Raw genomic sequence first — 57,671 nt, 5'->3', positions numbered from 1 at the left:
CAGATCTCTCCAGCAAACACCTTCTCAAAAAACGCCAGCACTCGCTGCCAGCTGTCTTCCGATGCACCCGCATCGAATTTTGAACGCAGCGGCGGTAATGGCCCCAGCTTCTTGAAGGTAAAGGTCTGGTGGTCATTCATGAAGGAATGGCCCACGTCCTCGTAGGTCTTGATATCGTGGGGCACACCCAGCGCATCCATGTGCTTTGCCAGACGATCACCATGATCGCCATAGATCATGTCCGTGCGCCCCCAGCCACCCACAGCCGGGCAGATGCCGCTCACCTCTTTCACGTTTTTGGGCATGCCACCATAGAAAGGCGCCACCACCTGCACCGGTGCCTGGCTGGCGTAGAGCACCGCAAAGCGACCGCCCATGCAGAAGCCCATAACACCCACCTGGGTCACCGCTTCTTCGCTCTGGTTCAGCAACCATTCACGGCAGGCTTCCAGTTGCTCGAAGGTCTGCCCCTTGCCGGTTTCATGAGCTTTCAGGGTTTTCACTACGCACAGGGCCTTGCTGCCCGGCAGATCGTAGAGATCCGGCACCAGCACCGGATAACCATTATCCGCCAACCGCTGGGCAATGCGTTCGATATCCTCGGTGTAGCCAAAAATGTCATGAATGGCGATCACCGCCGCCTTGTGAGGATTGGCCGTTTTCGGGCGCAGCCAACGGGCACGCATGGTGTGACCGCCGGGAATTGGAATGCCTACAGGTTGGTTGGACATGAGAAACCCAATTGATAGTTGATAATGAATAATTGATAACGAAGCAGTGAGGCTACTACCACCGGTCAGGGTTCCCCCTATCCAACCGGGCCACTTCCAACCCAGTTATCAACTATCAATTCTCAATTATCAATTGCTTTTCATTTTTCCTGCATGGCCACCAGCCGCGCTTCCTGCAGGGCGGCGGTGCGGTGTTTGGTGGCTTCGCGGTATTCCGGATCGGCCAGCATGGAGGCAAAGGCCTGTTTGGAGGGGTAACGTACCAGCAGCACGTCGTCCCACTTCTCTGCGTCCGGGGCAATCACGCCGGCCAGGGCCTTGCCCTTCCAGACCAGCTCGCCGCCGACACCGCGAACCTTGCCGAAGGCCACGTCGGAATATTTCTGGTAGGCCTCGCGGCCGCTGTAATCCGCTTCGCCATCCTTGTACCGCGCGGTCTCGTTAAAGCGAAGCAGATTCAGCATGACGATGGGGGTATCGTCCGGCAGGGATGCCAGTATATCGGGCAGGGTCTGGGGATTCGGGTCGATGACCGGTTTCTCTGACATGGTGACTCCGTTTGGTTTTTTATCAGCAAGGCGAAGGGTTCGATCACCACCTTGCCGCCGTGTCAGGCAGAAAGACAGGGCCGATAACGACACCCTGAACGCCAAAGCGGTCACAGCACTGTCAGGGCAATCTGCTCCGCGGCACAGAGACTTTCCAGGTCATCCAGACTCTGCGTCGGAAAGCGCAGTGTCATCGCCACTGATTGGCTGTAATGCACGTCCAGCACCTCTGCCGCATTCTGCTCCGCCCAGTGACGAAGGCGCTGCTCCAGAGGGAAGCCCATCTCCAGCCGGCAGGTGAGCTGCGGCACACTCTCCACCCTTTCCACTTCCGCCAGCACCGCTTCTGCCGCTGCCGCGTAGGCGCGGACCAGACCGCCCGCCCCCAGCTTCACGCCACCAAAATAACGGCTCACCACCACCAGCACATCACTCATGCCCTTGTGCTGGATCACATTGAAAATGGGTTTGCCGGCGGTGCCCGAAGGCTCGCCATCGTCATTCATGGCGGCCTGGGCAGAAGCCGGGTTGCCAAGCAAGTAGGCGTAGCAATGGTGGCTGGCATCCGGGTAACGGGCCCTGGCCTCGTCGATCACCGCCATGGCCTGTTCGCGGCTGGCTACCGGGCGCAGCCAGGTGATGAAACGACTTTTGTTGATCAGTAGTTCCCGGTCAACGGGAGCGGCGGGAACGGGATAACCTTTGATGGCAAACTCCGGGTTGATCACTGGCGGGGAGCCGCTATGGTAAGGTAATTGCCGTCTTTATCCGAATACGCGACTTGCCATGACCGATCCCCTCAGCCAAGACGATGACAGCCTGCGCCGCCGCAAGCGGCTGGCCATCGGTGTTGCCCTGCCCGTCACAGGTGTGATTTTCGCACCGCTGCTGTGGGCCCTGTACCAGGATGGCAGTATTTTCTTCTTTACGCTTTGTGCCCTGCTATGGCTGGGCGCCGGGCGATTCATCTATCACCTGTTGGCGCCCTGATCTCGATCAGAGGTCCTGACCACAACCACTGAAGAGCTTTTCGTTACTGATAACCTTCACCTGATAATCGAAAGACTCACCGCTCATGGAGTCATCGCAGGGCATTTCGCTGATTTCCACTTTCAGCTGGTCAGTGTCGGTGTTGGCAAGGTAAATGGTTTCCGTGCCTTCGGTCTGCGCCCCTGGGTCCGGAGTGGTTACCGTGGTTTCGCCGTAGTCGCCCACAAAGACCAACTTTTCGTCCGGGTAAATTGCCAGATGCCAGCCAGGCTCGTTACCGACGGCCCAGAATGACGCCCCCGCTTCCTGCGCCTTCACCATGGCGGTTTTCGGTCGCGCCTCCGCGGATTGCTCGGCGCCAACCCGCTGCAACATGACCGTGATCTCTTCACCGCTGGCCCGTTCGCCCAGTTCGGCGGTATGCCGTTCGGTGGTGAGCCACAGCAACTGCCCATCCGCGCCACGAATTTCCGCACGTACCGCATACGCCATTGGATGGTCATGCATTACCGCATCCCTGGCATAGCGCAGGGTAAAGGGCACCGGTACCTGACCCGGGTCGTCGATATGTTGCTCGGCAATCACTGTGGACGGCGCATCGGCCAGCGATACATCCTCCAGGGTTACCGTGAGCGTTGCACCTTGCGGCATGGCCATGCGCTCGCGGTACATGACTTTACCACTGAGGATCTGCTGCTCGGTCTTTTCACTCTGCTCCACCACGGTGGGTTGTTGGCTATCAGATTCCGGTTTTCCCTGATCACAGCCAGACAGGGCAAGCAAGGCAGCAATGCCAGCGGAGCCAAACAGCACGGGAAAAGAACGGTGGGTTAATATGGGAGATCGCATAGTCATTCCTTGTCATCGTCAGTGATGGGATTCGCTGGACGCTCGGCGGTTCCCTGCCGAGCTTTACTAATAAAGCACCGCCCATAAAAAAGCAGCCCACTGGGGCTGCTTTTTTACTTTTCTTCAACGATGTCTTTAAACGGTAACGACCAGCTCCACATCAATATGCCGCGGGAGGCAGCACACCTTATGGGCCTTTTCCTCCAGGGTATGCGCTTGCTCCTGATCCAGCCAGGGCGAGCCGGCACAAAAAAGCCCCGGCTTGCCGGGGCTTCAGAGCATTCATAGCGAACCGGCCTCAACCGAAAGCCGGAATCCCGGTCTGGGACCGGCCCAGAATCAGGGCGTGAACATCATGGGTGCCCTCGTAGGTGTTTACCGCCTCCAGGTTCATCACATGGCGGATCACATGGTACTCGTCGCTGATACCGTTGCCACCGTGCATGTCACGGGCCTGGCGGGCGATATCGATGGCCTTGCCGCAGTTGTTGCGTTTCATCAGCGACACCATTTCCGGCGCCCAGTTGCCGGCATCCATCAGTCGGCCCAGCTGTAGCGCGCCCTGCAGGCCCAAGGTAATTTCGGTCTGCATGTCCGCCAACTTTTTCTGGATCAGTTGGGTAGCGGCCAGTGGCCGGCCAAACTGCTTGCGATCCAGGGTGTACTGGCGTGCTGCCTGCCAGCAGAATTCCGCCGCGCCCATGGCACCCCAGCTGATCCCGTAACGGGCCTTGTTCAGGCAGCTGAACGGCCCTTTCAGCCCCTCTACGTCCAGGCGGTTTTCGTCCGGTACGAAGCAGTCATCCAGCATGATCTGCCCGGTGATGGAGGCGCGCAGGGAGAACTTGCCTTCGATCTTCGGGGTGGTGAAACCGTCAAAGCTGCGTTCCACCACAAAGCCGGTGATCTTGCCGTCCAGATTGGCCCACACCACCGCCACATCGGCAATGGGCGAATTGGTAATCCAGGTCTTGGCGCCGTTGAGCAGGTAGCCACCGTCCACCTTCCTGGCGCGGGTGCTCATGGAACCCGGATCGGAACCGTGATCCGGCTCGGTGAGACCGAAGCAGCCGACCCACTCGCCGGTGGCCAGTTTCGGCAGGTATTTCTGGCGCACCGCTTCACTGCCAAAGGCATGAATCGGGAACATTACCAGTGACGACTGTACGCTCATGGCCGAGCGATAACCGGAGTCCACCCGTTCCACTTCCCGGGCCACCAGACCGTAGCTCACATGGTTCACACCGGCACCGCCATACTGCTCGGGAATGGTGGGGCCGAGAAAACCCAGCTCGCCCATTTCCGTCATGATTTCCCGGTGAAAAATCTCGTGCCGGTTGGCTTCCAGCACTCGGGGCATCAGTTTGCTCTGGCAGTAATCATGGGCCGCATCACGAATCATGCGCTCGTCTTCGGTGAGCTGGGTTTCCAGCAACAACGGATCTTTCCAGTCGAATCTCTGCATTAGTAATCCTGTTCGTTTCATTCCGCAGGGCGGACATTTCCGGCAGGAAATCTCCGCCCTGCGGGTTTCGTTATTAATTATTAACTATTAACTATTAATTATTCATTGCCTTTCAATCACCATGGCCACGCCCTGCCCCACACCAATACAGAGGCTGACCAGTGCATAGCGGCCACCGCTGGCTTCCAGCTGGCGCATGGCGGTAAGGGCCAGGCGGGCGCCGGACGCCCCCAGTGGATGGCCCACGGCAATGGCGCCACCATTCGGGTTCAGGCGTTCATCATCGCCGGCCAGGCCCAGCTGCTTGCAACAGCCTAAGACCTGGGTGGCGAACGCCTCGTTAATTTCGATCACATCCATCTGGTCCAGGGTCAGCCCGGCCCGGGCCAGTGCCTTGTTGCAGGCCTCTACCGGTCCCAGCCCCATCACACGGGGCGCCACACCGGCCACGGCACCGGCGAGAATCCGTGCGCGGGGCGCAATGCCCGCCGCATCACCGGCAGCGCGAGAACCGATAATCAGTGCCGCCGCGCCGTCATTCACGCCCGATGCATTCCCTGCGGTGATGGTGCCACCCTCAACGATAGCAGGCAGTTTTGCCAATTTTTCGGCAGTGGTGCCGGCACGGGGATGCTCATCCTCTGCCACAGTCAGCGGATCTTTCTTGCGGCCCTGGGGAACGGTGACCGGCAGGATTTCTGCCTGGTAGAAACCGCGCTCCCGGGCGGCCTGGTAGCGCTGCTGCGAGCGGGCGGCAAACGCATCCGATGCGTCACGGCTGATGCCCAGATCGTCCGCCACGTTCTGGGCGGTTTCCGGCATGGTGTCGGCACCGAACTGGCGGAGAATGGCCGGGTTGGGAAAGCGGGCACCGATGGTGCTATCGAAAATGGTCATGTCGCGGCTAAAGGCTTTCTCCGCCTTGGCCATCACAAAGGGCGCCCGGCTCATGGATTCGGTACCGCCAGACACGATCAGCTCGCCCTCGCCCACCGTCACCATGCGCGCGGCATCCAGCGTCGCCGCCAGGCCACTGCCACACAGGCGGTTAACGGTTATCCCGGCCACGGATTCCGGCAGCCCCGCCAGCAACCCGGCGTGGCGCGCCACATTGCGGGCATCCTCCCCGGCCTGATTGGTATTACCGATCACCACGTCTTCATAGCGGGACAGCTCGAACCCGTTGCGCTGCACCAGCTCACGGATCACCCCGGCCAACAGATCATCCGGTCGCACCGGTGCCAGGGCGCCACCATGGCGACCAAAGGGGGTTCGCAGGCCGTCGTAAATATAGGCATCCAGCATTTGCACTCTCCCATTCAGAGAGTTGAACGTTCAAAGTTTAACGTTGAAACGCGGGATGGGAATCTGCCATTCGATAAGCGATATCGTCGCGCCCCAATGCTGGCTCTCAAGCCCGCCATTGCGAGGGAATGAGTGCAAGGGGTGGCGACTGACTCAGTCGCGTTTCAACTTTGAACTTTACACTTTCAACTGCTCTTGTCCGCTGTGCGGAATGTTATTTTGAATAACTTGACGAGCAGGATAGGCCGTGACAGAGTGCGATGCAAGAGATTCGCCCTGCGATAACCCCCCTAAAAGAAGCCACGCTACAGCCGGACCCGACCATGATCCGTGATGCCGAAACCCTCACTCAACTGACCGATACCATTGCCCGCTTTGTCCGTGAACGGCTGGTGCCTGCCGAGCAGCACGTGGCCGAGACGGACACCATTCCCGAGGACATTGTCGCCGACATGAAGGCCATGGGGCTATTCGGTCTGTCGATCCCGGAAGAATATGGCGGTCTGGGGCTGACCATGGAGGAGGAAGTGCTGGTGGCCTTCGAGCTGGGCCGTACCTCCCCGGCGTTCCGCTCCCTGATGGGCACCAATAATGGCATCGGTGCCCAGGGCATTCTCATTGATGGTACCGAAGAGCAGAAGCAGAAGTACGTCCCTCCACTGGCCACCGGCGAGGTGATCGGCGCCTTCTGTCTCACCGAGCCGGATGTGGGCTCAGATTCCGGCTCAGTGAAAACCCGCGCCCAGCGTGACGGCGACCACTACATTCTCAATGGCACCAAGCGCTACATCACCAATGGTCCCCGTGCGGGCTTGTTTACGGTAATGGCACGCACCAACCCGGAAATCCAGGGTGGCGGCGGCGTCACCGCCTTTATTGTGGAAGGGGATACCCCCGGTATTTCCCGCGGCAAGGCCGACGTGAAGATGGGCCAGAAAGGCGCCCACACCTGCGACATCATTTTCGATAACTGCCGGGTGCCCGCCGAGAACATCATCGGCGGCAAGGAAGGCGTGGGTTTCAAGACCGCCATGAAAGTCCTGGACCGTGGCCGTCTGCATATCTCTGCCATCTGTGTGGGCGTGGCCACACGACTGATCGAAGACGCAGTGAATTTTGCCGCCGAACGCAAACAGTTCGGTAAACCCATCATCGAGCACCAACTGATCCAGGCCATGCTGGCGGATTCCCGCGCGGAAATGTTCGCCGGCCGGTCCATGGTGCTGGAAGCGGCCCGCAGCAAGGACCGGGGTGAAAAGGTCAGCCTGGATGCGTCCTGCTGCAAGTTGTTCTGTTCCGAAATGGTAGGCCGCGTGGCCGACCGGGCGGTGCAGATTCATGGCGGTGCCGGTTATATGGCTGACTATGCGGTGGAACGTTTCTACCGTGACGTGCGCCTGTTTCGGATCTACGAAGGCACCACCCAGATCCAGCAGATCGTCATTGCCCGGGAGCTGGCCCGGCAGGCAGCACAATCATGATCCTCCCTGTAGGAGCTATGCTTGCATGGCGAAGGGCGTGCTGATTCGCCATGCAAGCATGGCTCCCACGGCGATTGAGTAAAGCGCTTAACACCACCCTTCCCCTGTGCATGCTGGGCACCCTGCTGTTTCTGGTGCTTGATCTGCAAGCCGGTGCCTGGCTGGCGCGGATCGCACTGCTGCTTTATCTGCTGGTGCAATGGCCGCGCCAGACACGGATGGCAAAGGGGATTCTGCTGGTGGTTATCGCCATGGCCGGCGTGGTTGTCTGGCGTGAAACCCACCCTATCCCCATTCTGCTACAGGCTCTCGACCGGCTCTGTTTCTTTGCCACCTTTGTGTCGTCCCTGGGTCTGCTGCGGGTCTCCGCCATGCGCTCGCGGCTGGTGCGCGAGGCCGGCACTACCCTGATCCGCCAGAAACCGGCCCTGCGTTATCCCACCCTGTCACTGGGCACCGCCCTGTTCGGGGTGATCATCAATATCGGCGTGCTCAATCTGTTCGGCGCCATGGTACTGCGCAGCAATACCCTGAAAGCCGCCGGTGGCCATGATGATATTCAGGCGGCGCGGGAGCGACGCATGATGCTGTCGATTCTGCGAGGTTTTGCCCTGGCACCGCTGGTGTCACCACTGGGCATCACCATGGCGGTGATCCTGGCCAATATGCCGAGCCTTACCTGGGCCACACTGGCGCCGGTGGCACTGCCCACCGCCGGCCTGTTCTTCCTGCTGGGCTGGTGGTTGGACTGGCAACTGCGGCCCGGTCATCTGGCCAGCCGCGTTCCACACACTGCGCCACCCTCCCTGACACCCTTGTGGCAATTCACCCTGCTGGCGCTGGCGATCACCCTGGGAGTCTTTGCGGTATCGATAGCAGCCGAGCTGCGTCTACCGGTGGCGGTGCTGGTGGCCTGTCCGTTGTCAGCTATTTTGTGGATGGCCCTGCAACGGCAGCGACTGGGTGGCGGCACCGGCTTGCCTCGGGCACTGACATTACTGGGGCGACATTCCCGGCTGATCTTTGGCGCCAACCGGGGTGAAATTGCGGTGCTGGGCGGCTCCGCCTGCCTTGGCGCGCTGATCACGCCATTGATTGACCCGCAGATGCTGCATGAGATGCTGTTGGCCACTCATCTTCAGGGCGCCGCCATGGCCGTGGCCGCCATGTTGCTGGTAGTGGCGCTGGCCCAGATCGGCCTCAACCCGATTGTGTCGGTAACGCTACTGGCATCGCTGCTGGGCGATGGTGTGGGCGCCGATCCCCGCCTGCTGGCCGTGGGCCTGATGTGCGCCTGGAGCCTGTCGATGATCTCCTCACCCTTCACCGCGTCCATGCTGGTCCTCAGCCAATTGATCAGCCGCTCGCCCTACCGGATTGCCTGGCGCTGGAATGGGGTCTTTTTCTTGTTGGTGGTGCCGATGCTGGCGTTGTGGATCGGGGTGTTGGGGCAGTGGTTATGAGAAGAGTTACAAGCTTCAAGTTACAAGCTACAAGGCGCGTGCGAGCCACGAATAAACTGCCAAGCCATGCCCGCGTTACAGCGTTTGCTGCAACGCGGAGGAAAGCGCTGGTCGGATGGCTATACCGTTCTCCGTGCCTTGTATCTTGCAGCTTGAAGCTTGTAGCTCACCTTCTTGATCAGGCCGCGAAGTGCCAGATCCCATCGCGGTCTTCGCGCTGCACCCGCCCCTGCTCCACCAGACAATTGAGATGCGCAATGCTTTCACCCATGGCAAACATGAGCTGCTGCACATCCAGCTCCCGGTTGAACATCACCGGCAGAATATCGTGGGCGTTGTGGGGGTGATGACGGCAGGCGGCCTGTACCTGGTCCAGTTGCTGGTCGTGATGGGCGACCAGCGCATTGATTCGGTGATGCAGACCCCGGAACGGCAGGCCGTGGGCCGGCAACACCAGGGTGTCCTGCGGCAGGGCATCGCGAATTGCCTTGAGGCTGTCCACAAACGCTACCACCGGGTTCGCCTCCGGTTCCGTGGGCCGCACCATAAGATTGCTGGAAATGGTGGGCAACACCTGGTCGCCGCTGATCAGCAAGCGGTCGTCATTCCGGTACAGACACAGGTGCTCGGGAGCATGGCCACGACCGATGTGAATCTGCCAGTGCTGACCATTGATAGTCAGGCTGTCACCGGCGCCGACAAATTGCGGGTCAGTCGGCATGGGCATCACCACCCGGCGGAAGCCATTGCCCTTGCCGGCCACCTTGTCCAGGTTGTCGCCCTGCAGGCCATGGCTGCCGAGAAAATGCTTGAAGCGCTGGATGGTCTGTTCATCGCTGGCGTCACAGATATGGCTGGCCAGTTGCCACTCGCCGCGGCTCATGATCACCGGTGCCTGGCAGTGTTGCTGCAGCCAGCCGGCCATGCCGAGATGGTCCGGGTGGTAATGGGTGACGATGATGCGGGTCACCGGCTTGCCGTCCAGTTGTTCGGCCAACAGCTGCTGCCAGATGTCCCGGCTGCGGCGCACTCCCAGGCCGGTATCCACGATTACCCAGCCATGGTTATCTTCCAGCAACCAGAGATTGATATGGTCGAGGGCAAAGGGCAGCGGGAAACGCAGCCAGTAAACCCCGTCGGCCACCTTGAAACGCTGGCCTGCCGGCGGCAGATCAGTGAACGGATAGTGTAGTGACATAACCAACCTTTTGTTTTTTCACCACAGAGGTCACCGAGTACACAGAGAAAAACAAACTGCTGTTTGCAACGCCGCTGGTTTCTGAAAGCCGCTTACAGGCCTTCCAGGCAAGGGGTTTTCTCAGTGCACTCTGTGCCCTCTGTGGTAAACCATTATTGATAGGAGCACAGCCATGCGTGCCTGGTGTATTGAGGATCAGCAACTGCAACTGGACACCCTGCCGGACCTGCAACCGGGGCCGGGGGAAATTTGCGTGCAGGTGAAAGCCATCGGCGTGAACCGGGCGGATCTGTTGCAGGTACTGGGCCGCTACCCGGCACCGCCGGGCACCGACAGCCGCATTCCCGGGCTGGAATACGCCGGGGTGGTCAGCGCCGTGGGTGAGCGGGTGCAGCAACGGCAAGTGGGCGATGCGGTGATGGGCCTGGTGCCCGGTTGTGCCTATGCCGAACAGATCGTCACCCACGAACGGGAGGCGCTGACCGTTCCCGAGGGCATGGACTTCGCCCGCGCCGCCACCCTGCCCGAGGCGTTTCTGACCGCCTACCGGGCGTTGTTTCTGGAAGGCGGTTTGCAGCCCGGCCAGTGGTGCCTGATTCGCCCGGCCACCGCCGGAGTCGGCCTGGCCGCCACCCAATTGGCCGCGGCGCTGGGCGCCCGCCCCATCGGCAGCAGCCGGGATCTGAGTAAACTGGACACCGCCAACGACATGGGCCTGGCGGCTCAGGTGTGCGAGGACGGTACCTTGAAAGCCCAGCTTGATGCGCTCACCGACGGACAGGGTGTGGCGGTAATTCTGGATATGGTCGGCCCGGACTGGAACGCCCTGCTCGGCGGCCTGCGCGCCGAGGGCACCCTGGTGAATATCGGCATTCTTGGCGGGCTGACCACGGAGCTGAATCTGGGCGCCCTGCTGATGAAACGCCAGACCCTGAAAAGCATGACCATGCGCAGCCAGCCACTGGAAAACCGCATCCGTATGGGGCAGGTCTTCAATGACCGTCTTGCACCCCTGTTTGCCAGCGGTCGCCTGCTGCCCCTGCCGCTGGAAACCTTCCCCTTCACCGACGCCAAAGCCGCCCACGACCATATGGCCGGTAACGACTTTAGTGGCAAGCGTGTGATTGTGGTTGGCGACTGACATGAGCAAGGCCCAGCGGGAAACAGTATTTGAAATACTATTTCACGTTTCCCGCCAAGGCCTCAATGACCAAAAACATCAGGGCTGGCTACGCTTGTGTCGACGGCCGGTTAAAGGCTGATTTTTACCACAGAGTTCACTGAGGAAAGGCGGGAATGCGGTTTGTTCAACGCTTCCTGCGATGGAAATGGGCGAATGGGGTCGTGACAAGGAAAAGCAGTGCACCACCAAGGGCATAACGAACACAGAGATGATGTTTTCCTCAGCGAACTCTGTGCCCTCTGTGGTAAAACCGCTTTTCCCCTGATACCAGCGCACTACCGCCGGCAAGTTAGAACGTGAACCCCACCCCCAGGTGGAAGGCATACACGTTCATGTCAGCCACGAATTCCGCATCGCCCACTTCCGCAAACTGATACTGGGGCAGACCCGGGGCACGGATGAAGGTGCGGTCCACCTTGGCTTTCACTTCCTTGACGCTGATGTACTTGGCGTCCGCCGCCAGCCACCAGTGATCGCTCAGCCGCCAATCGGCACCTATCTGCCCTACCCAGCCGAATTTATCCTGAATCTCCAGCTCCGGCTCTCCCACTTCCGTGAGGATCGGGTTGGTGACATGGCTGTCATAGGTAAACAGGTACACCGCTCCCAGGCCCACATAGGGCCGGAAGTTGTGGTCCATGCGGAATCGCTTCACCAGGGTCACCATGGGCGGTGCCACCTTGGTTTCGCCCACCTTTTCGCCCAGTGCCGGCACCCCGGTAGGGATGCCGTTGGCCTCGGTGACCAGGGGCTCATCCGCCAGCTTGCCCTTGGCCTTCAGCTCCAGCGTGGGCGGTAATGCCGCCATGGTTTCAATGGACCAGCCTCCATCCCCCCAGCGCAGCTTGTAGCCGATGATGGCGGCCGGAATGGTGAGCGGGTCACTGAACGCCTCCCCTTCCTGCTCGCCAGGCTCCACCGCCACTTCAGCAATCTCTGACAGGTTGCTGAGAGTGATCGAGCGGGTTTTTATGTCCGGGGACATGTGGATGGCGCCGAAGCGGAAATACAGCCGGTCTTCACCGAAAATCTTCTGGGTGAATTTCACTCCGGGATAATCCGGGCCGTACTTGTCCTGACTGGCGACATTGGCAGAAAGGAACCCCAGCACGACAAACAGGAAAAACCGTTTTTTATGATCCATTATTCTTCTCATTATCAAAGCTCCCCCGCATTTTCCTGACCAGCCGTGGTGAGGCGTGCGTGGGTCGGGTTGTTGACCACACGGATGCGGAAGTCGTCCTTGGCAATGCCCAGCTCCAGAGAGCCCACACCTTCTTCGGGGACGATGCCGCCGATGATCAGATCAAGCAGATCTCCCAGCACCGGAATCAGGGCGCCAAGATCCACCGACAGGTTCAGCGTTGCTGCAATGGCGGACGCATTACGCGACTCCAGCGTGATCTGCCCATTGCGCAGGAATTTCACCGGCCCGGTCAGGTAGGCAGATACCGGCAGGCTTCTCACGTTGGCATCCGCCACATTGGGGATAGCTTGCCCACCGGGGATCAATGCGGAGAGCAGGCGCAGGTCCGGTGCATCCAGCCAGGCATCAAGGCGGGTGATGAAGATCGGATTGTCGATTTCCTCCCCGGTGTCCGGATCAATCTGGTTCACCACAAACCCGCGCAAAGGCTGCGGAGGCATATCGTCATAGGGACGGAAACGCAGCACAAGTGCACCGGTTTCCAGCGGTAACGGAATCAGATCACCCAGAACCGGAATGGCCAGGGTGGCGTTGGCGGTCAGTGATGTGCCCATCACATGCTGGGCATTGATCTCCACCGGGATCGCCGACTGCCCCACGGTCTGGATACAGAAGATATCGCCATCGGCATCTTCCTGGGTGGCACACCAGCGGCCATTGCCTTCATCGACCAGACCGATATAACTCAGGTCCAGCGGTTCCTTGGGCAGAAACGCCATGGGCAGAGCCGCATGGGTAAAGATCTGGTCGCCATCATCCAGGTTGGCGCCACCAATCAGCCCTCCTGTGCTTTTCACATGGCCACGGGCATGGTTGTTGACAGCTTCCACTTCATCATCATCCCAGTTGCCATTGCCATTGACGTCGGTGTATTCCCGGGTCAGCACGGTGGCATAGGCAGCCCCTTCATCCGGCGTGGCGGTGAAATCGAGCAGAATCGGCGGACCACCCTCACAGGGCTGGTTCGAGAGAGGACCGCAGGTACCCATGCCGTTGAGCGGGTCCGTATTGATATCCAGGTTGCCGAAGCGATCGTGGCTGCGGAATACCGCCCCCCCATTGTCGCCACCGTTGATCACCAGCCGGTAGGCATTACCCGGGACAATGGTGTCCGGTGCCGGCAGCGCCCGCAGACGCAGGCTGTTGCGTCGTGCCGACATGAGAATGTTCTGCCACTGGCCATTGGCCTGTTCGCCCAGACACATGGCGCCGCCTTCACAGGATTCGCCATCGGCGGCAATGATGCCGAAAGTCATGGAGGCCATTTCCATGGGCATATTGAAACTGATCTCGATGGGGCGACTGACGTCATAGAAGAAGGGGTAATAGAGCGAATCCGACGCCAGACCACCTACACACCGGCCAGCCATTTTCACCGTGTTGCCGTCTGCATCCTGGCGCTCGACGCCGCGGTCCTCCAACGCACAACCGATACCGGGATAGGCCCCCAGCACGACCGGCGGCAGCACCGGCGCATCATCGTTGGCCGCATAACTGGCGGTATCGAAAACAATCTGGCCAGTGCCATCAGTGGCATCCCCGGGCACGAACTGAAGGTGCGAAGGATCGAACAAATCCTGGTCTTTCAGGCCATCGCCCAGATCCAGGTAATAGCGCTGCCCCGCTGCCAGTTCATTGAGCGGAGTAATCACCAGGTTGGAACCACTGCTTCGCACCTGCACCGGCACCGGTTCGTTGCTGTCCTGGCGGAACAACTTCACCTGTTCCATTCCTTCGTCGTGTACCGGCTCGTTGAATACCACGACGATATTGTTGCTCGGTTCTACCTGGGCCTGATTGTGTTCCGGAAACGACCCGGTTGCCTGTAGTGGATCGCGATTGAGCTGTTCGAACTCGAAATCCACATCCGCACGCACCCCCAGTGCAAAGTCCGCGCTGACTTTGGCGGCACCGCTAAGCACGTCCAGTTCCAGGGTTCGAAACACCTCGAAGGTCAGCGCGCCATCCCTCACATCCACCACACCCACCGCCTGGATATGCATCAGGTTCTGGTTTACCGAGGCATTGCCGCGTGGTTCTTCCGCATGCATGGCAAGGTCAAAATTCATGTAAACAAACATCGGCGCATAATCGTCATCGGGCTGAAAGCCCTTCGGCCGATAGGGGTTAGTCACCAGGTAGCCCGTCACGTCGGTCACAAAGGTACCGATGATATCGCCGGTGAACATGGGCGTGCGCACCTCGCCACCGAGCTTGATCGGATCGATACCGGTAATGCGCAGCTGTTGGCCGGCACGGGCCACCACTGGAACAGCGTCCACATGCACATCCGGTCGACCCATCCAGCCTTCCAGTACCAGCGGCATGGCATTCACCTGGGTCACACCCAGTGCTTCGGTAACCAGGTTGAACTGGTTAAGGGGCAACCCGTGCAGGCGAGAGGTTTGCGGGTAGCCAGGATCCCCCAGGGCAGGCTGGGCTTTCATCAGTTGCTTGATCGGCGGGTTGAGATCGACCACATCATCCTTGGACAGCGTGGGCGTCAACTCATAGGTCACCGTCTCCAGCACGTCCTCATCAAAATCTTCCAGGCCTTGCAGAGTCAGTGTGTAGGTGTCGCCACCGATCAGATCTTCCTTGGGGTCCAGTGTGATGTAGTGACGCTCATTGAGAATCCTGACATCTACCAGTTCCCCGGATTCCTGATGTTCCAGTTTGACGCTGTCACCGTAGCGGACGGTGGTTTCCACCAGAGGCTCGGTAAAGGTGATCCGCACTGGCGAGAAATCCATGAACGGAAAGCGTTCCTCACCGACAGGCTCGGGCAGGTAAACGCTGGGCATTTCCTGATTGATGGCCAGCACCTGGGGCGCCTGGTCAGGAAGCGGGTTGTACTGACGGGTACGGAAGGTAATCAGCGGGCCGTCCTGATCATCCAGGTTGACGACCCCGGAAGCGATCTCCGGCGACACCCACAGTCGGTATTCTTCACCGGCACGCAGACCAGACATGGAGAACGTCAGGGTACGTTTCCGGTTGGAGACTTCAGCACTGCTGAGATCCACCAGACTCCCATCGCTGTCGGCAAGACACAGCGTACCCACAAAGTTCTCGCCGTCAGGCTGGCACTCTGCCTTGGCCGCTGCTTCGTCGATATCACTGGAAAAGGTCAGCAGCAATTTGCTGCCCAGGGGCAGATCCACCATACCGTCCGAGGGGTAGGCATAGATCAGTGCGTCGCCGGGCTCCGGTGGGATAAACAAATCCGGGTCGTCTTCGCAGGCATTCAGTAAGGGATAAAGCAGGGATAAGACAGCCAGACGCTGAATGATTGTTGTGCGCATCCTTTCACCCGTTTCTTGTTTTTGGCGACAGATTATTCTGTTTGCGGGGACAGGATTAAGCGGCGAGAGGACAGGGACAAGTTATCGTTTGTAAGCAAAAATCCACATATTATCGAGTTTTATCTACCTGATAAATATACGGTTTTTGTCTTCACGTATACTTCACGCGGCAAATTACCAAGCAATTCAATGGCTTTTGAAAATCAACTTTTCCATCAGGATTTCTGCACTAAAACTTTGTTCGTAATCCTTCGTTGACAAGAAAAACCGCAACATGACGTTTTGTATCATGTTGCGGACAGAATGACGCCTCATTGATAACGGATACGCAGTGCGGTAAGCACAGTAGTCAGGTGCGGAACAGGCACGCCGAGGCGTTGGGCAATTGCCACCACATTGCCCAGGATGGCATCCAGTTCGATGGGCCGGTCGTTCAGGTAATCCAGCGCCATGGAATTCTTGTAGGCACCCATCTTGCGGGTACCGACCAGATTCTTTTCCACCAGATCGTCCGGTAGCGGATAACCATCCGCAGCGGCGACCGCCATCACCTCTTCCATCATGGTGCGGACCAGGTCTTCACCACCGGGGGCATCGAGAATCGACAGGGTATCGGCGCCATTGCACAGAACGCTCAGAGGATTGAACGGTGCATTCCAGACACACTTGCGCCAGCGCTCCCCCACCACCGCTTCGCTATCGTTGACGTCAATGCCCCCTTCCCTGAACAGGCTGCTCAAACGGCGGCAGTGGCCATCAAAGCCAGCGGGAAAATTACCCATCACCAGTTGGCCATAGGCCTGATGATGGATCTCACCGGGGCCGGTGCGGCTGACAGCGATAAATGCCAGGCAGCTTACCAGGGGATGTTCCGGGAAGGCCTCGGCCAAATCACGCTCGATATCCAGCCCGTTTTCGATCAGCACCAGGCCGGTGTGTTCTCCCATCCAAGGTCGTACCAGGGCAGCGCGATCCACGCCCGGCAATACCTTCACGCACAGCAGCACATAGTCGGGAAAACGGTCCGGCTTTTCATCGGCTCGATACACTCGATCCGGCTGCCAGGACAGCTCCCCAAGAGGACTGGTAAAGCGAAAACCGCCCTCCTTTACTGCGTCATAATCCGAGCGCAGCACCACGCCCACCTCACAGCCGGCGCGCTTGAGAATGGCACCGTAAAAGCTACCGATGGCGCCAGCACCGACTACCAGAATGCGGGGTTTATCCGTCATAACAGTTTCCTTATCAATCCCTGCCGCATGACATGCAAAGGCCATAGTGCCAGCAGGAAAACGATCAACAACAACCAGAAAGCCCGGTCAAAACCATATTCAAAAGCCTGCGCCAGGGACGCAGCAGGATCAGTCTGCCCGTAGCGATCGCTGAAAAATTGTATGCAAAGGGCGCACAGGTTGACGCCCAGGGCACCACCGATCTGACGGGCGAAATTGAAAATACCCGATCCCTGGGGAATCAGCGCCGGTGGCAGCAACCCCAATGCCCCGGTGGACGATGGTGGCATCATCAGGCCCAGCCCCACTCTGCCAAGCAGCGTCCACCACACCAGCCACACCGCAGAGGTGGTCAGGGTGGCGCCGGCCATCAGCACCATGTTGAGTACAAACAACACCAGGCCCGCCATCATAATGCGGGTTTCGGAAAAACGGTCAGTCAGATGCCCGGCAACCGGAAAGGTGAAGGCCATGGCCAACCCCGCTGGCATCAGCATAAGACCGGCGCTGGCAGCACTCTCGCCAAGCACCTGCTGGAAATACAGCGGGGTTACATAGGTGGACGCGAACACCCCGGCACCGATCACCATGGACATGAGAAAACTGCCCGTGAAGCCCGGGTAACGAAACACTCTAAGATCCATGAGAGGCTGCGGATTGCGCCGCTGCCAGAAGGCAAACAGCACCAGCGAAACAATGCCACCCGGTAACGTCACCAGCAACAAGGGGTCACCCCAGCCACGTCGATGACCATTGGCCAGGCCCCACAGCACTGCCGTGATACCCATTGCCAATAACAAGACACCGGCGCGGTCGAGGCGAACCGGCGCCAACTGACGATCCTTGCCGGGCAGGTAACGCCAGGCCATGGCCATGCCAATCACACAGGCGGGCAACACCACCAGGAACACCGCTCGCCAGGACAGGGTATCCACCAGCACCCCACCAATGGCGGGAGCAATGGCCGGGCCCAGCACCACGCCCAAACCATAGATACCCATGGCCTGGCCGCGACGGTTAAGCGGGAAGACCTGGAAGATGGTAATCATGGCCAACGGTTGTATCAGGCCGGCCAACAGCCCCTGCCCAATACGGGCAGCCACCAGCAGAGGAAACTGCTCACTGAACGCGCCGATGATGGACACGGCAATAAACAGCCCCATGGCCAGCAGATAGGCACCCCGTGCGCCGAACCGCTGGGCACACCAGGCATTGAGCAGCATGCCCACGGTCATGGCAGCAAGAAAGCCGGTGGCAAGCCAGTGCACCTGATCCTGGGCCAGCTGAAATTCCACCATGATGGTGGGGATAGCCACATTGATAATCGTAGATGCCAGCACCACAGACATGGTACCGAGCATCACTGTTATCGTGGCCAGCCAGCGATAGCGCGGGCCATGCAGCGCAAAAAGCGCTTGGACCTGCGCTTCCACTGCTGCCATTACCGGGAAGTATCCTCGCTGACCTGCACCAGCAATTTACCCCGGTTACGCCCTTCCAGCAGGCCCTGAAAGGCATCCACGGTGTTTTCCAGGCCCTGGACAATATCTTCCTGATACTGGATTTTTCCGGCCTGCATCCAGCTGCTCATGTCACGGACAAAATCCTTCATCAGGTGGGCATAATCGAACTGGATAAAGCCCTTGATCAGAATACGTTTGACCAGAAGCTTGGTCAGGAACGCCGGCAACTGGTCCGGACCCTGGGGCGCTTCGGTGTCGTTGTAATGGGCAATGCGACCGCACAGGGGAATGCGGGCGAAATCGTTAACCAGTTTCATCACCGCATCAAACACCTTGCCACCCACGTTTTCGAAATAGATATCGATGCCGTCCGGGCACGCCGCCTTGAGCTGGGCTTCAAAGTCGTCGTCCTTATAGTTCACACAGGCATCAAACCCATAGACATCCACCACGTGCTGGCATTTATCCGGCGCACCGGCCACGCCCACCACACGGCAACCCTTGAGCTTGGCGATCTGACCGACCACCTGACCGACCGCGCCGCTGGCGGCAGAAACGACCACCGTCTCGCCTTCTTTCGGTTGGCCGATTTCCAGCAGCCCGGCATAGGCGGTAAAGCCCGGCATGCCCAGCACACCCACGGCGGTGCTGATGGGAGCCTGCTTCGCGTCCAGCTTGCGCAGCATCTCCTTGCCCTGCACGGAATATTCCTGCCAGCCACCAAAGCCGAGCACGTAATCGCCGGCTTCATAGCCATCCAGGCGCGATTCCACCACCTGGCCAACGGTAGCGCCCTGCATCACATCACCCAGCTCCACACTGGCGGCGTAGGACTTGGCCGGGCTCATGCGGCCACGCATGTAGGGGTCCAGGGACAGGTAAATGGTCTTGATCAGAACTTGTCCGTCCTTCGGAGACGGCATCTCCCCTTCACGCATGGGCAGATGCCCAGCCTGCGGCATGCCCTTGGGGTACTCGGACAGAATGATCTGGCGGTTAATTGTCATGGTGCTCTCCCGAATAGTGACACCGTAGGAGCGGCGCTCGAGCCGCGAATATGCTTGCGAAAAGCCAAACCAGTAACGAGTCACGAGAAACGATTCGCGAAAATCCAGACCGGCCTTCGCGGTTTTGCCTTTCGAAACTCGCTTCTCGCAACTCGAAACTGGGTGATTCGCGGCTCATACCCGCGGGGCACAGAGAGCGCCGCTCCTACGGAAAAATAAATATTTTTGTCGTCAAAAAAGGCGGCCGAAGCCGCCTTGGTGTTTCTCGTTACGCTGCGTCTTCGTCCAAGTCCAGCAAGCTTTCCAGCTGCTGCATGTGATAGCCCAGATCACCAAGCTGGTGATCAATCATCACGATACGCTTGGCGTAATGGGACACGGCGGTTTCTTCCATCATACCCATGCCACCATGAAGCTGGATGGCTTCTTCTGCCACCTTGCGACCGGACTTGCCGATAATGGCCTTGGCCGCAGCCAGACGTTTGGCACGTACCGGTGCTGACAACTCCAGGGAACAGGCAGCCAGAATGGTCATGGAACGGGCTTTTTCCAGCTCCATGCGCATTTCCACCATGCGATGCTGCAGGGCCTGGAACTTGCCGATGGGTACGCCGAACTGCTGGCGTTCCTTGATGTAGTTCAAGGTGTGGTCACAGGCCACTTCCATGGCTCCGGACGCTTCCGCACACAGGGCAACGATGCCCAGTGCCAGGGATTTCTCCAGGGCATCAATGGCGTTGCCTTCTTCACCCAGCAGCTCTGCCGGCGCATTGTTAAGGCTGATTTCCGCCGCATGCAGACCATCAATGGTTTCATAACCGCGACGGCTGACACCGTCGGCGGAGGCATCCACCACAAAGGCGGACAGACCATTACGATCATTGGTGCTGCCAGCAGTGCGGGCAATTACGACCAGCTTGTCTGCGCTATCGCCGTGCAGGACCACCGCCTTGCTACCGTTGATCACATAGCCATCGCCACTCTTTTCCGCAGTGGTGGCCACATGGGTGTGATCATAACGGCCTTCCGGCTCGTAGGCGGCCAGGGCCAGGCGCACTTCGCCGCCGACGATGGCGCTGATCAGGGTTTCTTTCTGGCTGTCGCTGCCCAGGAAATCGATCAGGGTACCGCTAAGAATCACGGTGGCCAGATAAGGTTCCAGCACCAGACCGCGACCAAACCCTTCGGCCACTACCATCAGTTCCGGACCGCCGCCATTGAAGCCGCCGAAGTCTTCAGAAAACGGTACACCCAGCAGACCCAGTTCAGCGAACTGCTGCCACATTTCTGTTGAATAACCCAGCTCGCTGGTGCGGGCTTTTTCACGTACGTCGAAGGGGTAACCATCGCGAACCAGACGGCCCACGGTTTCCTCGAGCATGCGTTGTTCGTCGCTCAGTTTGAAGTCCATGGTCGTCTCCTTACAGTCCCAGAATCATCTTGGCGATGATGTTCTTCTGAATTTCATTGGAGCCGCCGAAGATCGACAGCTTGCGCATGTTGAAGTACTTGGTGGAAACACTGTTGGCAAAGTCGGGGCCTACCATTTCACCGTCGTAATCCGCTTCAAAGGTTTCCGGCAGGAATGGCTGGGCGTAAGGGCCCGCCGCACGGCGGAACAGGTCGGTAATTTCCTGACGCAGTTCGGTACCCATGATTTTCAGGAAGGAACTTTCCGCGCCGGGGACACCGCCCGCCTGGGCGGCGGCCACGGTACGCAGGTTGGTCATTTCCAGTGCCATCAGCTCCATTTCCACATCCGCAAGACGGTTGCGGAACAGCGGGTCTTCGATCAGCGGCTTGCCGTTCTGCTGAACCTTGCCAGCCACTTCCTTGAGATGCTTGAGCGCCGCCTTGGACTGGCCCACACCGGCAATGCCGGTACGCTCGAAGGTCAGCAGATACTTGGCGCAGGTCCAGCCCTTGTTCTCCTCACCAACCAGGTTTTCCACAGGCACTTTCACATCGTCGAAGAACACTTCGTTCACTTCGTGCTCGCCGTCCAGGGTGATCAGCGGGCGTACGGTGATGCCTGGGGTTTGCATGTCGATCAGCAGGAAGGAAATGCCTTCCTGCTTCTTGGCGTTGGGATCGGTGCGCACCAGACAGAAGATCCAGTCGGCATGCTGGCCCAGGGTGGTCCAGGTTTTCTGGCCGTTGACCACGTAGTGATCGCCTTCGCGGACGGCCTTGGTTTTCAGCCCGGCCAGATCAGAACCGGCACCTGGCTCGGAATACCCCTGACACCACCACACATCACTGTTAAGGATTGAAGGCAGATAGGTTTTCTTCTGCTCCTCGGTGCCAAACTTGATGATTACCGGCGCCACCATGTTCACACCAAAGGGCAACACGGTGGGGGCGCCATACTCGGCGCACTCTTCCTCGAAGATGTGCTTCTGGATCGGAGACCAGCCGGTGCCGCCATGCTCTTTCGGCCAGTGCAGGGCCATCCAGCCCTTTTCGTTGAGAATTTTCTGCCAGCGGATGGTGTCTTCCTTGCCCAGGTGCTGGTTTTTCTTCACCTTGCTGGCAATTTCCTTGGGTAGCTTCTCGTCCAGAAAGGCGCGCACTTCATCGCGAAACGCCAGTTCTTCCGGGGTGTAGTTGATATCCATTTTTAAACCTCTTTAAAGGTTGTTCTTTGCTTCGCAACCGCTGTTGGAGCCTTGCTCGCAAGGCGAAGATTTCAGAGCACGTTCGCCTTGCAAGCAAGGCTCCAACGGCCGGTTACAACATTCGTTGAGTCTTTCAGCGGTAGAAGCCCTTGCCCTGCTCTGCCAGCTCGCTGAGTAGTTTGGCAGGCTTCCAGACATCGGAGCCGGTTTGCTGGTAGATCTCATTGATCTTGTCGTGGATGGTTTTCACACCCACCTGGTCGGCCCAGAACAGCACACCGCCCCGATATACCGGAAAGCCGTAGCCGTAGATCCAGATCACGTCCACATCCAGCGGGCGGGCGGCGATACCCTCTTCCAGTATCCTCGCGCCCTCGTTAACCATCACGTACATACAGCGCTCGAGGATTTCCTGATCGCTGATCTCGCGCGGGGCAATCCCGTTGTCACTACGGTATTGTTCAATAATGCCGTCTACATCCGGTGAAGGCACAGGGGTACGATCGCCTTCTTTATAGTCAAATACGCCAGCCTGGGTTTTCTGGCCCAATCGGCCGGCTTCCACCAGTTCGTCGGTCCAGTTGCGCGGCGGCGCATTGTCCGGGTCTTCCTTGCGCAGTTCCTCGCGGATGCGGTAACCCACATCCATACCGGCCAGATCAGACATGGCAAAGGGGCCCATGGGAAACCCCAGATCGAACAGCACCTTGTCCACCTGCTCCGGGCTGGCACCTTCGTTGACCAGTTGAATGGCTTCTGCCTGTCGCTTGTGCAGCATGCGATTGCCGACAAAACCATGGCACACGCCCACCAGCACACCGACCTTGCCGATACGACGGCTGAGATCCATGACAGTGGCGATCACCTCGTCGGAGGTCTTCTCGCCACGGACGTTTTCCAGCAGCTTCATCACGTTGGCGGGGCTGAAGAAGTGCATGCCCATGACGTCTTCGGGACGGTTGGTGAAGCTGGCAATGCGGTTCACGTCCAGGGTGGAGGTGTTGGTGGCAAGAATGGCGCCGGGTTTGCAGACCCGGTCCAGCTCACTGAACACGGCTTTCTTCACGTCCATGTTCTCGAACACCGCTTCAATGACCAGGTCCACATCGCTCAGATCATCGTAGCTGAGGGTGGGCTGAATCAGCGCCATGCGCTGCTCCACCTGCTCCTGGCTGATGCGCCCCTTCTTGGCAGTGTTTTCGTAGTTCTTGCGGATCAGGGCGATACCCTTTTCCAGGGCCTCCTCCTTCACCTCGAGAATCTTCACCGCAATACCGGCATTGGCGAAGTTCATGGCGATGCCACCGCCCATGGTGCCGGCACCGATCACGGCCGCCTGCTTGATTTCGCGCTTGGGCGTGTCCTTGTCGAGACCGGGTACTTTGGCCACTTCCCGCTCGGCAAAGAAGACATGGCGCTGGGCCGCGGATTCGCTGGAGACCATCAGCTTGAAGAACAGCTCCCGTTCCCGTTCCACGCCCTTGTCGTAGGGCAATTCCACCGCAGCCTTGACCGCCTTGATACAGGAAAACGGCGCCTTGAAGCCGCGCTGTTTTCTGGCAATGGATTGCTCGAAGTGGTCGAACAGCTCGGCACTGGTATCACCGGGCACGTCCAGTTCGGAGATCTTGCGCAGCGGCGCGCCGTCGGCCACCAGCTTGCGGGCAAACGCCAGTGCGCCCTCTAGCAGGTCACCGCTGACCACCTCGTCCACCAGTCCCAGCTCGCGGGCCTCGGCCGCCTTGATCGGGTTGCCGCCGACGATCATTTCCAGGGCTTTCTGTGCCCCCACCAGACGAGGCAGGCGCTGGGTGCCACCGGCGCCGGGCAGCAGGCCCAGCTTCACTTCCGGCAGGCCCAGGCGGGCGCTATCCAGGGCCACGCGATAATCACAGCCCAGAGCCACTTCCAGCCCGCCACCCAGGGCGGTGCCATGGATGGCAGCAATCACCGGCTTGTCGCTGGCTTCGTATTCGTCGATCACCGCCGGTAGTACCGGCTGTTGCGGTGGTTTGCCGAATTCACGGATATCGGCACCGGCCGGGAAGGTCTTGCCTTCACCAATGACCACCACCGCCTTGATGTCATCGTCTGCCAGGGCCTCGCGCAGACAGTTCTGCAACCCTTCACGGACTCCATGGCCCAGCGCATTGACGGGGGGATAGTTGATTCGGATTACGCCAATATCGCTATCGCGACTCAGGCTGACCGGGTGACTCATAGTACTCTCCTCATTGAACTGCCATGCTCCGGTAAAGCACGGCAGTGTCTGCCCGGTCTCGCGCCGGGTCAGGAAGATGTGGATAGGTTGACACTGATCTGCGATGCCTCAACGGCTACGCACATGACTGCCAACAGGCTCTAGTATAAGCAAAGCCGAACCGGTTTCAATTATTTTGGAATTATATTTCATTATTTGAAACGGGCCAAAAAAACAGGGCGCCAGGCGCCCTGCTTTTTTTCCTCGCCAGGTTATTCGCCCAGCACCTCGGAAATACGCTGCAGCTCAACGGTGCCGCCTTTCTTCACGGTGGCAATGTTGGGGTCAGCCATCATCCCGCCCTTGGCATCGATCTCCGTCACACCGTAGGGGTTATGCTCTTCCGCCAGGTTCTTCAGGGCATCGCCCATGGCCGCACGGATGGCCTTGGAGTCCGCCACGGTACCGGCTTCTTTCATGGCCTGAATCACGGTGTGCATGGCGAAGTAGTTGTAGGCCACTTCGGTGGTCGGATCCTTGCCATCATTCTGTTTGTGGTACTTGGCAACGAAATCCTTGGCGCCCTGCTCTTCATACATGGTCAGCGGCACCACACCCACGGACCCTTCGAGCATTTTGTAGCCGCCGATGATCTTGGACATTTCACCCATCTTGGCCTGGTCCATGATCACGAAACCACCCTTGAAGCCCAGCTGACGGGCCTGCTTGGCCACCAGCGCGGTGGGCTCCGACGCCCCGCCGATAAACAACACGTCTGGCTTTTCTGCCAGCACCTTGCTCACGCCGGTATAGAAGTCCGCCGACTTGTTGTAGTCCATGGGGTTATCCGCTACCACGGTACCGCCCATGGCTTCCCAGGTGGGAACGAACGCCTTGGTCCAGTACTTGGCGTAGTCATGGGTGGCATTGGCGATGGCCACTTTCTTGCCGTTTTCCGCCATGGCGATCTTGGTGAACGGCTTCATGTAGCCGGTAAAGGTGGGAGGAATGCGCACGGTCAGCTCATTGCCCTTCTCGGTCACGGTCGGCACCGAGGTATAGGACATCACCAGGAAATCATCCCGCTGATTGAACGCCTGTAACGCAAAGGTGCCACCGGAGTGCGGCGTAAAGATCACCGGTGCGTTGTACTGCTGCACCAGGCGCTTGCCGTTCACCGCCGCCTGACTGGGGGCATACTTGTCATCCAGGGATACCAGGTTGATCTCGTAGGTTTCATCACCCACCTTGAAACCACCCTTGTTATTGATTTCCCTGGCGGCCATTTGCAGGCCTTCCAGGGTGTTCTGGCCGTACAACGCGGCACCGCCGCTCAGCGGGCCGGTGAAGCCGATGGTAACGGTTTCTGCCGCCTGTACGCCGCTGGCAGCCAGTGCGATGGCACTGGCGCAGGCCAGACGGCAGAAGCGCTTAACCAGTGTGTTTTTTCCGTTGCTCATGAAACTCTCCCGTTATTATTTCTCAATCTTGTTGTGTAGCGCACACGCTGCGAGTTATCGCTTCAGGCCCCGATGTAGGCCTTGCGAATGTCTTCATTACCCAGCATCGCGTCCTTATCGCCCTCCATCACCAGGCGACCGTTTTCGATCACGTAGGCGCGGTGAGCAATTTTCAGTGCGGCGAAGGCATTCTGCTCCGCCAGCAACACCGTGGTGCCTTGCTCGTTGATACCCTTGATGGTTTCAAACATCTGCTTCACGACCAGCGGGGCCAGCCCCAGAGAAGGCTCGTCCAGCAGCAGTAGTTTTGGCCGCCCCATCATGGCGCGTCCGATGGCCACCATCTGTTGCTGGCCACCACTGAGTGATCCGGCCGGATGATCCTTCTTCTCGTCAAGGATCGGGAACAGCGCCAATACCTGGTCCAGAGTCTTCTTGATAGCGGCCTTGTCCCGGCGGTGCACATAGGCACCGAGCATCAGGTTTTTCAGCACTGACATTTCCGGGAACAACTTGCGCCCTTCAGGACACTGCACCACGCCACTCTGTACCAGGCCGGAAGGCTTGAGGCCGGTGACATCCTTGCCATTCAGGGAAATCTTCCCGGCAGTGGGTTTAAGCAGACCACTGATGGTATTGAACAGCGTGCTCTTGCCGGCACCATTGGCACCCAGCAGCACCACCAATTCGCCCTCACCCACCGTCATGGAGACTTTTTCCAGGGCCTTGAAGCTGCCGTAGCGGGCTTCCACTTCGTTAAGCTGCAGCATCGTCATCACTCCCCAGATAGGCTTCGATTACCACCGGATTGTTGCGAATTTGTTCCGGGGTGCCTTCGGCAATTTTTTCACCGTGGTCCAGCACCATGATCTTGTCGGCCAGGCTCATGATCATGTCCATTTTGTGCTCGATCAGGCAGACGGTGACGCCGTGCTCCACCATCTTGCGGATCAGTGAGGCCAGATTCTCGGTCTCCTCCGGGTTGATACCACCGGCGGGTTCATCCAGCAGTACAAGCTCCGGATCGGTGGCCAGGGCCAACGCAAAAGCCACGCGCTTTTTCTCTTCCTGGCTGATGTCCGCGGTAATGCGGTGACCGATATGGGACAGGCCGACAAAATCCAGCACTTCCTGGGCCCGGGAACGACATTTTTTCTCTTCATCACGCAGGCGCTTGGAGTTGATGATGACGTCCCACAAGCGTGACTGGGTGCGCAGACGGTGGCCCACGATCAGGTTGTCCAACACCGTGGATTCATCGAACAGGGAAGTAGTCTGGAAGGTCCGCGCGATACCGAGGCGGGCAATGCGATCACAGGCCATACCGGTGATATCCATACCCTGATATTCGATGGAGCCTTCAGTGGGTGCCATGGCACCGGCCACCAGATTGAAGAAGGTACTTTTACCCGCACCGTTGGGGCCGATGATGGCGTTGATCTTGTTGGCTTCGAATTCGATGCTGACGTTGTTGACCGCCGCCAGACCCCCGAACCGTTTGGTCAGATTATTGATCTTAAGCATGGTTACCGGCCTCCTGGTTGCGAGGTGTTACCGCCTTGTTCGGTTGCGGCTTTTTTTCGCTGGCAGATTCCTTTTTGGCGGTTTCCTGCACTGCGGCCAGACGGCGTCCTCGCCAGGTCAGGAACGTACCCACCACACCACGAGGGAAGAAGATCACCAGCACCACCAGCAACGGGCCGAACACGATCATCCGGTACTCTTCCAGGAACTGCAGGGACTGGGTCAGCCAGGTAATCGCCAGGGTGCCAAACAACGGCCCCATCAGGGTGCCGATACCACCCACCAGCAGGAAGGTAATCATGTCGAAGGTGTGTACCACGTCGGCTTCTGCCGGGCCGATAAAGCGCACCATGCCGGCATACAGCGCACCGGCCACGCTGGCATAGGTGGTGGACAGAACGAATGCCAGCACCTTGTTGCGCATCAGGTTGATACCCAGGGAGGCCGCCAGCTCGTCACTGATACGAATGGCCCGGAAACTGCGACCCAGCAGGGAATTGGCAATACGTGCCGCCAACCAGATGGACAGCACCATGAATACCAGAGCCAGGTAATAGAACGGCGTGGTTTCGGTGAAATCCACCAGCCCGAAGCCGCTGGGTGCGGGAATATTGATAATGCCCAGGGCACCGTGAGTCAGCTCTTCCCATTTATCGATCAACAGATAAATGATGAACCCAACACAGAGGGTAAAGATGGCAAAGTAATGCTCCTTCAGTCGCAACGACACCACCCCGGCCAAGAAGCCCAACAACGCACCGGACACACCGGCGGCCACAAAGGCCCACCAGAAAGGCCAGCCGTGATCCACGGTGAGAATGGCCAGCGTATAGGCTCCGATGGCAAAGAAGCCGCCATGGGCCAGATTCAACTGGCCACAAAGCCCGGTGATAATGTTCATGCCATAGACCGCAATGGCCCAAACAAACGCCAGCGCCATCACATAGATCTGGTACTCATTGCCTGCCACAAAGGGGAACAGCAGTGCCGCGACGATCATGATGAGCTTCATCGCCGGGGTCATGAAAAAATCGGAAATTTTCTGCAGGGCATTCATTAGCGCACCCCCTTGGTGAACAGGCCAGTGGGCTTGATGGAAAGAATCACCACCAGCAAGGCGAAGGCGATGATGTCCTTGTAGTCGGTGGAGATGTAGAAGCCACCAAAGGCCTCGGCAAAGCCGATGATCAAGCCGCCGACGATGGCACCGGGAATGGAGCCCATGCCGCCAAGGATGATGATCACAAAGGCTTTCATGATCAGCAGATGCCCCATGGCCGGGTACACCAGGTTAATCGGCGCGAACAGGGTTGCGCCCACCGCCGCCAACACCCCGGAGATGGCAAAGGTCATCATCGCCACCCGGTTGGCATCGATCCCCACCAGGAAAGCCCCTTCCCGGTTCTGGGCCATGGCGACAATGGTGGAACCGGTCATGGTCTTCTTCAGGAACAGATGCAGTACCGCCATCAGCGAGAACGCGCCGACGATGATCAGTATCCGCTGGGCCGGCATGGTCAGACCCGCGAATTCGACAATCCCGGTGTAAGGGGTTGGCATGCGGCGGAATTCTGCGCCCCAGTGCATCTGCACCAGCGCTTCCAGAAACAGCATGATGCCGATGGCGGCAATCTTGTCGTGGATCGGCGGTGCATGGCGCAAGGGGTTGAACACCAGTCGCTCGCACAACACCGCCAGTAACGCCACCGCACCGGCGGCGCCCAGCATGGCCAGCCAGTAATTGGCGCCAAAGTCGACCATGATCACGTAGGACACATAGGCGCCCACCATATAGAGCGCCCCGTGGGCGAAGTTCGGTACGTGCAAAATGCCGTACACCAGGGTCAGACCCAGGGCCACCAGCCCGTAGATGCTGCCCAGCGTCAGGCCGTTAAGCACTTGCTGCATGAATAAGTCCAAGGCAAAGCCTCCTGTGTGTGGGAACGGTTACCCTGCGGCAATCGCTGTTTCCCGTTTTTCCTTTGTTATGTCAGCCCCTGCGGCGTAGCGCTGCCGCGTATCATTTATTGTGACGCTGACTGAGTTCAGTCCAGGCTTGCTAGCAAGCCCGCTGCTCCTGTTCGCCGGCCCATTCCTGCTCCTGCAGGGCTCGCCACATCACCTTGCCGGTGGACGAACGGGGCAGCTCATCGCGGAACTCCACCACCTGTGGCACCTTGTAGGCGGCCATTTCTTCCTTGCACCAGTCGATGATGGCCTGCTCGTTAAGCGTGCCTTTCATCTCGTTACGCAGGACCACGCAGGCTTTCACGGTTTCGCCGCGGCGCGGGTGAGGCGTGGAAATGACGCAGCTTTCCTGGATGGCCGGGTGGCGATACATCAGGCTTTCCACCTCCGCCGGCCAGACCTTGAACCCGGACGCATTTATCATCCGTTTGACCCGATCGACGATGAAGAAATAGCCCTCTTCGTCGTAGTAGCCCAGATCGCCGGTGCGGAAGAAACGCTTGCCCTCCAGCTCGATAAACGCCTTTTGTGTTTCCTGGGGGCGCTTCCAGTAACCCTGGAACACCTGCGGCCCGTGGATGATGATTTCCCCCACTTCACCGGGGCCCAGTTCCCTGCCGGTTTGACCGTCTTCTTCCACTGCCACAATGCGCGAATCGATATCGAACACCGGAATTCCCAGACACTGGGATTTGGGGTTATCGGTGGGATTGATATGGGTACCGGCGATGGTTTCGGACAGGCCATAGCCTTCCATGTAACGCAGACCGGTGAGCTGGAAGAGTTTGTCGGACACCGCCGCCGGCATAGCCGCCCCGCCGCCACCGATATTCTCCAGGGAGGACAGGTCGTATTGCTCCACATCCGGATCGGAGAGCAGATCGATGGCCATGGTGACGATATTCACCCAGCGGCTGACCTTGTAACGCTCAATCAAGGTGGCGGCCACGCGACGATCCCAGCGGGTCATCAACACGATCAATGAACCACCATAGATCGGCGAATTCATTGAGCCCTGCATGCCGGTCACATGGAAGTACGGCAGCGTGGCCAGGGTCACCGACTCAGTGGTGCCATGAATCCAGGCGCTCCCCTGGACACAGGTGGCCATCACCGAGCCGTGGGTGTGCATACAGCCCTTGGGGGCACCGGTGGTACCCGAGCTGTAGGGGAACACCGCCAGATCATCCGGGCCGACTAAAAGTTCTCTGGGGGTTTCACCGGCACCAATGGCGTCTTTCCAGGCAATGTGGGCCGGGCTGTTCAGCGCCACCGCCGGCGCTTCCACCTCGGCGGGTAGCGGCAGGTCCGTGTTACGGGTGATGTAATCGCTATAGGCCGCCACGATCACATGGCGCAGGTTCACCATGCCCACCACTGGGGCCACTGCCGGCAACAATTCCTGGCCACAGATGGCCACGGCAGCTTCGGTGTCCTGCAGGTAATGCTCCAGTTCGGCGGCCCGGTTCATGGGGTTCACCGGCACCACAATGGCATTGGCTCGAAGGATGGCGTAATAGCTGATGATGAACTGGGGCGCGTTCTGCATGAACAGCAGCACCCGGTCGCCCTTCTCTACCCCCAGCGATTGCAGATAGCCCGCCAGGGCATCCACCTGCTGCTTGAGTTCGGCGAAGGTGATGGGGCTGTCGTAATAGTTGATTGCATCCCGGTGGGGATAACGCAGGGCCGAAACCTCCAGATTGGTATAGAGGCTGGTCTGCGGCAGGCTGAGGTGGCGCGGCATATTCTCCGGCCAGACCGCATAGTGCCGATCAAACATGTTGTGCTCTCCCGCGGCGCTTTCATAAGCGCCTTTTATTGGTGTTGCTGCTGTAGCGAATGCTGAAGGGAATCGGCGGTCCCACCGCCCTTCAGCGGAAACAAGATGTTGACTCGCCAGTCAATCTGACATGGCTCGGGAGGGTCGTCAATACTATTTTGGAATGACGTTTCGTTTTTTGAAACGAAATCTGACAAAGGCTATAAGCGGGATTTTTCGGGGAGGGACCAGAAACATACCACCGGGTATGTGCTCTGCACAGACCAGTTATCGGAAATGCGGACCGGCATTTCAGTTGCCAATTCAGTGGCTTGGAATCACAGCCCGGGAGAGGTTCGCAGCGAGGGAGAATGCTGCAGGGCAAACAGGCAGGTATCGACAAAATCCGTAGCCGCCCGCTCCAGGTCCAGCACCTCTGGATCGAGTAGCCAGTTCATGATCACGCCGGTGAGCTGGCTGTGTAGCCAAGTAACAGATTTCACCCTATCCAGGTTTTTCGGGAGTTGCCCACGGGCGATAGCGTTGGCAAAGGTCCGCGTCAGTCGCCCAGCGGAGTCCCGGCAGGCGTCACGCTGACGATCCAGCAAATCGGCATTTTCGCCGCTGAATTCGCATTTCTGGAACATGATCTCGAAAAGCCGCCGCTGGCCGGGATCACAGACTGCTTGCTGTAACAGGTAGACCATAAACTCGCGCAGGCGCCCCAGTGGATCCGGCTCACTGGCGTCCTCCGCCCGCTCCGCCAGACTATCGAACGGCAGGCGGCTGCGATCCACCATAGCCATGAACACATCATGCTTGTTCTTGAAGTGCCAGTAGATTGCCCCTCGCGTCACCCCGGCCTCACTGGCAATATCTTTTAAAGAGGCGGACAGTACCCCTTTACGGTGAAAAACCTGCTCGGCGGCATCCAGGATCTGAGCCCGGGTTTGCAGCGCTTCTGCCTTCGTTCGCCTGACCATGGAATACTCTTAATGGACTCAAGAAAATTGAATGGATTTCACTGTCGGGCCTATACATACATTGCTGAATGTATATACTGAACCTGATTCATATTTCCTGCAAGCACCGCCCGTTCGTCGAGCCGGTGCCTGACGGCGTGTATTGAAAACAGAGGTGATTATGCGCAGCGGTTTGATTCTCTCCCTTCTGGCGGGCGCCCTTGCCCTGCAGCTTGCCGGTTGCAGTGATGCTGACCAGGCCGGTCAGCAACAGCAGCAACAGGCCCCGCAGGTTGGCTTCATTACGGTAAAGGCAAAATCCACCACCCTTAGCCGGGAGCTGCCCGGGCGCACCACCGCTCACCAGATTGCCGAAGTGCGCCCGCAGGTAAGCGGCGTGATCGAAAAGCGCCTGTTCGAGGAAGGCCAGAAGGTGGAAGCCGGGCAACCCCTCTATAAAATCGATTCACGCACCTACCAGGCAACCGTAGCTTCTGCCCGGGCGGAGCTGGCTCGAGCCCAGGCCACCCTGAACTCCAACACCCTGCGTGTGGAACGCTTCAAGACGCTGCTGGAACGCCGCTCTGTCAGCCAGCAGGAATATGACGAAGCCAAAGCCGCCCTGGATGAAAACAAGGCCGCTGTGGCCGCCGCCCGGGCCAATCTGCAAAGCGCACAGATCAACCTGGATTACGCCACCATCGAAGCGCCGATCAGCGGCCGCATCGGGCGTTCCACCGTGACTGCCGGCGCCCTGGTCACCGCCAACCAGGCCAATGCCCTGGCAACCATCCGCCAGCTGGACCCCATCTATGTGGATCTGACCCAGTCCAGCATCGAGCTGCGCCGCCTGCGTCAGGCCATGGAAGCCGGCGAACTGCAGCAGGTCAGCGACGATGAAGCACGTATCACCCTGATCCTGGAAGACGGCAGCGAGTACAGCAAACCCGGTGCCCTGCAGTTCTCCGAATACGCAGTAGACGAAAGCACCGGCTCGGTGACCCTGCGCGCGCTCTTCCCCAACCCGGACGGCGATCTGCTGCCGGGTATGTTCGTCCGCGGTCGCCTCCCTGAAGGCCAGCGAGAAGATGCCATTCTGGTTCCCCAGAAAGGCATTACCCGTGACCCTACTGGCCAGGCCAGCGCCATGCTCATCGCCGACGACAACACGGTGAAAAAAGTGAATGTGGTCACCGAACGCGCCGTGGGTAGTCAGTGGCTGATCGCCAGCGGCCTGCAAGACGGCGACCGTCTGATCGTGGATGGGCTGCAAAAAATCCAGCCGGGTATTCCGGTCAGCCCGGTTGATACCGAACAGCAAGCACAACCCTCCCAGGCCCCCGCCGCTCAAGGCGGGGATCAAGGCGCAGCGCAATAACGCCACGCGGCTCACTTGGCGCACACTAACTCGACGTAACGAGAAACGGGAAAACCATGGCCAGATTCTTTATTGACCGCCCGATTTTTGCCTGGGTTATCGCCATCATCATGATGATGGCCGGTGCCCTGGCCATTTATACCCTGCCGGTAGAACAGTACCCGGCCGTGGCCCCGCCAGCGGTGACCATTGCCGGCAACTATCCCGGTGCCTCGGCAAAAACCGTGGAAGACTCGGTCACCCAGGTGATCGAGCAGCAGATGAGCGGCATCGATAACCTGCTCTACATCGGCTCCAGCAGCGATTCCTTCGGCAACGCCCAGATCACGCTGACATTCGCCCCGGGTACCGACGCGGATATCGCTCAGGTGCAGGTGCAGAACAAGTTGCAACTGGCCACCCCGCTACTGCCCCAGGAAGTGCAGCAACAGGGTCTCCAGGTGAGCAAATCCTCGGATTCCTTCCTGATGGTGGTGTCCTTTTCCTCCGAGGACGGCAGCCTCACCCGGGCCGATCTGGCCGACTATGTGGCCTCCAATGTGCAGGATCCGATCAGCCGGGTGCCGGGTGTCGGCAAGATCCAGCTGTTCGGCTCCCCCTACGCCATGCGTATCTGGCTGGACCCGAACAAACTGAACAAATACGACCTGACGCCCCAGGACATTACCCAGACGGTTCAGGTACAGAACAACCAGGTGGCCAGTGGCCAGCTCGGTGGCGCCCCGGCGGTGGAAGGCCAGCAGCTCAATGCCAACATCATCGCCCAGACCCGACTGGAAAATACTGAGCAGTTCCAGAACATCCTGCTCAAGGTCAATCCGGATGGCTCCCAGGTCTTCCTGCGGGATGTGGCCCGGGTGGAACTGGCTGCCCAAAACTATGATGTGGTGGGCCGCTATAATGGCCAGCCCGCTGCCGGCCTGGCGATCAGCCTGGCCTCCGGTGCCAATGCGCTGGATACCGCTGATGCGGTGCGCGCTCGCCTGGAAGAATTGAAACCCTTCTTCCCCGACAAGATGGAAATGGATTATCCCTACGACACCACCCCGTTCGTGGAGATCTCCATTGAGGAAGTGGTACATACCCTGTTCGAAGCCATCGTGCTGGTGTTCCTGGTGATGTACCTGTTCCTGCAGAACTTCCGCGCCACCCTGATTCCCACCATTGCGGTGCCGGTGGTTCTGCTCGGCACCTTCGGCGTGCTGGCCGCCTTCGGCTTCTCCATCAACACCCTGACCATGTTCGGCATGGTGCTGGCTATTGGCCTGCTGGTGGACGATGCCATCGTGGTGGTGGAAAACGTGGAACGGGTCATGCACGAAGAAGGGCTGCCCCCCAAGGAAGCCACCCGCAAATCCATGGGCCAGATCACCGGCGCCCTGGTAGGCATCGCGCTGGTGCTGTCGGCGGTATTTATCCCCATGGCGTTCTTCCCCGGCTCCACCGGGGCGATTTACCGGCAGTTCTCGATCACCATTGTCTCCGCCATGGTGCTGTCCGTGCTGGTCGCCCTGATCCTCACCCCAGCCCTATGTGCCACCATGCTCAAGGCCAAGGATACAGAGCATCAAACCGATAAAGGCTTCTTCGGGTGGTTCAACCGCACTTTCGATCGTAGCAGCCTGGCCTATCAGGGCCGGGTGGAAAAAATTCTCGGGCGCCGCGGCCGTTATCTGGCAATCTATGTGGTGATCGTGGGCGTATTGGGCTATTCCTTCATGAACTTGCCGTCCAGCTTCTTGCCGGAAGAGGACCAGGGCACCATGTTCACTCTGGTCACCCTGCCAGCCGGCTCCACCCAGGAGCAGACCGTGGATGTGCTGAAGAAGATGGAGAATTACTACCTCAACGAGGAAGCCTCCGCCGTGGATGGCCTGTTCACCGTGGCCGGCTTCAGCTTTACCGGCCAGGGCCAGAACGCCGGCCTGGCCTTCGTCAACCTGAAGGACTGGAGCGAGCGTGATCTGTCCGTGGATGGCGTCAATCAGGTAGTGGGCCGCTCCATGGGCTTCTTCGCCGGCATCCGCGAAGCCATGATCTTTGCCCTCAACCCCCCCTCGATCCCCGAACTGGGTAACGCCAGCGGCTTTGACTTTCAGCTGCTGGACCAGGCCGGTCAGGGTCACGAGGCCCTGATACAGGCCCGCAACCAGCTACTGGGTATGGCCAGCCAGGACCCGCGCCTGGCCGGGGTGCGCCCCAATGGTCTGGAAGACAGCCCCCAGTACCAACTCGACATTGACCAGCAGAAAGCTAAGGCGCTGGGGCTGAGCATCAGTGACATCAACAGCACCCTGCAGATTGCCTGGGGCTCCAGCTATGTGAACAACTTTGTCGACCGGGGCCGGGTGAAACGGGTGTATGTGCAGGCTGACGCGCCCTATCGCATGCTGCCGGAAAACATTGATGACTGGTTCGTACGCAATAATCAGGGCGAGATGGTGCCTTTCTCCGCCTTTGCCACCGGCCACTGGACCTACGGGTCACCGAAGCTGGAGCGCTACAATGGGGTCTCCTCAGTGAATATTCAGGGCAATGCCGCGCCCGGCTATAGTACCGGTGATGCCATGGATGCCATGGAAGAGCTCACCGCCAAGCTGCCTGCCGGGTTCGGCTCCGAGTGGACCGGTCTCTCATATCAAGAGCGCCAGTCCGGCGATCAGGCGCCTGCCCTGTATGCGATTTCCCTGCTGGTGGTCTTCCTCTGCCTTGCGGCACTCTATGAAAGCTGGTCCATTCCCTTCGCCGTCATGCTGGTGGTCCCGCTCGGCGTGATCGGTGCCGTGCTGGCTGCCACCTTCCGCGGGCTGGAAAACGATGTGTTCTTCCAGGTTGGCCTGCTCACCACCATCGGGCTATCGGCGAAGAACGCCATTCTGATTGCGGAATTTGCCCTGGAGTTGGAGCAGAAAGGCGAGCATCTGGTCAAGGCCACCCTGGAAGCGGTACGCATGCGACTGCGGCCCATCCTGATGACCTCACTGGCCTTCATGCTCGGGGTTACCCCGCTGATGATCAGCACTGGCGCCGGCGCCGGCGCCCGTAACGCCATCGGTACCGGGGTATTCGGTGGCATGCTCACCGCTACTGTGCTCGCAATCTTCTTTATTCCGCTCTTCTATGTGGTAGTCCGCAAGCTCGCTGGCGTTCCGCTGAATGGCAAGCCGAAGGAAGAAGGAGGCCACTGACCCGGCTTTCAACCTGCCGGGCCCCGGGTGGGCCTGGCAGTTTATCCTTCCCTCCCTCGACAATCCCCCCCCGACGCCCGTTCGTCGCCCCCCGGTTTTCGTTTATCCCCCGCGTGAAGCTTGCGTGAAAAGAACCATGGTACTTATACCCCTAACAAGGGCATGGCCATTTTTTGTGAAGCAGATTTGGAAAAAAGCATACTAATAAGGTACCGGGCAAACATCGACGAAACGGCACCGTTCGTCCACCCAGACTTTCATTTCCATATTCTGTATATATAAAAATAGTTGCGCCTGTTCTATGGGGAAGCAGCCAGCGCTGCTTTAGCGGTCTCAACCGGGATCCGGGGAACAGAATGCAAGTAGCAGCTACACAGGGAAGGGTCATGGATAGACTCAACATCCTGGTGGTGGACGACAGCACCACCATACGAAGCTTGATCACCGCCAAGTTGCACGAACTGGCTGCCGGCTCCTATGACCTGGACATTGCCCAGGCAGCCGATGGTTGTCAGGCGCTGGCGTGTGCCGAGAAACGCCCCTTTGATCTGATCTTCCTGGATGTGGAAATGCCGGTAATGGGTGGCCTTGAGGCCTGCAGTGTCCTTCGCCAGAAAGGCAGCCCAGCCCGCATTGCTATGCTCTCCAGTATGACCTCCGCAGAAGCCCACTTGGCTGGCCGCCAGGCCGGGTGTGACAACTATCTTGTGAAACCGCCCCATGACGCCGATCTGCGTTCCATCTTACGACTGGCGTCATTACGCAAACTTGCCGCCGGCTGAACAGCAACGTCGATACCAATAACAACGCATGGCACGTTCAAGGGAGAGAAGGCCGGATGCAGGAAAACGACAAGGCACTGCAAAGTTTTCTGATCGAAAGTGACGAAAATCTGGGGCAACTGGAACAGGACATCGTGGCACTGGAGCGCTCACCCCATGATAGTGAGCGTATTGCCAGCGCCTTCCGGGCAATCCATACCATCAAGGGCACCTGCGGTTTTTTCGGGTTCACGCAGCTGGAGACCTTGAGCCATGCTCTGGAAGATATCCTTGGCGCCATGCGCGACGGAGATCAACATATGGATCTTCCACATGCGACCGCGCTACTGGACGGGGTGGATGAAATCCGTGTTTTCCTCAAGCGTATTCACAATGATGGTAAAGACGGAGACCCGGCACCACAGGCCTTGATGGATCGGTTACATGCACTGATCCCTGCCCGCCCGCAAAATGAAGCTGCTGCAGGCCCACCTCAAATCGCGCAGCACCCTCCTCAACCGACCAAACCCGAACAAGCAGAACCAGCGGTAACCCGCGAACAACATGTCATACCGACGAGCGACCACTCCTCGCCGGAAAAAACAGAGCCGGAAAACACCAGCCAGCAACAGGCAGGAAAGAGCGATACCACCGTACGTGTGGATGTAATGCTGCTGGACAAGCTTATGAATGTGGTCGGCGAGCTGGTACTCACCCGCAACCAGCTGCTGCAGCACACCGCTAGCCAGAACGACGCACAACTGGTCAATCTGTCCCAGCGTCTCAACATGGTCACCAGCGAACTGCAGGAAGGCCTGATGCAGACCCGCATGCAGCCCATCCGTAATGCCTGGTCCACCTACCCTCGCCTGCTTCTGGATCTGGAAAGAAAAACCGGCAAACGGGTTACCCCGATTCTCAAGGGTGGCGATACCGAGCTGGACCGCAGCCTGCTGGAAGCGATTCGCGACCCACTCATTCACCTGGTTCGCAACGCCGTGGACCATGGCATTGAGACCCCGGAAAATCGTCGCGCCAAAGGCAAGCCGGAAACCGGCACCCTTACCATGAGCGCTTATCACGAAAGCGGCAACGTCACCGTAGAAGTCCGCGACGACGGCGCCGGGCTGGACAGTGACAAAATTATCCGGCGAGCCATGGAGGTTGGGCTGGTGCGCCCAGAACAGGCGGAAAAGCTCACCGAACGGGAAAAGATTCGCTACATTTTCGAGCCCGGATTTTCCACCGCTGAGACCGTCAGTGACTTGTCAGGTCGTGGTGTGGGTCTGGATGTAGTACGGACCAATGTGGAGCGCATCGGCGGGACCATTGATATCAAGAGTATTCCCGGCCGAGGCACCACACTGAAACTGAAAATTCCGCTCACCCTCGCCATTGTCCCGGCGTTGATCGTGCGTTGCCTCCATCAGCGTTTCGCCATTCCTCAGGTCAACCTGATGGAAGTGGTCTACGTGGAAGCCGACCGTCTCGATAAGGATATCGAGACCGTCCACGACGCCCTGGTCTATCGGCTTCGAGGCAGACTGCTGCCACTGGTCGACATGCGCTCTCTGATGCAGATGGGAGACCAGGAAACACAGAAAGACCAGTTCATTCTGGTGCTCACCGCTGACCAGCAGGAATTTGGGCTGCTGGTGGATGACGTTCGCGATACCGAAGAAATCGTGGTCAAACCCCTGGGCCGACTCCTCAAGGACAACCCCTGCTTTGCCGGCGCCACCATCATGGGCGATGGCCGGGTGGCATTGATCCTGGATGTGAAATCTACCGCGGACTTCGCCGGTGTGACCCGCCACGAACGAAAACTGCGCCAACAGGAAAATCCGCTCGATGCGGAAACCCAGCCTATTCGCGCTGCTGAGAACTATCTACTGGTGCGCCCGGATGCCAGCACTGGTCGCTCTGCCATCGCCCTGTCGAAAGTGTCACGCCTGGAAGAAATCAGTATCGACCTGATCGAATACTCCGCTGGCCGGGAAGTGATTCAGTACCGTGGCGGTATTCTCCCGCTGATTCGTCTTGGTGATAACAGCCACCCTGCCGCGATTGAGCAAGACATTATCCGCATTGTGGTGCAGCCCACCGAATTCGGCGAAGTGGGTCTGGTGGTCAACGACATTATCGATATCGTCAGCGACGACGAGGCGGCCATGCAGCAAAGCGCCCAGACCGAGGGCATCCTCGGCGCCGCTATTCTGCAGGGGCATGTGACGGACTTTATCGATTGTGAAGCCCTGTTCAGCCGATTCAACGGCAAGCTCAGAAATGAGGACAGCAATGGAAACTAACCAACTGATCTGCACATTTTCCGTTGCGGAAAAACACTACGGCGTGGTGGTCGACAACGTTCAGGAAGTCCTGGCCAATCATCAGATTACTGACATTCCGCTGGCACCTCCCGGGGTTCTCGGGCTGATGAATATTCGCGGGCGCATTGTGCCCGCCATCGCCCTTCGCAAAGTACTGCGACTACCTGGCGAAAGCGGCGAAGAAAACACTATCAACATCATCATCAATCACCGCGGCGAGCAAGTCGGCCTGATGGTGGATCGCATCGGAGACATTGTCAGCGTAGAACCGAAAGACATCGAAGCACCACCGGAAACGCTAAAGGGGGCGCCTCGCAAGTTCATGCGCGGCGTATTCCCGGTACAGGGAAAGCTGTACCTGCTACTGGACTTGGACACGCTTCTGGCTGACGAATTGTGCAACCGCTCTGCCAGTCGCGCATCACATTCAGTATTGCAATAACAAGCCACGGGGATAGACAGCAATGACAGATAATCTGGATCACGCAAACGACAACTCTCTTTATAGCCAGGTAGGCGGCGAGGCAGCTGTCCGAGCCGTGGTAACCGAGTTTTACAACCGGGTGCTGGAAGACCAGGCGCTGGCCCCTTATTTCCGCCACAAACAGCGCAACGGTCTGGAGGAATCGCAGGTGCAGTTCTTCACCCAGGTGCTTGGCGGACCAAAAATTTATCAGGGCCGTTCCATGGCCGACGCCCACAAGAACCTGCATATCACTGACAAAAACTTCGACCGGGTGGCGGTTCACCTGAAAGAGACATTGGAGTCTCTGGATCTGGAGCCCAGCCACATCGACACCATCATGAATACCGTTGCGCCATTAAAGAGGGACATCGTGAATACAGACGCCACAGAAACGACCAATGGCAGCGGCCAGCCGACCCCAAATGACACTGCGCTTCGTGATGTGGACACCAGCAAGTCCGTTACCGACAGCCTGGAAGGCGTGAAGAGCACCATGGCCAGCCTGCAAGCCAATGTATTTGTGGCTGACACCAATCTCAATATTGTCTACATCAACCCACGTGCCGCAGAGACCTTGTCCACTATCGCCCAGCCGATCTTCAAGACCTTCGGCGTCAAGATCGAGGATATCCTCAACGGCCATATCCATCGCTTTCATCGCGACCCGAAGCGGGTGGAAAACATTCTCCGTGATCCCAAGGCCATGCCGCACTCCGCGGACTTCAACTTTGGCGGCGTCACCCTGCGCACCCGTATCAATGCGGTGATGAGCACAGAAGAAAAAATTATCGGCTACACCGTCTGCTGGGAAGATGTGACCACCGAACTGCGCCAGGAAAACGAATTCCGCCGCGTGATGAACATGGTGGATCAAATGCCCACCAACGTTTTTCTGTGCGATCGGGATCTGAAAATCATCTATCTGAACCCGGCTGCCACCGCCACCATGGAAAAGCTGGAATCCTATCTGCCCATCAAGGCCAGCGAATTGCTGGGTGCCAATATTGATGTTTTCCACAAACAACCCGAGCACCAGCGCCGCATTCTTTCTGATCCCACCAACCTTCCCTACCGCGCCCGTATCAATATCGGCGACGAGAAAGCCGATCTGCTGGTAAACGCGATCTACGACGCCGAAGGCAACTATGTGGGCCCCATGCTCACCTGGGAAATCATCACCGAAAAAGTGCTGCTGGAAGAACGTATTCGCGGCACCGTGGAAGTGTTGGCTACGTCCTCCGAGGAAATGATTGCTACCAGTGATCAAATGGGCTCTAACGCGGGAGTCACCAGCAGCCAGGCCAACTCCGCCGTGCGCACCGCCGAAGACATCAACGAAAACGTGCAGGCAGTGTCCAGCGGCATCGAGGAGATGGGTGCCAGCATCAAGGAAATCGCCAAGAACGCCACCGACGCCGCCCGCGTGGCCGACGAGGCAGTGAGCATTGCCGAAGGTACCAACACCACCATCAGCAGCCTTGGCACCAGCAGTGCGGAAATCGGCAAGGTGATCAAGGTCATTACCGGCATCGCCCAGCAAACCAACCTGCTGGCACTCAATGCCACCATTGAGGCCGCCCGGGCCGGAGATGCCGGTCGCGGTTTTGCCGTGGTCGCCAATGAAGTGAAAGAACTGGCCAAGGAAACCGGCCGGGCCACCGAGGACATCGGCCAGAAGATCGAGGCTATCCAGGTGGATGTGAAAGGCGCCATCGAAGGTATCGCCCGTATCAGCGAAGTGATTCACCACATCAGCCAGGTACAGGGCTCCATTGCCTCGGCGGTGGAGGAACAAACCATTACCACCAATGAAATGGGGCGTCGTGTCGCCGACGCAGCCAAGGGCACCAACGAAGTCGCCGGTAATATCGGTGGCGTTGCTGAAGCGGCGAAAAGCACCAATGCCGGCGTGGACAGCATGCGTCAGGCAGCCACGGACCTGGCCAAGCTGGCCGCAGACCTGCAGACCCTGGTGGTGGATGCAGAGCGCACCGGACGCGCGGATAACCAGAAATAATTGAGGGACCACGATCATGACTACCACACAAGCACTGGTCATTGATGACTCCCGGGCCATGCGCCTGATCCTCGGGGACCTGCTTCAGCAGTTGGGTTACCAGACCAGCGAAGCCGGTGATGGCCAGCAGGCCATCACCCTGCTGGAGGGGGATGACACTATTCCCTCTCTGGCCCTGGTGGACTGGAACATGCCGGTCATGAACGGCCTGGAATTTATCCGCGCGGTGCGACAAAAGCCGTGCTATAGCAACATGAAGTTACTGGTGGTCACCAGTGAGGCGGAAGTGGGCCAGATGGTCGAAGCCCTCACCGCAGGCGCCGATGAATACCTGATGAAACCGTTTTCCTCGGAGGCCCTTGCCTGCAAGCTGGAAATGATGGGACTCCAACGAGCACAGAGAGCATGAGCAATATTCGTGTCTTTCTGGTGGATGATACTGCTGCGGTTCGGCATATCCTCACCCAGATTCTGGAAGAAGACCCTGACATCGTTGTGGTGGGCACGGCTTCCGATGGACGCCAGGGTCTCGATCGATTGCAAAGGGTGGAAGCGGATCTGCTGATCCTGGATGTGGAAATGCCCGGCATGGGCGGGCTGGAAATGCTCAAGGAACTGAAGGTAAGCCGCCCTGAACTTCCAGTGCTGGTATTCAGCTCCATTACCGAGCGCGGCGCCATGGTAACCATCGAGGCCCTGTCCCTGGGTGCCAGCGACTATGTGCCCAAGCCCGCCATGGTGGGCACCGCCGCCGAAGCGCGGGACTACATCAAGAACAGCCTGCTGGGAAAAATCAAAACCCTGTTGCGACGGGACAGCAAGCCATCAGTGACTCCGACCCCTCAACCCCGTCCGGTAGCATCAAAGCTCCAGCATCATCGCATTCCATCGCGGGTGGATCTGGTGGTAATCGGTGCCTCCATGGGCGGGCCACGCGCTCTGGGCCAGCTGATCCCGGCCCTGCCTGGTGATTTCCCTGTTCCCATTCTGGTGGTGCAGCACATGCCGGCGGTGTTTACCCGCGCCCTGGCCACACGCCTGAACCAGAACGCATCGTTAAGCGTGGCTGAATGCGACAGTAGCCAGCGTGCCGAACCGGGCCAGGTCTGGCTGGCCGCCGGTGACTATCACATGACCGTGGATAAGGTTGGTGACAACACCCTGGTCGCTCCCCAGCGCAGCGAGCCAGTGAATTTCTGCCGACCCGCCGTAGATATTCTGTTTGCCAGCGCCGCCAAAGCCTATGGTCCCAATGTGCTGGCTGTGGTGTTGACGGGGATGGGCCAGGACGGCCTGGAAGGCTGTCGCCAACTGGCCAAGGCCGGCGCACAGATCCTGGTGCAGGACCAACCCACCAGCGCGGTATGGGGAATGCCCGGGGTGGTATCCCGGGCCGGCCTTGCCTGCGCGGAGCTCCCGTTGCAGGACATGGCTGCGGAGATTATGCGACGGGTTAACCGTGGCCGGCCCACGTTTCGTGCACGACAGCTAGCAGCCATGAATCCCGAGGTACATGGATGAGCTGTATCGACGAACACAGCTACCTCACCCTGTGTAATCTCCTCTCTGACCAGATCGCACTCAGCTTGCCACCGGACAAGGTCTACCTGGCCGAAGCTCGCCTGCAGAACCTGGCTCGGCAACACACCCATGGCGACATCAATGCGCTGATCGAAAAAGCCTCCACAGTCGCTGACGATGCACTGCGGACCGAGCTGGTGGAAGCCATGGCAATCAACGAGACCTATTTTTTCCGCGACCCGATTCTCAGCCAGAGCTTTCTCGACACCATGGTCCCTGCCCTGCTGGAAAAAAGGCGACGCGACAAGACCTTGCGGATCTGGAGCGCCGCCTGCAGCACCGGTCAGGAAGCCTATAGCGTGGCCATGCTACTGGACCAACATTTCCCGCAATTGAAAGAGTGGGAAGTCACCCTGATCGCCAGCGATTTCTCCCAGTCCGCATTGAACAAGGCGCAACAGGGCTGTTATGGACTGAACGAGATGAACCGGGGTCTACCCGCCCGCAACATGGCGCTCTATTTCGAACAACAGGGCCTGGATTGGCAGGCCAAACCGGCCATTCGCGAGCGAATCAGCTTTCAGAAAATAAACCTGGTCCGGGAATGGCCGGACAGCCTGCCCGTGTTCGACATCGTACTGCTGCGCAACGTGCTGCTGTACTTTTCCATGGAGGACCGCCAGCGGGTACTGGCCCGGGTTCGCAAACATACCGCCAATGACGGTTACCTGCTGCTTGGCTCCACCGAAAGCCTGGAAAAAACCGCCGGCTTTGTCCCGGCCATTCCCGGAAACCACCGCCCTTTTTACCAACCCGCTTGAAGGTGCTCACATGGATATGTCGTCACAACCCGCCATGCTGTCACAGAAAATTGCCCGTATCGGCGCCAATGTGCTCAGCGATTTCCTGAAAATTCCGGTGCGTGCCCAGAGCGGCCCGCCACCGATGATTCACAATGGCGCAGAGATTTCGATTTCGGGAAAGTGGAAAGGTAGCGTGACCGTCAGCACCTGTGAAAGCCTGGGCCAACGAATCGCCGGCGAGATGTTCCGGAAGGAGGATGATGCAGTGACCGGTGAAGATGTGATCGACGCACTCACCGAACTGACCAACATCATTGCCGGCAACATCAAGGCCATCCTGCCCGGCCCCAGCCAACTATCGCTGCCGGTACCACTGGCTGTACTACCCAGCGAGCATCGTAACAATGTGGATGTACAGTTATTCGATGATCGTCAGGGAATGCTGCGAATCAGCCTGCAGCCAGCGGAGCATTGAGGCGAAGAATCAAAATAAGCGACTAGTGGCTAGCCACGAGCTTCTAGCAAACACGCATAGCACCGTGACATCTACAAAGCCACTGTAGGAGTTCCTCTTGAGGGACGAATCCGAACCTGGGCGAGGACGCAGGCTATGCAGGTGGCACCAGATCACTCTGGCGGCACCTGGCGCTCCTGATCGCCCTGCGGACGGTTTCCTCGCTCCGCGAGGTTCGCACCTCAAGAGGTGCTCCTACAGCGGCTTCGTAGAAATCTGGGGAACATCAATCTTTCCCTGTACAACGAGTGTAGTTCGCATCAGACCGGCTCGCCCTCCGGCCCCGCACTACTGGACCGCAACCGGAACGTACCCTCTCCCATGGCCAGTAGCTGCCCCTGCTGATCGAACACTTCCATGGTGCTGTTATAGATTCGGGAACCACCGGCACGAAGTGTGCCAATGGCACGGATCAAACCTTCACCAGCCTGGCCGGTAAAAGTGTTGGTCATGGACAGGGTAACCGCCTTGCGGACTCTCTCGGGATAGGGGCAGTAGGTTCCTGCACAGGCACCGGCCACATCCATCAGCGTGGCGAGCACGCCACCGTGAATCACGTTGCCCAGATTCAAGTGCTCCTGGCGTACCTGAAGACCCAGTACTGCCCTGCCTTCTTCCCACTCCAGGAAATGCAGCCCGATCAGGGCAGGAAACCCATTATTGAAACGCGCATTGGCGTCTTCCATGGAAAACGCGGATGGCGGTACTGCTGACATGTGTTGTCCTCGACAAGGGGCAATCAGGCCCGTCCCTGCACCATCTGTTCCACCTGAGCCACCACATCCTTGAGTCGTGGCCCCAGGTTTTCAATCAGGGTACGACGACTGAGGCGCAGCGAAGAGCCCCCGCAGTTAAACGGCACCACCTGGGCACCACCATCCAGAATCAGTGGCACGGCAACGCCGCTCACATCCCGGTTCCACTCGCCGTCGGAAATGCAGAAGCCGTACTCCTGATACTCCTCATAGGCGGACTGCAGGCTGCGCTCCAGTTCCGGCCAGGCCGCCGGGTCCTGCCGGCGGATCTGTTCATAATATTGCTCACGCTCTGACTCCGGAGTCGCCGCCAGAAAAGCACGTCCCAGCGCCGAGGTAGCCATGGGCACGCGGGAGCCGATGTTCAGGCGCAACACCAGCGGGCCATTGCCCTGGCATACCTGGATATAGGTCACCTGGGCGCCATCCGGCGCCCCGATCGCCACCATGCAATCGGTGGCATCGGCCAGCTCCTGCATAAAGGGACGAGCCAGTTCACGCACCCCTTCGCTGGCCAGATAACGGTAACCCAGATCCAGGACCCCGGGGCCCAGGCGGTATTTCTCCAATTGCGGCACATAGCGCAGGTAACCGAGCTGGGTCAGGGTGGCTGTCATGCGCGATACCGTTGGACGGGGAATATTGGTGCGCTTGGCCAGCTCCGCGTTGCCAAGGTATTCATCGGACGGACCGAAACAGCGGAGAATATCCAGCCCCCGCGCCAGGGCGGTGACGAAATTCCGGTCTTTGTCGTTGGTGCCCACGTCAGCAACAGCTCTGCGCATTGTTGTATTTCCTTTCAGGCTTCGGGATCGGGAACCGTTCCCCGACACAGCGGGCATAGATTCCACTTATAGTTATGTATTCACCGCGCAAATATAGCAAAAAGCGGTTCCACCTGCATAAGCCAGTCATGGTCATGACCCAAGGCCTCACGCACAATGGGATCCACACTGCAGGCATCTAAACCATGTCATGTTACAGACCGAGCGGTCAATATTTTAAAACTTCGTTCCATTATTGTATTGTGGGTATTCTGACTCAATAAGCAACCGACAAAAGGACATCCCCATGGGCTCGCTGCAACAGTTCTATATCAATGGTGAATGGGTCAACCCTGCCGATGGCGCCAGCAGCCATACCGTGATCAACCCGGCCACGGAAAATCCCTTGGGTGAGCTGGCCATGGGCGGCGCAGCGGATATCGATGCCGCCATTAGTGCCGCGGCAGCGGCCTTTCCGGCGTTCAGCGCCGAGCCGCTGGAAACCCGGCTGGGCTACCTGGAAAAGATTGCCGAGGGTTACCAGGCGCGACTGGAAGAGATCGCCCAGGCCATCAGCCAGGAAATGGGCGCGCCCATCAGCATGGCTCGCAAGGTGCAGGCCCCCATGGGCCTAGGCCATCTGAAAACTACCCTGGCCGTGGCCCGGGATTACCCCTTTGAAGAACAGCTCGGCCAGGCGCAGATTCGACGGGCCGCTGCCGGGGTCTGTTCTCTGATTACCCCCTGGAACTGGCCCATGAACCAGGTCATGTGCAAGGTGGCGCCGGCCATCGCCGCCGGCTGCACCATGGTTCTCAAGCCCAGCGAGTTTGCCCCGCTGTCAGCACAGATTTTGGCCGAGATCATTGACGAAGCGGGCCTGCCGGCCGGGGTCTTCAATATGGTCCATGGTGATGGCGCCCGGGTTGGTCCGCTGCTGTCCAGTGACCCGCGTATTGATGTGGTGTCACTCACCGGCTCCACCCGGGCTGGTGAATCCGTCAGTCGCGAGGCCGCAGCAACCATCAAGCGGGTCTCCCTGGAGCTGGGCGGCAAATCCGCCAACATCCTGCTACCCGGTTGTGATCTGCAAAAGGCTGTTACCCACGGGGTGCGGGCGATGATGAACAACACCGGCCAGAGCTGTAACGCTCCTTCGCGGATGCTGGTACCCGCCGACCAGTTGGCGGAGGCAGAGGCCATTGCCGCCGAAGCCTGCAGCACGATTGTGGCGGGCGACCCGCAGAACGAAGACACCGTGATCGGCCCCATTGCCAATGGCCGCCAGTACCAGCGGGTGCAATCCATGATCGAAAAAGGCGTGGAAGAAGGGGCCAAACTGGTTGCCGGCGGCACCGGCAAGCCGGAGGGACTGGAAGCCGGCTATTTCGCCCGCCCCACTGTCTTCAGCCAGGTCAGCAACACCATGACCATTGGCCGCGAGGAAATTTTCGGCCCGGTACTGGTGATGATTCCCTACCAGAATGTGGATGAAGCAGTGGCCATCGCCAACGACTCCGACTACGGCCTGTCCGGTTATGTGTTCGGGGAAGACAGCGACGCCCGCGCGGTGGCAGCCCGGTTACGTACCGGCATGGTGCATATCAATGGTGCCGGCCCGGATCTGCAGGGGGCCTTTGGTGGCTACAAGCAATCCGGCAACGGCCGCGAATGGGGCCGCTTCGGGCTGGAAGAGTTTCTTGAGACCCAGTCCCTGTTCCTCCCAAGCTGATCCCGCCTCAGGGGTTCACCCGTCATTTACGGACACAAATACCCTTTTTTTGTGTACTGGCACTAGCGCCCCGCCCGGGGCGCCACAGTGCCATTTACCTGTCCTGCTGTAACCCTGAGTATCGTGACATTAGTTAATGTCACAGTTTGACATCCGCCGGAGATAACCGGTCGGGACCAGGAGGACACATGACAACAACAGCATCCAGCAATATCAAAGCCGGTCAGCAGAGCGCACAGAAGGTGCCGCTGGGCGCCACCGTGAACATCCCCCCCCGTCGCCTGGACTTCCAGTTCGACGACAAGACCACGGCGCGCTATTTCTACGATAACGATCCCTTCCTGAGCGCTTTCTGGTTGAGCCTGTCTGCCCTGTTTCCGGAAGGCGAAGCCTTTTTCGTGGACTCCGTGCGCCACTACCGCAAAGAGGTCACCGACGCCAAGCTGAAAGCTCAGGTAGCGGGCTTTATCGGTCAGGAAGCCATGCACAGTAAAGAGCATGAAGCCTGGAACGAGATGGGCGTCAAATTCGGCTACCCCACCGACAAGCTGGACAAGTCGCTGGGCAAGCTGCTCGGCCTGGTGCAGAAACGCACCCCCAAGATTTTCCAGCTGGCAGCCACCGTGTGCCTGGAGCACTACACTGCCATCATCGCCGAGCAGCTGCTGCGCGAGCCGGAGCACCAGGCCCGCATTCTCGACGATGCCACCGCGAAACTGTGGTTGTGGCACGCTCTGGAAGAGAACGAGCACAAGACCGTTGCCTATGACGTGTATGAAAAAGTCAGTGGCAGCTATGCCATTCGTGCCGGTGCCATGATCCCCACCACGGTGCTGTTCTTCGCCGTACTGGGCGTATTTCAGGCGCGCATGCTGGCCTCCGATGGCCGCCTGCTGAACCTGAAGAACAACTGGAATGGCATGAAGTTCCTGTTCGGTCGCAAGGGCTTGTTCACCAAACTGGCGCCCCAGTATCTGGATTTCTTCAAGCGCGACTTCCACCCCTCCCAGCACGACACCGACGCGCTGCTGGACGAGTGGCGTGAAAAGCTGTTCGGCGCCGAAGGCCTGCTCACCGAGCAGCATGCCCAGGCCAGCCAGCGCAAGGGCAAGAAAACCCACTGATCGATTCTGATTCTCTCCTTTCAGGGCCGCTTTATGCGGCCCTTTTTTATTGCAGACGCAGCACGCTTCATGCTCCACGCAATATGTAGGGTGCACTGAGCCTAAGGCGAACTGCACCATCAGGCGCCCGAATGGTGCAGTTCGCCTTAGGCTCAGTGCACCCTACTATCCACCCAGCTATTTCTGTGTTTCTTCACTTGCTTCCACGACAGCGTCCTGTAGAACATTAGCAACTATGGGGTGTCATTCATGAAGTGTCTTTATTTAACCGTTTTCCTTCTGCTGGCTCCGCTGTCACTGTTTGCCGAACCGGCAACCCTGGAACCGGTGACCGTCACCAGCACCCGCATGGAAAGGCCTTTGGCCGACACGCCAGCCGCCGTCACAGTCGTCAATGCCGACAGCCGTCTGCGGGGCCAGTCCCGTCTGCAGCTGGATGAAAGCCTCAACCGGGTCCCGGGCCTTTACCTGCAGAACCGTTACAACTTCGCCCAGGGCTTGCGCCTGTCATCACGGGGTTTTGGTTCCCGTGCTCCGTTCGGGGTCAGGGGACTGCGCCTGAATGTGGACGGTTTCCCGGAAACCCTGCCGGATGGCCAGTCGCAACTGGACAGCATTGATCTGTTTGCGGTGGAACAGCTCACCGTATTGCGTGGCCCAAGCTCCCTGTTCTATGGCAACGCCACCGGTGGCGTAGTGGACATCACCACACAATCCGGGAAAACCCGCAATGATAGCGCCAGCGTGTCGGTGATCGGCGGCAACCACGGACTAAAACAAGCCAATGTGCAGACTTCGGGGCGACATGATCAGGGCCAGCACGCCCTCAGTCTGACGGCTCTGGATTACCAGGGGTTTCGCGAACAGAGTGAGATCCGCAAGTATCAGTTCACCGGTCAGGCCGGCTGGGATCTTGCCGACACCCGCACGGTCACTGTCTTTCTCACCGCCATGGATACCCCCGTAGCCCAGGACCCGGGTGGCTTGACCCGTCAACAGGCTCACCAGGACCGGCAGCAAGCCAGCCGCTTTGCCTCCCTGCTGGATGCCGGTCAGCAGGTCGACCAGCAACGCCTGGGCCTGCATTACCGTGATGACGACTTCGTCAACGGACGGCTCAATGCCCGAGCCTTTATCAGCCAGCGAGATTTTCGCCAGCAACTGCCCTTCCCCGGCAGCAGCCTGATTGATTACCACCGGCTGTTTTACGGCGCTCGGCTGGATTACACCCTGCCCTTTACCGTATTGACGCTACCGCACCGGCTGTTAGTGGGCGTCGATATGGATCGTCAGCAAGACGACCGTGGTCGCCGGGCGGTCAGCCCCACTGGCAACATCACTGCCGTCACCGCCGACGAAGAACAACAGGCCAGCGCCGACGGCATTTTTCTGCAACTGGATAGTCACTTGTCCGATCGCCTGATGCTCACAATCGGTGGTCGGGCAGATCGGCTGCGCATGACCATCGACGATGCATTACTGACTGATGGCAACGACAGTGGTCGCCGGGAGTTTCAAGAAAACAGCTATAGTGCCGGGCTGAGCTGGCAAGTCAGCCCCGCACACACACTCTACACCACGGTCAGTTCTGCCTTTGAAAGCCCTACCTTTACCGAACTGGCCAACCCTTCCGGAGCGGGCGGTTTCAATCCGGACCTGGAACCGCAAACCGCACTGAACCGGGAGGTGGGCGCCCGTGGTGCGTTGGGTGATCGTCTCTTCTACGAAGCGGCTCTATTCCGGGTAGATGTGGATGATGAAATTACCCCCTATGAGATCGGCGGCCGCACCTTTTACCAGAACGCCGGCCAGACTCGCCGCGATGGCCTGGAGCTGGGGCTGGAACATGCCACCACAGACCAGCTTACCCTGGCCCTGTCCTGGACCTGGTCCGATTTCCGTTTCCAGGAGTTTTTCGACACCCAGCAGAATGCGGATGTGAGCGGCAAACGTTTACCTGGGATCCCGCAACATCAGCTGTTTGCACAGGTTGACTGGCAGGCTGAAAGCGGCCTGTTTGCGTCAGTGGAATCGATCCTGGGCGGCCACCGCTATGCGGAAAACACTAATCGAACGCGGGTCGGCAGCGAGTGGCTGGTGAACCTGCGGGGAGGGAAAGCCTGGAAGCGGAACCAGCAAACCGTGACCCTGTTTGCCGGCATCAACAATCTGCTGGACCGCGACTATTACAGCAACCTTCGCATCAACGCCAATAGCGACCGGCCAGTGCAAAACCGTGGTTATTTTGAGCCCGGGCCGGGTACAACCTATTACTCAGGCATTACGCTGGATTGGTAACCCCCGTTCTTGTGGGAGCCATGCGTGTATGGCAAATCATGGGGTGTATCGACCGCCAAGATCTGGATAAAACGTAGGGTGCACTGAGCCTAAGGCGAACTGCACCCTACGTCCTGGAAAACCACGGATGCTTGCGACCATAAAAAAGCCCCGCCCGCGAAAACGCGACCAGGGCTTTCTTGCCAACCACAATCAGAACGCAGACACACCGCCATCCACGGCAATGGCCTGACCATTCATGTAGCTGTTGGCTGGCGACAGCATCATCAGCATGACGGTGACAATTTCTTCCGGCTGACCCAGCCGTTTCATGGGGCAACCGGACGCCAGCATGGCATGCATGGCAGCCTTGTCTTCAGACAAATTGCCTTCGTCCACCATGGGCGTATGGGTATAGAACGGGCAGATCGCATTGACACGGATATTGCGCTTCGCCAATTCCACTGCGGCGGTTTTGGTCAACCCGATCACCGCGTGCTTGGCGGCGGAATAGGCCCCGATCTTCGGTGCACCACCCAGACCCGCCATGGAACTCACGTTGACAATACTGCCACCGTTTTCCTTCATAGCAGCGATCTGGTGCTTCATACCGAACATCACGCCTTTCACATTCACGTTCACCTGCTGATCCAATACTTCCTCGGTGAGCTGATCGAAAGGGATAAAACCATGGGCGATGCCGGCATTGTTCACCGCCATATCCAGGTGGCCAAACTGCGCCAGTGCGGTTTCCACCATGGCCTTACAGTCCGCTTCACTGGAGACATCACAACGCAACGCCGCCACTTTAACGCCCTGATCCGCCAGCGCCTCGGCTTGCGTGTTCAGGGCATCCATATTGATATCCCCCAACACCAGCGCCGCCCCACGCTTGCCCAGCTCTTCGGCCAGCAACTTGCCAAAACCACTGGCCGCGCCGGTAATCAGCGCTGTCTTGCCGGTAAAATCCAGAATTGGATCCATGAAAGGTTCTCCTGAAAGTCGAACAGCGACGAGCCACTAGCTTCTAGCTCGTAGCTCGTAGCTATTTAGATGGTCATGCCACCGTCTACCACAACGCATTCCCCGGTCACATAACTGGACGCATCGGAGACCAGATACAGCACGGTGCCCGCCATCTCTTTCGGATCGGCATGGCGGCGCATGGGGATCTGGCTGATGGCGGAATCATAGATGTCCTCGTTGGTAAACAGGGCACCGGCAAACTTGGTCTTGGTCAGGCCCGGCAGCAACGCATTCACCCGCACATTGAACTGAGCGCATTCCTGAGCGAAGGATTTGGTCATGCTGATCACCGCCGCCTTGGAGATGGAATAGATACCCTGCATGTCGCCCGGAGTGAGGCCATTCACGGATGCCGTATTCACGATGGCGCCTCCACCGTGCTCGCGCATCAGCTTGGCGCCCTCTACGGACATGTAGAAGTAACCACGCAGGTTCACATCCACAGTCTTGTCGAAAGCGTCCACCGGGGTATCCAGAATATGCCCGAAGAAGGGATTGGCCGCGGCGTTGTTGACCAGAATATCCAGCTTGCCGTGCACATCACGGATATGGGAAAAGATCGCCTGGATCTGCGCCATCTCTCCGATATGACAGGGAAAGGCTTCGGCACTACCACCGTCTGCCTTGATCGCATCCGCCACCGCCTGACAGCCATCGATCTTGCGGCTGGAGACAATCACGTGGGCGCCCTGCTCCGCCAGCAGTCTGGCAATCTCTTCACCAATTCCCCGGCTGGCGCCGGTAACCAGGGCAATCTTGCCCTCAAGGTTAAACAGCTTGGTACTCATTACTACTCTCCCGAAAAAAGCAAAAAACAATACGGTGGGAGCCATGCTTGCAGGGCGAACCGGAGCGACTGCCAATTCGCCATGCAAGCATGGCTCCTACAATGGGGCTTACGCCCCTTCTTTGATGATCTGTACGGCCATGGATGCCAACGGGTCGACCAGCGCACCGACTTGAAACGCCTCTTTGCTGGACGCGTTCCCATCCACAGCACGTTTCGCCACACCCTGACAGATGGCAGCAAGACGGAAGAAACTGAAGGCCAGATAGAATTCCCAGTTGTCGATGCGGTCGATGCCGCGACGCTGGCAGTACTGATCGACATATTCTTTTTCAGTGGGGATCCCCAGAGCCTTACGATCCACACCCTGCAGGCCCGCCATCTTGGCGCCCCGCTGTGGCATGCGCATCCCCATACACTGGTAGGCCAGGTCCGCCAGCGGGTGCCCCAGGGTGGACAGCTCCCAATCCAGCACCGCGATGACCTTCGGCTCGCTGGGGTGCCACATCATGTTGTCCAGCCGGTAGTCGCCATGAACCAGCGATACCTGGCCGTCGTCTTCCGGCTGGTTGGCCTGCAGCCAGGCGATCAACTCGTCCATGGCAGGGATGTCCTGCAACTTGGAGGCTTCGTACTGCTGGGTCCAGCGTCCCAGTTGCCGCTCGAAGTAGTTGCCGGGCTTGCCGTAATCCGCCAGGCCCACCTCGTCCTGATCCACGCTGTGCAGGGCTGCCAGCACACGATTCATCTCTTCGTACATGGCAGCGCGGGTGGCGTTGCCTGCCACGCCCTCGCCGGCTTCCGGCAAAGAGGCGCCCCACAGAATGCGTCCTTCACAGAACTCCATGACGTAGAACATGGAACCGATCACGTCCCTGTCTTCGCACAGATGCAGTACCCGTGGCACCGGTACATCCGTATCTTTCAGAGCCGCCATGACGCGGAACTCGCGATCCACCGCATGGGCAGACTTGAGCAGCTTGCCCGGCGGCTGCCGGCGCAACACATAGGCACCAGACGGTGTAGTGATCTTGAAGGTGGGGTTGGACTGACCGCCTTCGAACTTGTCAGCCTCGATGGGCCCCTTGAAGCCATCGATTTGCTGTTCAAGGTATTCGGCCAGTTTCTGTGTATCCAGCGTATCCACCTGGGACATGGAGCTCTCCTGTTATTCTGTTTGCTGCGCAATAGGCAAAGCCCGGAGTGCAATAAACACCCCGGGCAAACACCGCTTCTCAGGCGAAGTATTTGGCCAGGTTGCGGCCCAGCTGCATCATGTGCACCTGATCCGGTCCATCCGCCAGCCGCAAGGTGCGGGCATAGCTGAAGAAGTTGACCAGCGGAGTATCCTGGCTCAGCCCCGCCGCCCCGTGGACCTGAATCGCCCGATCAATCACATTTAACGCCATATTGGGTGCAACCACCTTGATCATAGCGATCAAATCCTTGGCGACTTTGTTACCTTCGCGGTCCATGGTGTCTGCCGCCTTCAAGGTCATCAGCCGTGCCTGCTCGATTTCACAGTAGGAACGAGCCAGATCTTCACGCACTGAGCCCTGCTTGCTCATGGGCTGGCCGAACACCACACGCTCATTGACACGCTTGGCCATCAGTTCGAAGGATTCCTGGGCGGCACCGATCAGGCGCATGCAGTGGTGGATGCGGCCCGGGCCCAAGCGGCCCTGAGCAATCTCGAAGCCACGCCCTTCACCCAGGATCATGTTTTCCTTGGGCACCCGTACGTTGTCAAAGACCACTTCCGCATGGCCTTCCGGCGCGTCGTTGTAACCAAACACCTGCATCGGGCGCACGATATTGACCCCGGGGGTGTTGGTGGGCACCAGAATCTGGGACTGCTGCGCATGGCGATTCGGATTGTCCGGATCGGTCTTGCCCATCACGATCATGATCTCGCAGGTCTTGCGCATGGCGCCGCTGATATAAAACTTGCGGCCATTGATCACGTAGTCGTCGCCGTCACGCTCAATGCGGGTTTCGATATTGGTGGCATCGGACGACGCCACTTCCGGCTCGGTCATAGCAAAGGCACTGCGGATACGGCCTTCCAGCAGCGGTTGCAGCCAGTCTTTCTTCTGCTGCTCATTGCCGTACTTGGCCATCACTTCCATATTGCCGGTATCCGGCGCGGCGCAATTAAAGGCTTCCGAGGCAATACGGCTACGGCCCATTTCCTCGGCCAGCGGCGCGTATTCCAGATTGCTAAGACCGGCACTGTAATCCCCGTATTCCTTGGGCAGGAACAGATTCCACAGCCCCTTGGCCCGGGCTTTCTCTTTCAGCTCTTCCATTACCGGCGGGGTTTCCCACGGGCTTTTTTCCAGCTGTTCGTGATAAAGCCCTTCCACCGGGCGAATCTCGGTATTGATGAAATGACGTACCTGGTTGATCAGGTCCTGCACTTTTTCTGTGTATTGAAAATCCATGTAGCTCTCCCTTGTTTGCTTATTCGTTACAGTCTTTGTGCTGCGTTAAAAGTAAGTAATGGCTTCAAAGCGATCCGGACGATCCAGGTGCGGCACATTGTTAAAACTGGCCATGCGCACCACCTTGTTATTAAAAAAGCCGTGGGTCACGCTGCTGTTGCGAATTTGCAGATTCAGTTCCACCACGGTGTCATCGGCGGCGTTGAGGGCATGCTTGAGAAACATGGCCATGGCGCCACCGGAGCTGACGATCAGAACGCGGTCCTTGTCGCTGTACTCTTTCTGGATATGGTTGCGGGCCGCCAGCACCCGGTCAGAAAAGGACTGCCAGGTTTCCGGTAGATCACCGGTGAGCTCGTCCAGACGCCAGTGCTTCATGGCCGTTTTCAGCGCCTTGTAGAATGCCGCCACTGGCGCCCCTTCACCGGGGGCCTGTTCCGGATACTGGCTCAGGTAGGCATCAACGATAGACTGGAAATCGAACTCATTAAGCCCGGCGTGAATATCTTCCGGCAACGCCACGCCCAGCCCTTCACAGATTCCGGCACCGGTTTCCCGATGGCGCACCAGATCCCCGGAGAGCAGCGCATCGAAGCCCATGTCCCGTTCGGCGAAATACTCCCCCAGCCAGCGAGCCTGCTGGTGGCCGAGTTCCGAAAGGCGGTCATAGTTGTCGGTGCCGAACGATGCCTGTCCGTGGCGGACGAGGTAGAACTGGGCCATGTGAAATCCTTACAGCTGGCAAGAGATCGGTTAGCAATGATCCCAGCCTAGTGCAGCACCTTGAGTTAGTGAAATTGATATTTTGAATCCGGCAGAATGAATATGCTGCATGGCGATTTGGCTGTTATTCGGAATAGTGTTCCGATACCTTCGATTCCTGCCCTCTAACAGCCGGAGCCCCCTCATGACAGATCTGACCCTCACCAGTGGCTTTGTTCAGGCCAGTGAAAACGGTGCCGTCCTGCATCTGACGCTGGACCGGGCTGACAAGCTCAATGCCATGACCGCCAGCATGTACCAGGACCTGACCCGTGCCGTAAACCATCTGGCAGAAAGGGACGATCTGCATGTGTTACTGCTGACCGGCAACGGCCGTGCCTGGTGCGCCGGCAACGATATCGGCGATTTCCTCAACGCGGACCCGGCCAGCCGGGATAGCGGCAAGCTCAGCCCCGCCATGGTGCTGGTGCATGCCCTGATGGCCCTGGACAAGCCAGTGGTGATTGGCGTGCAGGGCAACGCCACCGGCATCGGCACTACCCTGCTGCTCCATGCGGACCTGGTGGTGGCCGCCGACGATGCCCGCTTCCAGACCGCGTTCATTAACCTGGGGCTAGTGCCGGAAGCGGGTTCCAGCCTGCTGCTCCCCGCTTTGATAGGTCGCCAGAATGCCAACCGCCTACTACTGGCCGGCGATACCCTGACAGCGGAGGAAGCGGAGCGCTGCGGCCTGGTCGCCTACCGGGTCACTCCTGACGAACTGGAGCCCACCGCCCAGGCTCTGGCCCAGCGACTGGCAGAAAAATCTCCAACAGCCATGGCCATGACCAAGCAACTGCTGCGCCAGAGCGACGCAGCCATTAAGAGCCAGATCGAAAAAGAAAGTGTGCTGTTTGCCGAGCGGATGTTCAGCGAGGACACAAGGGAGCGGTTTTCTAAATTCCTAAAAGGAAGTTGATAATTCACAGTTGAAAGTTGACAGCGAAACCCCAGGCAAGAATTTCTCTATATGAAAAACGCCGAAGGCAACGACATGGTTATAGGCGCGGCTCCGGCGTTAAAAACGCGATCAAATTTTCCCGTGTAGCTGTCAACTGACAACTATCAACTGTTAAGGAAAGTCTGAATAACTCGCTCTTT

Annotated in this window: 47 protein-coding genes (1 of these 47 running past the window's edge); 18 read left to right on the top strand and 29 right to left on the bottom strand. The window is 58.7% G+C overall.

The annotated features are described in order from the left end of the window. The 3 genes from T9A_RS15810 to T9A_RS15800 all read right to left on the bottom strand — a co-directional run. Positions 1–731, bottom strand: the 5' portion of a protein-coding gene (locus tag T9A_RS15810; RefSeq protein WP_035250347.1) for a dienelactone hydrolase family protein. It extends 1 nt beyond the left edge of the window; only the first 731 of its 732 coding nucleotides appear in the window; the start codon lies at positions 729–731; only part of the stop codon is in view: it crosses the left edge, with 2 bases visible at positions 1–2. Between the two features lie 140 nt (positions 732–871). After that, the gene (locus T9A_RS15805) at positions 872–1,279 is read right to left on the bottom strand and encodes a DUF1330 domain-containing protein (protein WP_035250343.1); all 408 of its coding nucleotides are present in this window, start codon (positions 1,277–1,279) and stop codon (positions 872–874) included. 110 nt (positions 1,280–1,389) lie between these two features. After that, positions 1,390–2,007: an IMPACT family protein gene (locus T9A_RS15800; RefSeq protein ID WP_156964922.1), complete on the bottom strand. Its 618-nt coding sequence runs from the start codon at positions 2,005–2,007 to the stop codon at positions 1,390–1,392. Positions 2,008–2,065: 58 nt separating this feature from the next. On the opposite strand from T9A_RS15800, the gene T9A_RS15795 reads away from it, so the two are divergent. Continuing rightward, positions 2,066–2,269: a hypothetical protein gene (locus T9A_RS15795; RefSeq protein WP_035250342.1), complete on the top strand. Its 204-nt coding sequence runs from the start codon at positions 2,066–2,068 to the stop codon at positions 2,267–2,269. A gap of 6 nt (positions 2,270–2,275) precedes the next feature. On the opposite strand, the gene T9A_RS16725 is transcribed toward T9A_RS15795, so the two are convergent. The 3 genes from T9A_RS16725 to T9A_RS15780 form a co-directional block, all read right to left on the bottom strand. Next, positions 2,276–3,118, bottom strand: a complete 843-nt coding sequence (locus T9A_RS16725) for a YbaY family lipoprotein (RefSeq protein WP_052043106.1) — start codon at positions 3,116–3,118, stop codon at positions 2,276–2,278. A 298-nt stretch (positions 3,119–3,416) separates the two neighbouring features. After that, a complete protein-coding gene (locus tag T9A_RS15785) occupies positions 3,417–4,583 on the bottom strand; it encodes an acyl-CoA dehydrogenase (RefSeq protein WP_035250339.1) in 1,167 nt (388 codons plus the stop codon). Positions 4,584–4,685: 102 nt separating this feature from the next. Next, a complete protein-coding gene (locus T9A_RS15780) occupies positions 4,686–5,888 on the bottom strand; it encodes a 3-oxoadipyl-CoA thiolase (protein ID WP_035250337.1) in 1,203 nt (400 codons plus the stop codon). Positions 5,889–6,211: 323 nt separating this feature from the next. Between T9A_RS15780 and T9A_RS15775 the strand changes: the two genes are divergently transcribed. Both T9A_RS15775 and T9A_RS15770 read left to right on the top strand, forming a co-directional pair. Beyond that, positions 6,212–7,369, top strand: a complete 1,158-nt coding sequence (locus T9A_RS15775) for an acyl-CoA dehydrogenase family protein (RefSeq protein ID WP_035250334.1) — start codon at positions 6,212–6,214, stop codon at positions 7,367–7,369. 50 nt (positions 7,370–7,419) lie between these two features. Beyond that, positions 7,420–8,832 (top strand): hypothetical protein, encoded by a 1,413-nt coding sequence (locus T9A_RS15770; RefSeq protein WP_232222151.1) that lies wholly within the window; start codon positions 7,420–7,422, stop codon positions 8,830–8,832. A 178-nt stretch (positions 8,833–9,010) separates the two neighbouring features. Here T9A_RS15770 and T9A_RS15765 read toward each other — a convergent pair whose 3' ends face one another. Then, the gene (locus T9A_RS15765; protein WP_035250328.1) at positions 9,011–10,030 is read right to left on the bottom strand and encodes an MBL fold metallo-hydrolase; all 1,020 of its coding nucleotides are present in this window, start codon (positions 10,028–10,030) and stop codon (positions 9,011–9,013) included. Positions 10,031–10,202: 172 nt separating this feature from the next. On the opposite strand from T9A_RS15765, the gene T9A_RS15760 reads away from it, so the two are divergent. Next, the gene (locus T9A_RS15760; RefSeq protein WP_052043105.1) at positions 10,203–11,171 is read left to right on the top strand and encodes an NAD(P)H-quinone oxidoreductase; all 969 of its coding nucleotides are present in this window, start codon (positions 10,203–10,205) and stop codon (positions 11,169–11,171) included. A gap of 331 nt (positions 11,172–11,502) precedes the next feature. Here the strand turns inward: T9A_RS15760 and T9A_RS15755 are convergent, their stop codons facing one another. The 15 genes from T9A_RS15755 to T9A_RS15685 all read right to left on the bottom strand — a co-directional run bounded on the left by T9A_RS15755 (position 11,503) and on the right by T9A_RS15685 (position 31,942). After that, entirely contained in the window at positions 11,503–12,357 is an 855-nt protein-coding gene (locus tag T9A_RS15755; RefSeq protein WP_232222150.1) for an OmpW/AlkL family protein, read from the bottom strand. 14 nt (positions 12,358–12,371) lie between these two features. Next, the gene (locus T9A_RS15750; RefSeq protein WP_035250324.1) at positions 12,372–15,725 is read right to left on the bottom strand and encodes an Ig-like domain-containing domain; all 3,354 of its coding nucleotides are present in this window, start codon (positions 15,723–15,725) and stop codon (positions 12,372–12,374) included. A 311-nt stretch (positions 15,726–16,036) separates the two neighbouring features. Beyond that, a complete protein-coding gene (locus T9A_RS15745) occupies positions 16,037–16,957 on the bottom strand; it encodes a ketopantoate reductase family protein (protein ID WP_035250321.1) in 921 nt (306 codons plus the stop codon). Beyond that, positions 16,954–18,399 carry a DHA2 family efflux MFS transporter permease subunit gene (locus T9A_RS15740; protein WP_035250319.1) on the bottom strand — a complete coding sequence of 482 codons (1,446 nt, stop codon included), beginning with the start codon at positions 18,397–18,399 and terminating at the stop codon, positions 16,954–16,956. The genes T9A_RS15745 and T9A_RS15740 overlap by 4 nt, the downstream gene beginning before the upstream one ends. Next, entirely contained in the window at positions 18,399–19,427 is a 1,029-nt protein-coding gene (locus T9A_RS15735) for an NADPH-dependent curcumin/dihydrocurcumin reductase (RefSeq protein WP_035250317.1), read from the bottom strand. The genes T9A_RS15740 and T9A_RS15735 overlap by 1 nt, the downstream gene beginning before the upstream one ends. Positions 19,428–19,695: 268 nt before the next feature. Beyond that, positions 19,696–20,838: an acyl-CoA dehydrogenase family protein gene (locus tag T9A_RS15730; RefSeq protein ID WP_035250315.1), complete on the bottom strand. Its 1,143-nt coding sequence runs from the start codon at positions 20,836–20,838 to the stop codon at positions 19,696–19,698. A gap of 10 nt (positions 20,839–20,848) precedes the next feature. Then, positions 20,849–22,045: an acyl-CoA dehydrogenase family protein gene (locus T9A_RS15725; RefSeq protein WP_035250313.1), complete on the bottom strand. Its 1,197-nt coding sequence runs from the start codon at positions 22,043–22,045 to the stop codon at positions 20,849–20,851. Between the two features lie 133 nt (positions 22,046–22,178). Further along, a complete protein-coding gene (locus tag T9A_RS15720; protein ID WP_035250311.1) occupies positions 22,179–24,266 on the bottom strand; it encodes a 3-hydroxyacyl-CoA dehydrogenase NAD-binding domain-containing protein in 2,088 nt (695 codons plus the stop codon). Positions 24,267–24,517: 251 nt separating this feature from the next. Further along, on the bottom strand, positions 24,518–25,705 hold the full coding sequence (locus T9A_RS15715) for an ABC transporter substrate-binding protein (RefSeq protein ID WP_035250309.1): 1,188 nt from the start codon (positions 25,703–25,705) through the stop codon (positions 24,518–24,520). Positions 25,706–25,767: 62 nt separating this feature from the next. Beyond that, on the bottom strand, positions 25,768–26,475 hold the full coding sequence (locus T9A_RS15710; protein WP_035250306.1) for an ABC transporter ATP-binding protein: 708 nt from the start codon (positions 26,473–26,475) through the stop codon (positions 25,768–25,770). Continuing rightward, on the bottom strand, positions 26,462–27,229 hold the full coding sequence (locus T9A_RS15705; RefSeq protein WP_035250304.1) for an ABC transporter ATP-binding protein: 768 nt from the start codon (positions 27,227–27,229) through the stop codon (positions 26,462–26,464). Before T9A_RS15705 ends, T9A_RS15710 begins: the two co-directional genes overlap by 14 nt. Beyond that, entirely contained in the window at positions 27,222–28,286 is a 1,065-nt protein-coding gene (locus T9A_RS15700) for a branched-chain amino acid ABC transporter permease (RefSeq protein ID WP_052043104.1), read from the bottom strand. Before T9A_RS15700 ends, T9A_RS15705 begins: the two co-directional genes overlap by 8 nt. Further along, positions 28,286–29,137, bottom strand: coding sequence for a branched-chain amino acid ABC transporter permease (locus tag T9A_RS15695; RefSeq protein WP_232222149.1), 852 nt, complete (start codon positions 29,135–29,137; stop codon positions 28,286–28,288). Before T9A_RS15695 ends, T9A_RS15700 begins: the two co-directional genes overlap by 1 nt. Positions 29,138–29,288: 151 nt before the next feature. Next, positions 29,289–30,980: a long-chain fatty acid--CoA ligase gene (locus T9A_RS15690; RefSeq protein WP_035250300.1), complete on the bottom strand. Its 1,692-nt coding sequence runs from the start codon at positions 30,978–30,980 to the stop codon at positions 29,289–29,291. Between the two features lie 317 nt (positions 30,981–31,297). Next, positions 31,298–31,942, bottom strand: coding sequence for a TetR family transcriptional regulator (locus tag T9A_RS15685; protein ID WP_035250298.1), 645 nt, complete (start codon positions 31,940–31,942; stop codon positions 31,298–31,300). A 160-nt stretch (positions 31,943–32,102) separates the two neighbouring features. Here T9A_RS15685 and T9A_RS15680 point away from each other — a divergent pair, with 160 nt between their 5' ends. The 10 genes from T9A_RS15680 (at position 32,103) to T9A_RS16715 (ending at position 44,860) form a co-directional block, all read left to right on the top strand. After that, on the top strand, positions 32,103–33,299 hold the full coding sequence (locus tag T9A_RS15680) for an efflux RND transporter periplasmic adaptor subunit (protein ID WP_035250297.1): 1,197 nt from the start codon (positions 32,103–32,105) through the stop codon (positions 33,297–33,299). A gap of 56 nt (positions 33,300–33,355) precedes the next feature. After that, entirely contained in the window at positions 33,356–36,487 is a 3,132-nt protein-coding gene (locus T9A_RS15675) for an efflux RND transporter permease subunit (protein ID WP_035250294.1), read from the top strand. 386 nt (positions 36,488–36,873) lie between these two features. Beyond that, entirely contained in the window at positions 36,874–37,269 is a 396-nt protein-coding gene (locus T9A_RS15670; RefSeq protein ID WP_035250408.1) for a response regulator, read from the top strand. A gap of 56 nt (positions 37,270–37,325) precedes the next feature. Then, entirely contained in the window at positions 37,326–39,557 is a 2,232-nt protein-coding gene (locus T9A_RS15665) for a chemotaxis protein CheA (protein WP_035250293.1), read from the top strand. Beyond that, on the top strand, positions 39,547–40,020 hold the full coding sequence (locus tag T9A_RS15660) for a chemotaxis protein CheW (RefSeq protein ID WP_052043103.1): 474 nt from the start codon (positions 39,547–39,549) through the stop codon (positions 40,018–40,020). The genes T9A_RS15665 and T9A_RS15660 overlap by 11 nt, the downstream gene beginning before the upstream one ends. A gap of 22 nt (positions 40,021–40,042) precedes the next feature. Continuing rightward, the gene (locus T9A_RS16720) at positions 40,043–42,061 is read left to right on the top strand and encodes a methyl-accepting chemotaxis protein (RefSeq protein WP_052043102.1); all 2,019 of its coding nucleotides are present in this window, start codon (positions 40,043–40,045) and stop codon (positions 42,059–42,061) included. 16 nt (positions 42,062–42,077) lie between these two features. Beyond that, positions 42,078–42,470 carry a response regulator gene (locus T9A_RS15650; RefSeq protein WP_035250290.1) on the top strand — a complete coding sequence of 131 codons (393 nt, stop codon included), beginning with the start codon at positions 42,078–42,080 and terminating at the stop codon, positions 42,468–42,470. Beyond that, positions 42,467–43,582 carry a protein-glutamate methylesterase/protein-glutamine glutaminase gene (locus T9A_RS15645; protein WP_035250288.1) on the top strand — a complete coding sequence of 372 codons (1,116 nt, stop codon included), beginning with the start codon at positions 42,467–42,469 and terminating at the stop codon, positions 43,580–43,582. The genes T9A_RS15650 and T9A_RS15645 overlap by 4 nt, the downstream gene beginning before the upstream one ends. Next, on the top strand, positions 43,579–44,403 hold the full coding sequence (locus T9A_RS15640; RefSeq protein WP_084573534.1) for a CheR family methyltransferase: 825 nt from the start codon (positions 43,579–43,581) through the stop codon (positions 44,401–44,403). The genes T9A_RS15645 and T9A_RS15640 overlap by 4 nt, the downstream gene beginning before the upstream one ends. 10 nt (positions 44,404–44,413) lie before the next feature. Further along, positions 44,414–44,860: a chemotaxis protein CheX gene (locus tag T9A_RS16715; RefSeq protein WP_052043100.1), complete on the top strand. Its 447-nt coding sequence runs from the start codon at positions 44,414–44,416 to the stop codon at positions 44,858–44,860. 299 nt (positions 44,861–45,159) lie between these two features. On the opposite strand, the gene T9A_RS15630 is transcribed toward T9A_RS16715, so the two are convergent. Beyond that, the gene (locus T9A_RS15630) at positions 45,160–45,615 is read right to left on the bottom strand and encodes a PaaI family thioesterase (RefSeq protein ID WP_084573532.1); all 456 of its coding nucleotides are present in this window, start codon (positions 45,613–45,615) and stop codon (positions 45,160–45,162) included. Positions 45,616–45,638: 23 nt separating this feature from the next. After that, the gene (locus T9A_RS15625) at positions 45,639–46,439 is read right to left on the bottom strand and encodes an IclR family transcriptional regulator (RefSeq protein ID WP_035250286.1); all 801 of its coding nucleotides are present in this window, start codon (positions 46,437–46,439) and stop codon (positions 45,639–45,641) included. A gap of 286 nt (positions 46,440–46,725) precedes the next feature. Here T9A_RS15625 and T9A_RS15620 point away from each other — a divergent pair, with 286 nt between their 5' ends. From T9A_RS15620 to T9A_RS15610, 3 genes are all read left to right on the top strand, one after another. Continuing rightward, a complete protein-coding gene (locus tag T9A_RS15620; protein ID WP_035250284.1) occupies positions 46,726–48,150 on the top strand; it encodes an aldehyde dehydrogenase family protein in 1,425 nt (474 codons plus the stop codon). Positions 48,151–48,338: 188 nt separating this feature from the next. Then, positions 48,339–49,274, top strand: a complete 936-nt coding sequence (locus T9A_RS15615) for a metal-dependent hydrolase (protein WP_052043098.1) — start codon at positions 48,339–48,341, stop codon at positions 49,272–49,274. Between the two features lie 249 nt (positions 49,275–49,523). After that, entirely contained in the window at positions 49,524–51,572 is a 2,049-nt protein-coding gene (locus T9A_RS15610) for a TonB-dependent receptor family protein (RefSeq protein WP_035250282.1), read from the top strand. A 192-nt stretch (positions 51,573–51,764) separates the two neighbouring features. On the opposite strand, the gene T9A_RS15605 is transcribed toward T9A_RS15610, so the two are convergent. From T9A_RS15605 to T9A_RS15585, 5 genes are all read right to left on the bottom strand, one after another. Beyond that, positions 51,765–52,535 (bottom strand): SDR family NAD(P)-dependent oxidoreductase, encoded by a 771-nt coding sequence (locus T9A_RS15605; RefSeq protein ID WP_035250280.1) that lies wholly within the window; start codon positions 52,533–52,535, stop codon positions 51,765–51,767. Positions 52,536–52,600: 65 nt separating this feature from the next. Further along, on the bottom strand, positions 52,601–53,365 hold the full coding sequence (locus T9A_RS15600) for an SDR family oxidoreductase (protein WP_035250278.1): 765 nt from the start codon (positions 53,363–53,365) through the stop codon (positions 52,601–52,603). Positions 53,366–53,473: 108 nt separating this feature from the next. Next, positions 53,474–54,520 (bottom strand): phosphotransferase family protein, encoded by a 1,047-nt coding sequence (locus tag T9A_RS15595; protein WP_035250276.1) that lies wholly within the window; start codon positions 54,518–54,520, stop codon positions 53,474–53,476. A 79-nt stretch (positions 54,521–54,599) separates the two neighbouring features. After that, entirely contained in the window at positions 54,600–55,808 is a 1,209-nt protein-coding gene (locus tag T9A_RS15590; protein WP_035250274.1) for an acyl-CoA dehydrogenase family protein, read from the bottom strand. Between the two features lie 45 nt (positions 55,809–55,853). Next, positions 55,854–56,531 carry a histidine phosphatase family protein gene (locus T9A_RS15585; protein WP_035250272.1) on the bottom strand — a complete coding sequence of 226 codons (678 nt, stop codon included), beginning with the start codon at positions 56,529–56,531 and terminating at the stop codon, positions 55,854–55,856. A gap of 184 nt (positions 56,532–56,715) precedes the next feature. On the opposite strand from T9A_RS15585, the gene T9A_RS15580 reads away from it, so the two are divergent. Beyond that, the gene (locus tag T9A_RS15580) at positions 56,716–57,489 is read left to right on the top strand and encodes an enoyl-CoA hydratase/isomerase family protein (protein WP_035250270.1); all 774 of its coding nucleotides are present in this window, start codon (positions 56,716–56,718) and stop codon (positions 57,487–57,489) included. Positions 57,490–57,671 lie beyond the last annotated feature (182 nt).

Origin of the sequence: Alcanivorax jadensis T9, assembly GCF_000756655.1 — a bacterium.
Taxonomy (GTDB): Bacteria; Pseudomonadota; Gammaproteobacteria; order Pseudomonadales; family Alcanivoracaceae; genus Alcanivorax; species Alcanivorax jadensis.
This window is presented reverse-complemented; position numbering and strand designations above follow the sequence as displayed.

Excerpts from the sequence above, each read along its gene's own strand:
- T9A_RS15785 (WP_035250339.1), bottom strand. The coding sequence starts at position 4,583 with ATGCAGAGATTCGACTGGAAAGATCCGTTGTTGCTGGAAACCCAGCTC.
- T9A_RS15760 (WP_052043105.1), top strand. The coding sequence starts at position 10,203 with ATGCGTGCCTGGTGTATTGAGGATCAGCAACTGCAACTGGACACCCTG.
- T9A_RS15730 (WP_035250315.1), bottom strand. The coding sequence starts at position 20,838 with ATGGACTTCAAACTGAGCGACGAACAACGCATGCTCGAGGAAACCGTG.
- T9A_RS15690 (WP_035250300.1), bottom strand. The coding sequence starts at position 30,980 with ATGTTTGATCGGCACTATGCGGTCTGGCCGGAGAATATGCCGCGCCAC.
- T9A_RS15695 (WP_232222149.1), bottom strand. The coding sequence starts at position 29,137 with ATGCAGCAAGTGCTTAACGGCCTGACGCTGGGCAGCATCTACGGGCTG.
- T9A_RS15610 (WP_035250282.1), top strand. The coding sequence starts at position 49,524 with ATGAAGTGTCTTTATTTAACCGTTTTCCTTCTGCTGGCTCCGCTGTCA.
- T9A_RS15775 (WP_035250334.1), top strand. The coding sequence starts at position 6,212 with ATGATCCGTGATGCCGAAACCCTCACTCAACTGACCGATACCATTGCC.
- T9A_RS15710 (WP_035250306.1), bottom strand. The coding sequence starts at position 26,475 with ATGCTGCAGCTTAACGAAGTGGAAGCCCGCTACGGCAGCTTCAAGGCC.
- T9A_RS15715 (WP_035250309.1), bottom strand. The coding sequence starts at position 25,705 with ATGAGCAACGGAAAAAACACACTGGTTAAGCGCTTCTGCCGTCTGGCC.
- T9A_RS15665 (WP_035250293.1), top strand. The coding sequence starts at position 37,326 with ATGCAGGAAAACGACAAGGCACTGCAAAGTTTTCTGATCGAAAGTGAC.
- T9A_RS16720 (WP_052043102.1), top strand. The coding sequence starts at position 40,043 with ATGACAGATAATCTGGATCACGCAAACGACAACTCTCTTTATAGCCAG.
- T9A_RS15720 (WP_035250311.1), bottom strand. The coding sequence starts at position 24,266 with ATGAGTCACCCGGTCAGCCTGAGTCGCGATAGCGATATTGGCGTAATC.
- T9A_RS15645 (WP_035250288.1), top strand. The coding sequence starts at position 42,467 with ATGAGCAATATTCGTGTCTTTCTGGTGGATGATACTGCTGCGGTTCGG.
- T9A_RS15580 (WP_035250270.1), top strand. The coding sequence starts at position 56,716 with ATGACAGATCTGACCCTCACCAGTGGCTTTGTTCAGGCCAGTGAAAAC.
- T9A_RS15650 (WP_035250290.1), top strand. The coding sequence starts at position 42,078 with ATGACTACCACACAAGCACTGGTCATTGATGACTCCCGGGCCATGCGC.
- T9A_RS15795 (WP_035250342.1), top strand. The coding sequence starts at position 2,066 with ATGACCGATCCCCTCAGCCAAGACGATGACAGCCTGCGCCGCCGCAAG.
- T9A_RS15750 (WP_035250324.1), bottom strand. The coding sequence starts at position 15,725 with ATGCGCACAACAATCATTCAGCGTCTGGCTGTCTTATCCCTGCTTTAT.
- T9A_RS15590 (WP_035250274.1), bottom strand. The coding sequence starts at position 55,808 with ATGGATTTTCAATACACAGAAAAAGTGCAGGACCTGATCAACCAGGTA.
- T9A_RS16715 (WP_052043100.1), top strand. The coding sequence starts at position 44,414 with ATGGATATGTCGTCACAACCCGCCATGCTGTCACAGAAAATTGCCCGT.
- T9A_RS15765 (WP_035250328.1), bottom strand. The coding sequence starts at position 10,030 with ATGTCACTACACTATCCGTTCACTGATCTGCCGCCGGCAGGCCAGCGT.
- T9A_RS15740 (WP_035250319.1), bottom strand. The coding sequence starts at position 18,399 with ATGGCAGCAGTGGAAGCGCAGGTCCAAGCGCTTTTTGCGCTGCATGGC.
- T9A_RS15805 (WP_035250343.1), bottom strand. The coding sequence starts at position 1,279 with ATGTCAGAGAAACCGGTCATCGACCCGAATCCCCAGACCCTGCCCGAT.
- T9A_RS15680 (WP_035250297.1), top strand. The coding sequence starts at position 32,103 with ATGCGCAGCGGTTTGATTCTCTCCCTTCTGGCGGGCGCCCTTGCCCTG.
- T9A_RS15595 (WP_035250276.1), bottom strand. The coding sequence starts at position 54,520 with ATGTCCCAGGTGGATACGCTGGATACACAGAAACTGGCCGAATACCTT.
- T9A_RS15725 (WP_035250313.1), bottom strand. The coding sequence starts at position 22,045 with ATGGATATCAACTACACCCCGGAAGAACTGGCGTTTCGCGATGAAGTG.
- T9A_RS15660 (WP_052043103.1), top strand. The coding sequence starts at position 39,547 with ATGGAAACTAACCAACTGATCTGCACATTTTCCGTTGCGGAAAAACAC.
- T9A_RS15705 (WP_035250304.1), bottom strand. The coding sequence starts at position 27,229 with ATGCTTAAGATCAATAATCTGACCAAACGGTTCGGGGGTCTGGCGGCG.
- T9A_RS15755 (WP_232222150.1), bottom strand. The coding sequence starts at position 12,357 with ATGGATCATAAAAAACGGTTTTTCCTGTTTGTCGTGCTGGGGTTCCTT.
- T9A_RS15770 (WP_232222151.1), top strand. The coding sequence starts at position 7,420 with ATGCAAGCATGGCTCCCACGGCGATTGAGTAAAGCGCTTAACACCACC.
- T9A_RS15700 (WP_052043104.1), bottom strand. The coding sequence starts at position 28,286 with ATGAATGCCCTGCAGAAAATTTCCGATTTTTTCATGACCCCGGCGATG.
- T9A_RS15685 (WP_035250298.1), bottom strand. The coding sequence starts at position 31,942 with ATGGTCAGGCGAACGAAGGCAGAAGCGCTGCAAACCCGGGCTCAGATC.
- T9A_RS16725 (WP_052043106.1), bottom strand. The coding sequence starts at position 3,118 with ATGCGATCTCCCATATTAACCCACCGTTCTTTTCCCGTGCTGTTTGGC.
- T9A_RS15670 (WP_035250408.1), top strand. The coding sequence starts at position 36,874 with ATGGATAGACTCAACATCCTGGTGGTGGACGACAGCACCACCATACGA.
- T9A_RS15745 (WP_035250321.1), bottom strand. The coding sequence starts at position 16,957 with ATGACGGATAAACCCCGCATTCTGGTAGTCGGTGCTGGCGCCATCGGT.
- T9A_RS15640 (WP_084573534.1), top strand. The coding sequence starts at position 43,579 with ATGAGCTGTATCGACGAACACAGCTACCTCACCCTGTGTAATCTCCTC.
- T9A_RS15625 (WP_035250286.1), bottom strand. The coding sequence starts at position 46,439 with ATGCGCAGAGCTGTTGCTGACGTGGGCACCAACGACAAAGACCGGAAT.
- T9A_RS15735 (WP_035250317.1), bottom strand. The coding sequence starts at position 19,427 with ATGACAATTAACCGCCAGATCATTCTGTCCGAGTACCCCAAGGGCATG.
- T9A_RS15615 (WP_052043098.1), top strand. The coding sequence starts at position 48,339 with ATGACAACAACAGCATCCAGCAATATCAAAGCCGGTCAGCAGAGCGCA.
- T9A_RS15605 (WP_035250280.1), bottom strand. The coding sequence starts at position 52,535 with ATGGATCCAATTCTGGATTTTACCGGCAAGACAGCGCTGATTACCGGC.
- T9A_RS15780 (WP_035250337.1), bottom strand. The coding sequence starts at position 5,888 with ATGCTGGATGCCTATATTTACGACGGCCTGCGAACCCCCTTTGGTCGC.
- T9A_RS15675 (WP_035250294.1), top strand. The coding sequence starts at position 33,356 with ATGGCCAGATTCTTTATTGACCGCCCGATTTTTGCCTGGGTTATCGCC.
- T9A_RS15600 (WP_035250278.1), bottom strand. The coding sequence starts at position 53,365 with ATGAGTACCAAGCTGTTTAACCTTGAGGGCAAGATTGCCCTGGTTACC.
- T9A_RS15585 (WP_035250272.1), bottom strand. The coding sequence starts at position 56,531 with ATGGCCCAGTTCTACCTCGTCCGCCACGGACAGGCATCGTTCGGCACC.
- T9A_RS15620 (WP_035250284.1), top strand. The coding sequence starts at position 46,726 with ATGGGCTCGCTGCAACAGTTCTATATCAATGGTGAATGGGTCAACCCT.
- T9A_RS15630 (WP_084573532.1), bottom strand. The coding sequence starts at position 45,615 with ATGTCAGCAGTACCGCCATCCGCGTTTTCCATGGAAGACGCCAATGCG.